The sequence below is a fragment of the Lelliottia sp. JS-SCA-14 genome, assembly GCF_035593345.1.
Classification (GTDB): domain Bacteria; phylum Pseudomonadota; class Gammaproteobacteria; order Enterobacterales; family Enterobacteriaceae; genus Enterobacter; species Enterobacter wanjuensis.
Map to the genome: position 1 here is coordinate 1,092,503 of NZ_CP141606.1, position 57,671 is coordinate 1,150,173.

Genomic DNA, 57,671 nt, shown 5'->3' on the forward strand with positions numbered 1-57,671 from the left:
CAGCGCGAGGCAGATGGCGTCGAGCAGGGTGGTTTTTCCCGCCCCGGTCGCGCCGGTGATGGCGAATAATCCGTTGCTGGCAAAGGGTTCGGCGGTGAAGTCGATTTTCCATTCGCCCTTCAGGGAGTTGAGGTTTTTCAGACGCAGGCTGAGAATTTTCATGCGTTGTGTTCCTCGTCATGCAGCGCGTGCAGGGTATGGGTGAAAAGCTCGTTAAGCCGGGCGCGCTGCGCATCGTCAATCTCCTCCTGCGCCAGGCGGCGTTCAAACACCTCTTCGACTTTTAACTCGCTGAGGGTTTCGCGTTGCGCACTTAACAGAATTTTCTCGCGCTGTTCGCGGCTGCGGCGTACCAGTAATACTTCAACCGGCAGCTCTTCTGTCAGGGTCTGGATTTTGCGCTGCATGTCGTGCAGATATTCGTCGGTGCTGATTTCGATATCCAGCCAGACGGGGGGGGATTGTTCCACGTCGCGCCACTGTTCAAGCTGCGCGGCAATGGCGGCGAGATTGCCCTTGAGCATCGCCAGCGGCTGCGTCACCGGAACCGTGAGCGTCTCGACGGCGCTCAGTTTGCCGTCGGTAAAACTCACCAGATGGACGCTTTTGCCTTTACCGGTTTCATCAAAGCTGAGGGAGATTGGCGAGCCGCAGTAGCGAATATGCTCGCACCCGCCGATGACCTGTGCGCGGTGAATGTGCCCGAGGGCAATATAGTCGGCAGGCGGGAAATTTTGCGCCGGGAAGGCATCGAGCGTACCGATATAAATCTCGCGCACCGCGTCACTTTTGCTGGCCCCGACGGTGGTCAGATGCCCGGTAGCGATGACCGGCAGCGCCGCATCACCGCGCAGTGCGCAGGCGTCGGCATATTGCTGCTGATAATAATCGGTGATCGCCAGTAACAGATGCTGCTGCTTTTCGCCGCCGGAAAGCCCGGCCTGGCTTTGAACGATATCGCGTGGGCGCAGGAAGGGGATTGGGCAGAGCACCGCGCCCGGCGTCCCGTCGCGTTTTTTCAGGATTTGTGGGGCATGCCCGGCGTTTGCCACTACAGTGGTATTCAGAAAAGCGAGAATGTCCCGGGATTCGTTGAGCGTGGCGACGGAGTCGTGGTTGCCCGCGACAATCACCAGATGACAGCCCGTCTGCTGCAGATTCACCACGAAGCGGTTGTAGAGTTCTCGCGCATAGCTCGGCGGCGATCCGGTGTCAAAAATATCCCCGGCGACGATGATGGCGTCCACCTCCTGCTCCTGCGCGGTCTCCAGCAGCCAGTTCAGGAAGGCCTCATGTTCGGCGGCGCGACTTTTACTGTAAAAATTTTGACCCAGATGCCAGTCCGAGGTGTGAAGTATGCGCATAGCAGATCCGTATCCGTGGCAAAAAAGAGTGGAGGGGATTATAAGCTTTCAGGGACGAGAAAATAACCGCTGTAATAAAACAACAGTTTGCCATTCATGGTGGTAATGTTTTTCATAAATCTGTCATAAATCTGACGCATAATGGTGCCGCATTCCAAACTAATACATTAATAAGACAGGGCAAAGTATGGCGAGACGTATTCTGGTCGTAGAAGATGAAGCTCCGATTCGCGAAATGGTGTGCTTCGTGCTCGAACAAAATGGCTTCCAGCCGGTTGAGGCGGAAGATTATGACAGCGCGGTGAATCAACTGAACGAACCCTGGCCCGATTTGATTCTGCTTGACTGGATGTTGCCCGGCGGTTCTGGCCTGCAATTTATCAAGCACATTAAACGCGAAGCGATGACCCGCGATATCCCGGTGGTCATGCTGACGGCGCGCGGTGAAGAAGAGGATCGCGTGCGCGGTCTGGAGACCGGCGCGGATGATTACATCACCAAGCCGTTCTCGCCGAAAGAGCTGGTGGCGCGTATCAAAGCCGTGATGCGCCGTATTTCACCGATGGCGGTGGAAGAGGTGATCGAAATGCAGGGGTTAAGCCTCGATCCGACCTCACATCGGGTGATGACCGGCGAAAACCCGCTGGATATGGGCCCGACAGAATTCAAACTTTTGCACTTCTTTATGACCCACCCGGAACGTGTTTACAGCCGCGAACAGTTGCTGAATAACGTCTGGGGGACTAACGTCTATGTCGAAGACAGAACGGTAGATGTACATATTCGCCGCTTGCGTAAAGCGCTGGAACACAGCGGCCACGATCGTATGGTGCAGACGGTCCGCGGTACGGGTTATCGTTTTTCGACCCGTTTCTGAACAATGACAGGAGTGTGACGCGTGCTGGAACGTCTGTCATGGAAAAGGCTCGTTTTTGAACTGATCTTATGTTGTATTCCCGCCGCCATTTTGGGGGCGATTTTTGGTCATCTGCCGTGGTTTTTACTGGCGGCAGTGACTGGGCTACTGGTCTGGCATTTCTGGAATTTACTGCGTCTTTCCTGGTGGCTATGGGTGGATCGCAGCATGACGCCGCCGCCGGGTAGCGGCAGCTGGGAGCCGCTGTTGTACGGCTTACATCAGATGCAAATGCGTAATAAAAAGCGTCGTCGCGAGCTGGGAAGCCTGATCAAACGGTTTCGCAGCGGGGCGGAGTCGCTGCCGGATGCCGTCATTCTGACCACCGAAGAAGGGACCATTTTCTGGTGTAACGGACTGGCACAACAGCTGCTCGGACTGCGCTGGCCGGACGATAACGGTCAAAATATTCTGAACCTCCTGCGTTACCCCGAATTCACCCACTACCTGAAAAAACGTGACTTTACGCGCCCGCACAATCTGGTGCTGAACAATGGTCGTCATCTTGAGATCCGCGTGATGCCGTACAGCGATCAGCAGTGGCTGATGGTGGCGCGCGATGTGACCCAGATGCACCAGCTTGAAGGGGCTCGGCGAAACTTCTTCGCCAACGTCAGCCATGAGCTGCGCACACCGCTGACGGTGCTGCAGGGCTATCTCGAAATGATGCAGGAGCAGACGCTCGAGGGTGCGCCGCGCGAGAAAGCGCTGCACACCATGCGCGAGCAAACGCATCGCATGGAAGGGCTGGTGAAACAGCTGCTGACGCTGTCGAAAATCGAAGCCGCGCCGACGCTGGCGCTAAACGAAACCATCGACGTGCCGATGATGCTGCGGGTGGTAGAGCGCGAAGCGCAGACCCTGAGCCACAAAAAGCATCAGTTCACCTTTGAACTGGACAGCACTCTGAAGGTGCTGGGCAGCGAAGACGAGCTGCGCAGTGCGATTTCGAACCTGGTCTACAACGCGGTGAATCATACGCCTGAGGGGACGCACATTACCGTGCGCTGGCAGCACGTCCCGACGGGCGCGGAGTTCAGCGTGGAGGACAACGGGCCGGGGATTGGGCCGGAGCATATTCCGCGTCTGACCGAGCGTTTCTATCGCGTGGACAAAGCGCGCTCGCGGCAGACAGGCGGAAGCGGCCTGGGGCTGGCGATTGTGAAGCACGCTGTGAATCATCACGACAGTCGCCTCGATATTCAGAGCACGCCGGGGAAAGGCACGCGATTCAGTTTTGTCATTCCGGAACGTTTGATTGCCAAAAAAAGCGCCTGACAGGGCGCGTGTCAGCCTTCCTTTCCACAGGCCAGCGATTGCTGGCCTGTTTGCTTTGCAGTCAAGCGAAACGCGAATGAATTTTATACGGTTGTTGCTTTTTTGTTCGCATGATTAGCCATGAGTTTTTCTTAACCTTAGAGGATTGTTCTGGTCTCAATTTTCATGCTGGCATATTGTTCTGGTTTTCAGATCGCTCCTTGCCTTTAAACGTTATAAGCGTTTAAATTGCGCCCCATACAGTGTCATACCAACTGTATTTGCGTGGTAAATCGAAAAACTATTCTTCGCCACGGCATGACGGGAGCATATCCCGCTGAAATTGAGTAAATTTTCCGCTGTATCGTCCCATTTGGGATGGCGAAAATCTCAACGTTTTCAACACCACATCCACAGGCAGTAAGGTTCTATGACCCATCATTTAAAATCGCGTGACATCATCGCGCTGGGCTTTATGACTTTTGCGCTGTTCGTCGGCGCAGGTAACATCATTTTTCCTCCTATGGTTGGCCTGCAGGCGGGTGAACACGTCTGGACGGCGGCTATTGGCTTCCTGATTACCGCTGTGGGCCTGCCGGTGCTGACCGTGGTCGCGCTGGCGAAAGTCGGCGGCGGCGTGGATAGCCTCAGCACCCCGATCGGTAAAGTGGCGGGTATTCTGCTGGCGACGGTCTGCTATCTGGCAGTCGGTCCGCTGTTCGCGACTCCACGTACCGCAACGGTCTCCTTTGAAGTCGGGATTGCACCGCTCACCGGCGACGGCGCGCTGCCGCTGCTGATCTACAGCCTGGTCTACTTCGCACTGGTGATTCTGGTCTCCCTCTATCCGGGCAAACTGCTGGATACCGTGGGTAACTTCCTTGCACCAATGAAAATTCTGGCGCTGATCGTGCTGGCCGTGGCGGCAGTTATGTGGCCTGCCGGTCCTATCAGCGAATCGCTGGACGCCTACAAAACGGCGGCCTTCTCGAACGGATTTGTAAACGGCTATCTGACCATGGACACCATGGGCGCGATGGTCTTTGGTATCGTTATCGTCAACGCCGCGCGTTCTCGCGGGGTGACCGAAGCGCGTCTTCTGACCCGCTACACCATCTGGGCTGGCCTGATGGCCGGTGTCGGTCTGACGCTGCTGTATCTGGCGCTGTTCCGCCTGGGTTCTGATAGCGCGACCCTGGTCGATCAAAATGCTAACGGTGCAGCCATTCTGCATGCTTACGTGCAGCACACCTTCGGCGGTGCGGGTAGCTTCCTGCTGGCGGTACTGATTTTCCTGGCCTGTCTGGTGACCGCGGTTGGCCTGACCTGCGCCTGTGCCGAGTTCTTCGCTCAGTACGTTCCGCTCTCCTATCGCACGCTGGTGTTCATCCTCGGCGGCTTCTCGATGGCGGTTTCTAACCTCGGTCTGAGCCACCTGATTCAGGTCTCCATTCCGGTGCTGACCGCGATCTATCCGCCGTGCATCGTGCTGGTGGTGCTGAGCTTTACCCGTCCGTGGTGGAACAATTCCTCGCGAATTATTGCCCCAACGATGTTTATCAGCCTGCTTTTTGGTATCCTTGACGGGATTAAAGCATCCGCCTTCAGTGGGATCCTGCCTGACTGGACACAGCGTCTGCCGCTGTCAGAGCAAGGCCTGGCCTGGTTAATGCCGACCGTTGTTGCGATGGTTCTGGCGATTATCTGGGACCGTGCAGCAGGGCGTCAGGTCACTTCCAGCGCGCATTAATCAACGACAAATTGTGTAACCACGGGGCTTATGGCCCCGTGGTTTTTTGTTTTTTTCGAGTTGAATGGCAAGATTTAAATGGAAAGCACGAACAAACTAAAACGTGGGCTAAGCACCCGCCACATCCGCTTTATGGCGCTTGGCTCGGCAATCGGGACAGGCCTTTTTTATGGCTCGGCAGATGCCATTAAAATGGCCGGACCCAGCGTCCTGCTGGCGTACATCATCGGCGGCGTCGCGGCCTATATCATCATGCGCGCGCTGGGCGAGATGTCGGTACACAATCCATCCGCGAGTTCTTTCTCGCGCTACGCCCAGGAAAACCTCGGCCCGCTGGCGGGCTACATCACCGGCTGGACCTACTGCTTTGAAATCCTGATCGTGGCGATTGCCGACGTGACGGCGTTTGGCATCTACATGGGCGTCTGGTTCCCGCTGGTGCCGCACTGGATATGGGTGCTGAGCGTGGTGCTGATCATCTGCGCCGTCAACCTGATGAGCGTGAAGGTGTTCGGTGAGCTGGAGTTCTGGTTCTCCTTCTTCAAAGTCGCGACCATCATCATCATGATTGTGGCGGGTTTTGGCATCATCATCTGGGGGATTGGCAACGGCGGGCAACCGACCGGGATCCATAACCTGTGGAGCAACGGCGGGTTCTTCAGCAACGGCTGGCTCGGCATGGTGATGTCGCTGCAGATGGTGATGTTCGCCTACGGCGGTATCGAAATCATCGGCATCACCGCGGGTGAAGCCAAAGACCCGGAGAAGTCTATTCCGCGCGCCATCAACTCCGTGCCGATGCGTATCCTGGTGTTCTATGTGGGCACCCTGTTCGTGATTATGTCCATCTACCCGTGGAACCAGGTGGGGACCAACGGCAGCCCGTTCGTGCTGACCTTCCAGCACTTAGGCATCGCGTTTGCCGCCAGTATCCTTAACTTTGTGGTGCTGACCGCCTCCTTCTCCGCCATTAACAGCGACGTCTTCGGCGTAGGCCGTATGCTGCACGGCATGGTGGAGCAGGGGAACGCGCCGAAAGTATTCGCCAAAACCTCGCGTCGCGGCACGCCGTGGGTGACGGTGATGGTGATGACCGTCGCGCTGCTGCTCTCGGTCTATCTGAACTACATCATGCCGGAAAACGTCTTCCTGGTGATTGCGTCGCTCGCCACCTTTGCGACGGTCTGGGTGTGGATCATGATCCTGGTGTCGCAGATTGCGTTCCGTCGTCGTCTGCCGCCGGAAGAGGTGAAAGCGCTGAAGTTCAAAGTACCGGGCGGTGTTCCGACCACGGTCGTCGGGCTGATCTTCCTGGTCTTTATTATCGGCCTGATTGGCTACCATCCGGACACGCGTATCTCCCTGTACGTGGGCTTCGCGTGGATCGCGCTGCTGCTGGTGGGCTGGGTGTTTAAACGCCGCCGCGAGCGTCAGTTGGCTGAAGCGCAGTAATTAAACCATCGCCCGGTGGCGGCGTTGCCTTACCGGGCCTACGGTTTTGTAGGCCCGTGCAAGCGAAGCGCCGCCGGGCAAAATGCCTCCTCCCTCCACCTCCTCCCCCAATAAACCTTTTCATGATGAGTTATCCTCCACTACGCTGTGGCAAGGTGGCCTCAATTTCATCAAAGGGGATACGTGATGTTGAACGCCTGGCACCTTCCGGTTGCCCCATTTGTTAAGCAAAACAAAGACCATTTAGTCATAACGCTGTGGCTGACGGGAGAAAATCAGCCGGAGCGCGTGATGCTGCGCGCCGAAGTGGATAACGAAGAGACGACGCTGAAGATGCACAAGCAGCGCACGCAGCCGCAGCCGGGCGTCACCGCCTGGCGGGCGAGTATCGATCTCTCTCAGGGCCAGGCGCGCCGTCGCTACAGCTTTAAGCTGCTGTGGAATAACCGCCAGCTGTGGTTCACGCCGCAGGGCTTTAGCCGTTTTCCACCCGCGCGGCTGGAGCAGTTTGCCGTCGATTACCCGGACCACGGCCCGCAGTGGGTCAACGATCAGGTCTTCTACCAGATCTTCCCCGATCGCTTTGCCCGAAGCCAGCAACGCACGGTCGACCAGGATCAGGTCTATTATCACCACGCGGCGGGCCACGACATTATCCGTAAAACCTGGGACGAACCGCTGACGGCGCAGGCGGGCGGTTCGACGTTTTACGGCGGCGATCTGGATGGGATCAGCGAAAAACTGCCGTACCTGAAAAAGCTGGGCGTCACGGCGCTGTACCTCAATCCGGTGTTTAAAGCCCCGAGCGTGCACAAATACGACACCGAAGATTATCGCCACGTCGACGAGCAGTTTGGCGGCGACGCGGCCCTGCTGCGTCTGCGGGAAAACACCCGTCGCGAGGGGATGCGCCTGATCCTCGACGGCGTGTTTAACCACAGCGGGGATTCTCACGCGTGGTTCGACCGGCACAACCGCGCCACCGGCGGCGCCTGTCACAACCCGGAATCCGCCCAGCGCGACTGGTACAGTTTTAATGAAGAGGGTCGGGCGCTCGACTGGCTGGGTTATCCCAGTCTGCCGAAACTCGATTTTCAGTCGCCGACGCTGGTGGAGGAGATCTATGGCGGGGAAGACAGCATCGTGCGCCACTGGCTGAAAGCGCCGTGGAACATGGACGGCTGGCGGCTCGACGTGGTGCACATGCTCGGTGAAGCGGGCGGCGCGCGGAATAATCTTCAGCACGTCACCGGTATCACTCAGGCCGCGAAGGCCGCAAATCCCGACGCCTTTGTCTTCGGCGAGCATTTTGGCGATGCGCGCCAGTGGCTGCAGGCCGATGCGGAAGATGCCTCGATGAACTATCGCGGGTTTACCTTCCCGATCTGGGGTTTCCTCGCCAATACCGATATCTCTTACGATCCGCAGCACATCGATGCCGAAACCTGCATGGCGTGGATGGACAACTACCGCGCCAGCCTGTCGCATCAGCAGCAGCTGCGGATGTTTAACCAGCTCGACAGCCACGATACCGCGCGCTTTAAATCCCTGTTGGGCAAAGACGTGGCGCGCCTGCCGCTGGCCGTCACCTGGCTCTTTACCTGGCCGGGCGTGCCGTGCATTTACTACGGCGATGAAGTGGGTCTGGACGGCAACAACGATCCGTTCTGCCGCAAGACCTTCCCGTGGGAGAGTGACAGGCAGGACAAAAATCTGCTGGCGCTCTATCAGCGGCTGGCGAAGCTGCGCAAGCACAGTCAGGCCCTGCGCTACGGCGGTTGTCAGGTGGTGTACGCCCACGACAACGTGGTGGTCTTCGCCCGCGTGTTTAACCAGCAGCGCGTGCTGGTGGCGATTAACCGCGGTGAGGCCTGCGAAGTGGTGCTGGACGATTCACCGCTGCTTAACCTCCAGACCTGGCAACTGAAAGAGGGGAAAGGCGATATAGAAGAAGGCGTGCTGTCGCTGCCTGCGATTTCCGCCTCTATCTGGTTCGGTAATTAACGCTTTTCTGCAACGGGCATAACGCGCTCGTTGCAGAATATTCCCCCATGTTGTTCTGTTTAATTAAACAGAGCGGACAAATATCTTTAATATCCCGTCAATCAATACTCGCTATACTCAATTTGCTTTATCAGTCAGGGCCCGACCTCATATAGCACACATTTAGTTTTCTTTTAACATATTGATTAAAAGGTACATTTATGTCTATCCGCGAACTGATTGACCCATCAAACTCGACGCTTATTTTTATCGATCACCAGCCGCAAATGTCGTTTGGTGTGGCGAATATTGACCGCCAACTCCTTAAGAATAATACGGTTGCTCTGGCGAAAGCGGGCAAAATATTTGATGTGCCGGTTATCTATACCTCGGTCGAAACAAAAAGTTTTAGCGGTTATATCTGGCCGGAATTACTGGCGGTTCACCCGGATGTGAAACCAATTGAGCGTACCTCGATGAACTCCTGGGAAGATGATGCGTTTGTTGCGGCAGTCAAAGCAACGGGCCGCAAAAAACTCATCATCTCGGCCCTGTGGACCGAAGTGTGCCTGACCTTCCCGGCGCTGATGGCGCTGGATGAAGGCTTCGAAGTGTATGTGGTGACCGACACCTCCGGCGGGACCTCCGTGGATGCCCATGAGCGCTCCATCGACCGCATGGTGCAGGCCGGTGCGGTTCCGGTGACCTGGCAGCAGGTGCTGCTTGAGTACCAGCGCGACTGGTCTCGCAAAGAGACCTACGATGCGGTGATGGATCTGGTGCGCGAGCACAGCGGCGCTTACGGTATGGGCGTTGATTATGCCTACACCCTGGTTCACGGCGCGCCTGAGCGTAAAGCCTAACCCTCCCGGCGGGTCGATTTGACCCGCCATTTTCATCAGACCTGGACATCCTCATGGCGCAAAACTCACATGTGACGCTGGTGATCACCCATACCTTGCTGGCAGGACAGGCGGCGCGATACGAACAGTGGCTCGGCAAAATCATGCCCGTTGCCGCGGAATTCCCCGGACATCTCGGCGCGAACGTCATTCGCCCGACAGAAGGACAGAATCTGTGGACAGTCATTATTCGCTTCGACACCATCGAGCATTTATACGCCTGGACCCAGTCCGACACCCGTTCGGTGCTGGTGAAAGAGATTGAACCGCTGCTGGCCGAAGGGGATAAAACGGAAGTGCGCACCGAGGCCGCGTTCTGGTTTACGCCGCCGGAAACGCACGTGCGTAAACCGAAACAGTGGAAACAGTTTCTGGTCACGCTGATGGTGATCTTCCCCAGCACGCTGGTGGTGCCGCAACTCACCGGGGCGTTGCTTCCAGGCCTGAAAGGGTCTCTCTTCCTGCATTTGCTTAACGATGCTTGTGTGGTCGCGCTGGTGGTCTGGCTGTGGATGCCCATCGTGACCCGCCTGTTCGCCGGGTGGCTGAAAAAAGCCTGACCGGCTCAAAGGAGTACGTTATGTCTCAAACTGCCACACTGATCTTAACTAAGGGTCAGATCCATACCCTGGATCGCGAAAATCCGCTCGCCGAGGCGGTGGCTATCGCCAACGGCAAGATCCTCGCGACCGGTAATCACGATCGGGTGATGAGTTACGCCACCGAAGGCACGCAAATTGTCGATCTGAAAGGGAGCACGGTGATCCCTGGCCTCAACGATTCGCACCTGCACCTGATTCGCGGCGGGCTGAACTACAATCTCGAACTGCGCTGGGAAGGCGTACCGTCCCTGGCAGATGCCCTGCGGATGCTCAAAGAGCAGGCTGACCGGACCCCGACGCCCCAGTGGGTGCGCGTGGTCGGCGGCTGGAGTGAGTTCCAGTTTGCCGAACGGCGGATGCCTACGATTCAGGAGCTGAACGATGCCGCGCCAGATACGCCGGTGTTTGTGCTGCATCTCTACGATCGCGCGTTGCTCAACCGCGCGGCGCTGAAAGCCGTCGGCTACACCAAAGAGACGCCGAACCCGCCGGGCGGGGAGATCGTGCGGGACAACAACGGCAACCCGACCGGGATGCTGATCGCCAAACCGAACGCGATGATCCTCTATTCGACGCTGGCGAAAGGGCCGAAGCTGCCGCTGGAGCAGCAGGTGAACTCGACGCGTCAGTTTATGCGCGAGCTTAACCGCTTAGGGTTAACCAGCGCGATTGATGCGGGCGGCGGTTTCCAGAATTACCCGGAAGATTACGAAATCATCGAAGAGCTGCACGCCAAATCGCAGATGACGATCCGCATCGCCTACAACCTCTTCACCCAGAGGCCGAAGCAGGAGCTGGAAGATTTCGAGCGCTGGACCGATATGCTCAAACCGGGGCAGGGGACGGATTTCTACCGCGCCAACGGGGCGGGGGAGATGCTGGTCTTCTCGGCGGCAGATTTTGAAGATTTCCTCCAGCCGCGTCCGGATCTGCCGGAAGGGATGGAAGATGAGCTGGAGCGCGTGGTGCGCCATCTGGTAGAGCAGCGCTGGCCGTTCCGTCTGCATGCGACGTACGACGAGTCCATCAGCCGGATGCTGGACGTGTTCGAGAAGGTGAACCGTGATATTCCGTTTAACGGCCTGCACTGGTTCTTCGATCACGCTGAAACCATCACTGAGCGCAATATTGAGCGCGTCAAAGCGCTGGGTGGCGGGATTGCGGTGCAGCATCGCATGGCGTTCCAGGGCGAGTATTTTGTCGATCGTTACGGTAAAGAGGCGGTGAAACATACGCCGCCGGTGGCGAAAATGCTGGAACTCGAGGTTCCCGTGGGTTTGGGCACCGACGCCACCCGCGTGGCGAGCTACAACCCGTGGACTGCGCTTTACTGGCTGGTCTCCGGGCGTACCGTTGGCGGGCTGTCGATGTATGACGACAGCAACCGTCTGCCGCGCGATATCGCGCTGGAACTGTGGACGGCGGGCAGCGCGTGGTTCTCCAGCGAGCAGGGCAAGAAAGGACGACTCGTCGAAGGACAGCTCGCGGATCTGGTGGTGTTGTCGAAAGATTACTTCAGCGTGGCGGAAGAGGAGATCAAAGGCATCGAGTCGGTGCTGACGGTGGTGGACGGAAAAGTGGTGTACGCCGCCGGGCAGTTTAGCCCGCTGTCGCCGCCGCCAATCCCGGTTCTGCCGGAGTGGTCGCCGGTAGTGAAAGTGCCGGGGCATTACCGCTCTGCGCCGCCGGTGGCGTCAAACGTGGGGGCCGTGGTGCAGATGCATCAGTGTATCGGTAGCTGCGGCGTGCATGGGCATCAGCACGGTATCGCGCGCCAGTCGGGGATTCCGGTATCGGATGACCAGGCGTTTTGGGGCGTGTTGGGATGTTCGTGTTTCGCGTTTTAACGTGACAATTCGCGGTTTTGTAGGCCGGGTAAGGCGAAGCCGCCACCCGGCGCAAGGGCGGGATTGGTGCGGAAAAATGCCCGGTGGCGCTGCGCTTACCGGGCCTACGGTTATCCCTGAACCATAAAAAAAGGCTCGCATTTGCGAGCCTTTTTGTCATCCGTTGCCGATTACAGGCTGGAGACGTTTTCGGTCAGGTATTTAGCGACGCCGTCTGGAGACGCGTTCATGCCTTCTTTCCCTTTTTCCCACTGAGCCGGGCACACTTCGCCGTGCTCTTCGTGGAACTGCAGCGCGTCAACCATGCGCAGCATTTCGTCGATGTTACGGCCCAGTGGCAGATCGTTCACTACCTGGTGACGCACGATGCCGTTCGCGTCGATCAGGAAGGAGCCGCGCAGTGCCACGCCAGCGTCCGGATGTTCGATACCGTATGCCTGCTGGATTTCACGTTTGATGTCCGCAACCATTGCGTATTTCACTGCACCGATGCCGCCTTTGTCGACAGGGGTGTTACGCCATGCGTTGTGTACAAATTCGGAGTCGAAGGAAACACCGACAACTTCAACGCCACGTTTCTGGAACTCTTCGTAACGTTTGTCGAATGCGATCAGTTCTGATGGGCAAACGAAGGTGAAGTCCATTGGCCAGAAGAACAGAACGGTAGCTTTACCGTTGGTGTGCTGTTTGAAGTTGAAGTTTTCAACGATCTCACCGTTGCCGAGTACTGCTGCAGCTGTAAAATCCGGAGCCGGACGAGTAACCAGAACCATGTGATTCTCCTGTAGTAACTAAGGTTATTTGGAACGCAACGCGGGCCAGTATAGAGAGTGTTCAGGGTTTAGACAAAGAGGCACGGACAATCGTTCAGCCAGTTTTTACCTATCAATCACTCTTCTATTAAAGTTGTTTGTTTTTCGCCTGCGCCATCATACGCGGATAGAACTGCCAGAAGCGAGCTTCCAGCGCATCATAATGGTTGTCCAGATCCTGCCAGGAGTCGCGCAGGGCATCGAGTCGCGGGCGGCGGCTCGCCATGCCGTTCAGCACGCGCTGAATAAACTCCATCTCGCTGTAGCGCTCCAGCCAGCGCTCGGACCACAGATAGTCGTTCAGATTAACAAAGCGCGGCGGCGAGTCGGGCAAAATCAGCGCCACCTGCGAGTGGGCGTAGCGGACGAACTCCGGCAGCGGCAGCTCCGGCGACAGCTGCGCCCAGTGGCGCGACAGGAAATGATCCCACATCACATCCAGCGTGATCGGCGCGACGCGGCGCGTTTCAGGGCGAAACCACGCTTTGGCTTCTTTCACTTCCGGCAAATTATCAGTCATCACGTCGATGCGACGATGCAGGAAAATACCGTCCACGACCTCGGCGGAATAGTCATCAGCCGGGTTGCCGCGAACGAAATCGGCCAGCAAATTGCCCGAAAGTGAGCTGTCGGCGAGGTGGGCGAGGTGCAGGTGAGCGAGAAAATTCATGCGTTTTGGTATCCGGATACGGCTAGTTGTTGCAGCAAAGAGGTGTGAGCACTAGACTAAGCCGCCTGTTTTTAAGTCACGAGTATAAGTCATGCGCGTCGCCGATTTCTCCTTTGAATTACCTGAATCCCTGATTGCCCACTATCCGCAGCCGGAGCGCAGTGGTTGCCGCTTGCTGTCGCTGGACGGGCCAACGGGCGCGCTGACGCACGGTACTTTCACCGATCTGCTCGACAAGCTCAACCCTGGCGATCTGCTGGTCTTTAACAACACTCGCGTGATCCCGGCGCGTCTGTTTGGCCGTAAAGCCAGCGGCGGCAAGATTGAAGTGCTGGTTGAGCGCATGCTCGATGACAAACGTATTCTGGCACATATTCGCGCCTCCAAAGCGCCGAAGCCGGGCACCGAGCTGCTGCTGGGCGACGACGAAAGCATCAATGCCACCATGACCGCCCGTCACGGCGCGCTGTTTGAAGTGGAGTTCAACGACGAACGCCCGGTGCTGGATATTCTGAACGCTATCGGCCACATGCCGCTCCCGCCGTATATCGATCGCCCGGACGAAGACGCTGACCGCGAGCTGTACCAGACGGTCTACAGCGAAAAACCGGGTGCCGTGGCTGCCCCGACCGCCGGTCTGCACTTTGATGAACCGCTGCTGGCAAAACTGCGCGAGAAAGGCATCGAGATGGCGTTCGTGACGCTGCACGTCGGCGCGGGGACCTTCCAGCCGGTGCGCGTGGATTCTATCGAAGATCACATCATGCACTCCGAATACGCCGAAGTGCCGCAAGAGGTGGTTGACGCCGTGCTGGCCGCGAAAGCGCGCAACAGCCGCGTGATTGCCGTCGGTACCACTTCCGTTCGTTCGCTGGAGAGCGCCGCCCAGGCGGCTAAGAAAGATCTGATCGAGCCCTTCTTCGGTGACACGCAGATCTTTATCTACCCAGGTTATCAATACAAAGTGATTGATGCGCTGGTGACCAACTTCCATCTGCCTGAATCGACTTTGATTATGCTGGTCTCGGCGTTTGCCGGTTATCAGAACACCATGAATGCCTACAAGGCTGCGGTAGAACAAAATTATCGCTTTTTTAGCTACGGGGACGCGATGTTTATCACGTACAATCCGTCGGCTATTCAGGAACGCGTTGGGGAATAAGCTCCGCAGCGCCTGGTTTACACGTCGGACTGTTTTTCTGACGCTGGAGAAAAAATGAAATTTGAACTCGATACCACCGACGGACGCGCCCGCCGCGGCCGCCTGGTGTTTGATCGCGGCGTGGTAGAAACGCCAGCCTTTATGCCTGTCGGCACCTACGGCACCGTTAAAGGGATGACGCCGGAAGAAGTCGAAGCCACTGGCGCACAGATTATCCTCGGTAACACCTTCCACCTGTGGCTGCGCCCGGGCCAGGAAGTGATGAAACTGCACGGCGACCTGCATGATTTCATGCAGTGGAAAGGTCCTATTCTGACCGACTCCGGCGGCTTCCAGGTGTTCAGCCTCGGCGATATCCGTAAGATCACCGAACAGGGCGTGCACTTCCGTAACCCGATTAACGGCGATCCGATCTTCCTCGATCCTGAAAAATCCATGGAAATTCAGTACGATCTCGGTTCCGACATCGTGATGATCTTCGACGAATGTACGCCATATCCTGCGGACTGGGATTACGCGAAGCGTTCGATGGAGATGTCTCTGCGTTGGGCAAAACGTAGCCGTGACCGCTTTGACGGGCTGGAAAACAAAAATGCGCTGTTCGGCATTATCCAGGGCAGTGTTTACGAAGATTTACGTGATATCTCTGTTAAAGGTCTGGTAGAGATAGGTTTTGATGGCTACGCTGTCGGCGGTTTGGCTGTGGGTGAGCCGAAGGAAGACATGCACCGTATTCTGGAGCATGTTTGCCCGCAAATCCCTGCGGATAAACCACGATACCTGATGGGCGTGGGTAAACCAGAAGATCTGGTTGAAGGTGTGCGCCGCGGCATCGATATGTTCGACTGCGTCATGCCAACCCGCAACGCGCGTAACGGCCACCTGTTTGTGACCGACGGTGTGGTGAAAATCCGTAACGCGAAGCATAAAAATGACACCAGCACGCTGGATGCAGAGTGTGATTGTTATACCTGTCGTCACTATTCTCGCGCATATTTGTATCATCTTGATCGTTGCAATGAGATTTTAGGCGCGCGTCTCAATACCATTCATAACCTTCGTTATTATCAGCGCTTAATGGCTGGTTTACGTAAGGCTATCGAAGAGGGTAAATTAGAGAGCTTCGTGACTGATTTTTACCAACGTCAGGGTCGTGATGTTCCACCTTTGAACGTTGACTAATTTAATAATGAGGGAATTTGAATGAGCTTTTTTATTTCTGATGCGGTAGCAGCAACTGGCGCTCCGTCGCAGGGCAGCCCGATGTCTCTGATTCTGATGCTGGTGGTGTTTGGTCTGATCTTCTACTTCATGATCCTGCGCCCACAGCAGAAACGTACCAAAGAACACAAAAACCTGATGAACTCCATCGCGAAAGGCGATGAAGTGCTGACCAATGGCGGTCTGGTGGGTCGTGTGACGAAAGTAGCGGAAACTGGCTACATCTCTATCGCACTGAACGATACCACTGAAGTGGTTATCAAACGTGACTTCGTTGCTGCCGTACTGCCGAAAGGCACGATGAAGGCGCTGTAATCCAACTTTTCCCAAAGGGAACTGCCGTGTTAAACCGTTATCCTTTGTGGAAGTACATCATGCTGGTCGTCGTGCTAATCGTCGGCCTGCTGTACGCACTTCCCAACCTGTATGGTGAGGATCCGGCCGTTCAAATCACTGGCGCGCGCGGTGTCGCCGCCAGTGAGCAAACGCTGATCCAGGTCCAGAAAACGTTACAAGAAGAAAAAATTACCGCTAAGTCTGTGGCACTGGAAGAGGGCGCTATTCTTGCTCGCTTCGACACCACCGACACGCAGCTCCGCGCACGTGAAGCGCTGATGGGCGTGCTGGGTGACAAATATGTCGTGGCGTTAAACCTTGCTCCTGCAACCCCGCGTTGGTTAGCCTCCATCAATGCAGAGCCGATGAAACTCGGTCTCGATCTGCGTGGCGGCGTTCACTTCCTGATGGAAGTGGATATGGATACCGCGCTCGGCAAGCTGCAGGAACAGAACATTGATAGCCTGCGCAGCGATCTGCGTGAAAAAGGCATTCCTTACACCACCGTGCGTAAGGAAGATAACTACGGTCTGAGCATTACCTTCCGTGACGCTACGGCGCGCGATCAGGCGGTGGACTATCTCACTGGTCGTCACCGCGATATGGTGATTTCTCGTCAGGGTAGCAACCAGCTGCGCGCGGTCATGACCGATGTGCGTCTGAGCGAAGCGCGTGAATACGCGGTTCAGCAGAACATCAATATCCTGCGTAACCGTGTGAACCAGCTGGGCGTTGCTGAGCCGCTGGTACAGCGTCAGGGTGCTGACCGTATCGTGGTTGAGCTGCCGGGTATCCAGGACACCGCGCGCGCCAAAGAGATTTTGGGTGCGACTGCCACGCTGGAATTCCGTCTGGTGAACACCAACGTCGATCAATCCGCCGCGGCGTCTGGTCGTGTTCCGGGTGATTCCGAAGTGAAACAGACCCGTGAAGGTCAGCCAGTTGTGCTGTACAAACGCGTGATTCTGACCGGTGACCACATCACCGACTCCACCTCGAATCAGGACGAATACAACCAGCCGCAGGTTAACATCTCGCTGGATAGCGCGGGTGGTAACATCATGTCCAACTTCACGAAGGATAACATCGGTAAACCGATGGCGACCCTGTTCGTGGAGTATAAAGACAGCGGTAAGAAAGATGCCAACGGTCGTGCGATTCTGGTGAAAGAGGAAGAGGTGATTAACATCGCCAACATCCAGTCTCGCCTGGGTAACAGCTTCCGTATTACCGGTATCAACAACCCGAACGAAGCGCGTCAGCTCTCTCTGCTGCTGCGTGCCGGTGCGCTGATTGCGCCAATTCAGATTGTTGAAGAACGGACCATTGGTCCAACACTGGGGATGCAAAACATCACTCAGGGTCTGGAAGCCTGTCTGGCCGGTCTGGCGGTGTCGATTATCTTCATGCTGTTCTTCTACAAGAAGTTTGGCCTGATTGCGACCTCCGCGCTGCTGGCAAACCTGGTACTGATTATCGGGATCATGTCCCTGCTGCCAGGGGCAACGCTGACCATGCCGGGTATCGCGGGTATCGTCCTAACCCTTGCGGTAGCGGTCGATGCCAACGTATTGATAAACGAACGTATTAAAGAAGAACTGAGTAACGGTCGCTCCGTACAACAGGCGATCGATGAAGGTTATAAAGGCGCCTTCAGCTCGATCTTCGATGCGAACGTAACAACACTGATTAAGGTTCTTATCCTGTATGCAGTGGGTACTGGCGCCATCAAAGGCTTTGCTATCACCACCGGTATCGGTGTGGCAACGTCGATGTTTACCGCTATTGTCGGCACCCGTGCCATCGTGAACCTGCTGTATGGCGGCAAGCGCGTCAAAAAGCTGTCTATCTGAGGAGTGCGTTGTGGCACAGGAATATACTGTTGAACAATTGAACCATGGCCGTAAAGTCTGGGACTTTATGCGCTGGGACTACTGGGCCTTCGGCATTTCAGGTTTCCTCCTGATTGTGTCGATCGCCATTATCGGTGTCCGTGGGTTTAACTGGGGTCTGGATTTCACCGGTGGTACGGTGATTGAAATCTCCCTGGAAAAACCGATCGATATGGACCACATGCGCGAATCGCTGCAGAAAGCGGGCTTCGAAGAGCCGCTGCTGCAGAACTTTGGCAGCAGCCGCGACATCATGGTGCGTATGCCTCCGGTTCATGATGCCAATGGCAGCCAGGAGCTGGGCAGCAAGGTGGTTAAGGTCATTAACGAAACCACCAGCCAGGACGCGACGGTTAAACGTATCGAATTCGTCGGCCCAAGCGTTGGGGCCGATCTGGCTCAGACAGGGGCGATGGCGCTGCTGGTTGCGCTGATCTCGATTCTGGTTTACGTCGGTTTCCGCTTCGAATGGCGTCTGGCGGCAGGGGTGGTTATCGCCCTGGCGCACGACGTGGTCATTACGATGGGCGTGCTGTCGCTGTTCCATATTGAGATTGACCTGACCATCGTTGCGTCGCTGATGTCGGTGATCGGTTACTCACTGAACGACAGCATCGTGGTATCTGACCGTATTCGTGAGAACTTCCGTAAGATCCGTCGCGGTACGCCGTACGAAATCTTCAACGTCTCTCTGACCCAAACGTTGCACCGTACGTTGATCACTTCCGGGACGACCTTGATGGTTATCCTGATGCTGTTCCTCTTCGGTGGCCCGGTGCTGGAAGGCTTCTCGCTGACCATGCTGATCGGTGTCTCCATCGGTACGGCGTCTTCTATCTACGTCGCGTCCGCGCTGGCGTTGAAACTGGGCATGAAGCGTGAGCACCTGCTCCAGCAGAAAGTTGAGAAGGAAGGGGCGGATCAGCCGTCCATCCTGCCGTAACGGCAACAGCAATCTGATAACGGAATCCCGGTCGCAAGGCCGGGATTTTTTTATTACAGCCCCCACCAATTTGGTTACTCTCCCTGTAGACGTCAAACGACATGGAGTAATGCCGATGGTCACCCTTTCTTCTGTTCCCCAGCCTGCCGTCTGGCACGGCATCCCTTCCGTTACGCTAAGCGATGAAACCTTGCGTGAGCGTAAAGCTAAAGTATTGCTCCGCATGCAGCAGCAGGGGCTGGACGCGCTGGTTATCTACGCTGACAAAGAGCACGGCGGCAACTTTGAATACCTCACCGGTTTTATTCCGCGCTTTGAAGAGGCGCTGCTGGTGCTGCATTCTACGGGCGAAGCGGTTCTGGTGCTGGGGAATGAAAACCTCAAGCTGGCCGCTCATGCGCGACTCGAGAATCGGGTTGTCCATGCGCCGTGGTTTTCGCTGCCGAATCAGCCGATGGATAATCAACAGTCGCTGCCGGTGCTGCTGAAATCCGCTGGCGTGACGACGGGTAAAACCCTCGGGTTAGCGGGCTGGAAGCTGTTTACGGGCAAGGGCGACGACGTAAGTCAGATGTTCGATCTGCCTGCGTTTATCGTCGATGCGATTCGCCAGGCGGGTGAGGGTACTGCGCATTTGCGCAATGCTACCGGGATTTTTATCGATCCTGACGGCGGAGCCCGCACAACCAACAATGCCAATGAAATCGCGCACTACGAATACGGTGCGAACCTGGCCTCCACGGCGATCCTCACGGCGTTAAACGCCATCGCACCCGGTAAAACCGAAAAAGAGATCGCTTCTCTGCTGGCGGCAGAAGGCCAGCCGAACAATGTGGTGACGATCGCGGCGACGGGCGATCGTTTCGCGTTCGCCAATCTCTACCCCAGCGACAAAGCTATTCAGCGCGGGGATAAATTCTCGCTCACCGCCAGCTACAAAGGCGGGTTAAGCAGCCGGGCGGCTTACGTCGTGGCGGATGCATCGGAGCTTGCGCCCGCGGTTGCTGACTATCTCGACGTGGTGGCTAAACCCTATTTCCAGGCGGTGGTGACCTGGCTTGAACATCTGCACATCGGGATGCGCGGCGGGGAGATGTATGACCTGATTGAGCAGGTTCTGCCGAAAGCTGAGTACCACTGGCAGCTGAATCCGGGGCATCTGGTGGCGGATGAAGAGTGGCTCTGCTCGCCGATTGGCCCGAAATCAGACGCTCTCTTGCGAAGCGGGATGATGCTGCAGATCGATATTATTCCTTCCCGAGCCGGATACGCCGGGGCAAGCATTGAGGATACGGTAGCGCTGGCGGATGAGCCGTTGCGTCAGGCGCTTGCAAGTGAGTATCCTGCGCTGTGGGAGCGGGTGGTGGCGCGCCGGGCGTACATTGCGGAGCATATCGGTATTCAGCTGCCGGATGAGGTGCTGCCGATGTCTAACACCGTGGGCTATTTGCGTCCGTGGCTGCTGGATCAGGGGCGGGCGCTGGTCTGCAAATAGCAAAAAGCCAGCATTGAGCTGGCTTTTGATGCCGGATGGCGCTTCGCTTATCCGGCCTACGGTTCGTGCTGTTGGGATTAGAAGTTGTAACCCACAACCAGGTAACCACCCCAACCGGTAGAACGGACGCTGAAATCACCGTCGCCGAAGTTCAGGCTTGCGTCGTCGTTCCACTGACCACCGTTGTGCCAGTAACGCGCAACTACGGAGTAGTGCCAGTGATCGTAGTTCAGCGCCAGGATGTGGCTGGACGCGATAGAGTTGCTGGTGCGCGCCTGCTTACCGTTGTTGTCGATGAAGTTGTCATCGCCCAGATCGGAACCCCAGTCGAAGTTGGTGAAGCCGATATAGCTCAGGTTACCGCCCCACAGCTGGGTGATCGGTACAAAGTATTTCACTTTGAAACGGTAGCCATCCCACTCGTTTTCGTTAGACGCACCGTAGTTCTGCCACTGGTATTTTGCATACACGTTCATGGACAGGCTCATCGGCAGACCGGTGTCAATGTCCGTACCCAGACCCATGTACCAGGTGCTCTGACGGCCAGACTTGTTGCGGCCCATATCGTAGATGTAGTTGTTCGCCACATACCACTCTTTGAACGGACCGAAGCTCAGGTCTGCGCCTGTCAGCTTGTCGATAGAAAAGCGCGGTTCAATTTCCATGAACAGCGGAGAACCGTGGTTCCAGATACCTTTCGCGTCGGTGTTACCACCGAAGAAGACCGGGGCATCGGCGTAACCGTAGAAATCAAACCAGTCTTTCTTGGCGAAAGCTTCGTATTCCAGGTAGGTATCGTTGCGGATCTGTGGTCCGAAGCGGGTGTGGTAGCTGCCTACCACGTTGACGCTCTGGTGCCACCAGTCGGAAACATATTCAGGTTTTGAATTTTCTGCTGCGTTAACAGCGAAAGAGGAAGAAAGTGCCAGAACTGCACCGGCTGCTAATAATGTTTTTTTCATAATCATGCCACTGATTGAAAATCCCTTCCGGGATGTGAAAGATGCGCGATTTGCGTTTCTAAATATTTCGTGTTTCTGCGGAGCCTATTATAGGAATCCCTGCTCACAAAAATATGTGTTGTTTCACATATCTCTCATACGCGTAATCGATTGCGTTCACGTTTGCGTACTTTAAACGGCGGGGATTGTAACGGCAATCATTCATGTTGCCAATATTTGCGGAATGTAAGGGGGAGCGGAACGCGGTAAACGTTCCGCTGGAAGATGTTACTGAACGGCGGGCTGGATATCGTGGATGCGGATGAAACCTAACTGTTCCGGCGTTGTGCCGTTCAATTGCAGCGGGATATCGACATCGCTCGGAGCCAGCACGCTGGCCGGAGCCGTCACCAGCTGATTCTGCACGTTCACTTCCTGATAACTCTCGGTCGTGCCCTGCAGCTGGCCCCACTCGACGGTGCCGCTAAACGCCGGGAGCGGATCGTTGGACTGGCCCTGAATACGCAGCGTCGCGCGCGTGCCGTCGGCGTTTGGTGCAACGTTCACCAGCGACATGCGCAGCGTACCGATCTGGCTTTTCAGCAGGGCAGGCGTGTTCGCGCCCGGCAGCAGGTACACACCGCTGCTGGATTTGGCATTCAGCGCGTTTTGCTGGGTGATCTTGACCGTCTCCTGGTTCAGCTTCGTCATCGCCGTATTGAGCGTGTTCACGCTCTGTTTCATCTGGCGTACTTCGCTTTGCTGCGCGCAGGCGCTGAGGGTGAAGAGACTTCCCACCACGAGAATTCTTAGGTAACGTCTTGTCATTGCGTTTAATTCCCTGAAATAACGGATTGCCCTAATGGTAGTCAGGAACACGCCGTCAGGTATAGATCCTTTGTCTCAAAAACGCTCTTCCTTTGTTGTGGGCCCAGTTCGGGGTAAAATAGAGTTCAGTTAACCAGATAGCCAGGACACCGTATGCATTGCCCATTCTGTTCCGCTGTGGATACCAAAGTAATCGACTCCCGTCTTGTAGGTGAAGGCTCCTCGGTCCGCCGTCGTCGGCAGTGTCTGGTGTGCAACGAACGTTTCACCACCTTCGAGGTGGCAGAGCTGGTGATGCCGCGCGTGGTGAAAAGTAACGATGTGCGCGAGCCGTTCAACGAAGAGAAACTGCGCAGAGGGATGCTAAAAGCACTGGAAAAACGGCCAGTCAGCGCAGATGACGTCGAAATGGCGCTTAATCACATTAAATCGCATCTGCGTGGCACCGGCGAGCGCGAAGTGCCGAGCAAAATGATCGGCAACCTGGTGATGGAGCAGCTTAAAAAGCTCGATAAAGTGGCCTACATCCGCTTCGCGTCTGTCTATCGCAGCTTCGAAGACATCAAAGAATTCGGCGAAGAGATCGCCCGCCTACAGGATTAAGCCCATGCAGGATGAGATTTACATGGCGCGAGCGATGAAGCTCGCGCAGCGCGGACGATTCACCACCCATCCCAATCCGAACGTTGGCTGCGTCATTGTCAAAGACGGCGAGATCGTCGGCGAAGGTTTTCACTATCGCGCCGGTGAGCCGCACGCAGAAGTTCACGCGCTACGTATGGCGGGCGAAAAAGCCCGCGGCGCGACGGCCTATGTGACGCTGGAGCCCTGCAGCCATCACGGGCGCACGCCGCCATGCTGCGAAGCGCTAATCGCGGCGGGTGTGGCGCGGGTCGTCACCTCTATGCAGGACCCGAACCCGCAGGTGGCGGGGCGCGGACTGTATCGCCTGCAGCAAGAGGGGATCGACGTCAGCCACGGGCTGATGATGAACGATGCCGAGGCGCTGAATAAAGGTTTTCTCAAGCGCATGCGGACCGGTTTTCCGTACATCCAGCTGAAGCTGGGCGCATCCGTCGACGGTCGTACGGCGATGGCCAGCGGTGAAAGCCAGTGGATCACCTCCCCGCAGGCAAGGCGCGATGTGCAACGTCTGCGCGCGCAAAGCCATGCTATTCTCACCAGCAGTGAAACGGTGCTGGCGGATGATCCGGCGATGACCGTGCGCTGGGACGAGCTCGACGCCGACACCCAGGCGCTCTATCCGCAAGAGAATCTGCGCCAGCCGCTGCGCATTGTACTGGATCGTCAGAATCGCGTCACACCCGCGCACCGCATCGTGCAGCAGCCGGGCGAAACCTGGATTGCGCGTACCCAGGAAGATGGCCGCGAATGGCCGGAAACCGTGCGCAGCTTCATGGTGCCGGAGCATAACGGCCACATCGATTTAGTGGTGATGATGATGCTGCTCGGCAAACAGCAGGTGAACAGCATCTGGGTCGAAGCTGGCCCGACGCTTGCCGGTGCGCTGTTGCAGGCAGGGCTGGTGGATGAACTGATTGTCTACGTTGCGCCTAAACTGTTAGGTGACGATGCGCGCGGCCTGTTTGTGCTGCCCGGCCTTGAAAAACTGGCCGACGCACCGCAGCTCAAATTTAGCGAAATTCGGCAGGTTGGCCCGGACGTGTGCCTGCATTTAACCCCTGCGTGAGGCTTTCTGAAATAGAGAAGCAGTGCGCGAAGTATTATGATAAAATCCGCCCCCCTGCGGGGCCAAATGAACCCGTAAAGGAAGAGTATGAATATTATTGAAGCTGCTGTTGCTACCCCGGACGCTCGCGTCGCCATCACTATTGCGCGTTTCAACAACTTCATCAACGACAGCCTGCTGGACGGCGCGATTGACGCCCTGAAACGTATTGGCCAGGTCAAAGATGACAATATTACCGTTGTTTGGGTTCCAGGTGCCTACGAACTGCCGTTGGCAGCGGGCGCTTTGGCGAAAACCGGTAAATACGACGCGGTGATTGCGCTGGGTACGGTCATTCGTGGCGGCACTGCTCACTTCGAATACGTGGCGGGTGGTGCAAGCAATGGTCTGGCGCACGTGGCACAGGATTCTGAAATTCCTGTCGCATTCGGCGTACTGACCACCGAAAGTATTGAACAAGCCATCGAACGCGCTGGCACCAAAGCCGGTAACAAAGGTGCAGAAGCTGCACTGACCGCGCTGGAAATGATCAACGTATTGAAAGCCATTAAGGCCTGATTTTTTTGTAAGGGGAATTCCGTGAAACCTGCTGCTCGTCGCCGCGCCCGTGAGTGTGCCGTCCAGGCGCTCTACTCCTGGCAGTTGTCCCAGAACGACATCGCTGATGTTGAATACCAGTTCCTGGCGGAACAAGACGTCAAAGACGTTGACGTCCTGTACTTCCGTGAACTGCTGTCGGGAGTGGCGACTAATAGCGCGTATCTCGACGGTCTGATGAAGCCGTACCTGTCCCGTCTGCTCGAAGAGCTGGGCCAGGTTGAGAAAGCAGTGCTGCGCATTGCGCTGTTTGAGCTGTCTAAACGTCAGGATGTGCCCTACAAAGTGGCCATCAACGAAGCTATCGAACTGGCGAAAACCTTCGGTGCTGAAGACAGCCACAAATTTGTGAATGGCGTGCTGGATAAAGCCGCACCTGCGATCCGTCCCCACAAAAAGTGATCCGCAGACCGGAGTTTCGCACCGCCGCCTGGCTGTGCGGCTCCGGTTTTTTTATTTTATTTGCTGAGGCATAACGTATGGCATGCGGCGAATTCTCCCTGATTGCCCGTTATTTTGACCGTGTTCGTACCTCCCGTCTTGATGTTGAAACGGGCATTGGCGACGACTGCGCACTTCTTAATATTCCCGAAAAACAGACCCTCGCGATCAGCACCGACACTTTAGTGTGCGGGCGTCATTTCCTCGCGGATATCGATCCGGCGGATCTGGCGTACAAAGCGCTGGCGGTTAACGTGAGCGATCTGGCGGCGATGGGGGCTGACCCCGCGTGGCTGACGCTGGCGCTGACCTTGCCGAACGTCGATGAAGCCTGGCTTGAAGCCTTCAGCGACGCGCTGTTTGAGCAACTCAACTATTACGATATGCAGCTGATTGGCGGTGATACCACGGCCGGTCCGCTGTCGATGACGCTGGCGATCCACGGCTATGTGCCGGTTGGACGCGCGTTAAAACGCTCGGGTGCGAAGCCGGGCGACTGGATTTATGTCACCGGCACGCCGGGCGACAGCGCGGCGGGGCTGGCGATTTTACAGGACCGCCTTACTGTGAAAGACGCGGACGACGCGGCGTATCTGGTGAAGCGTCATCTGCGCCCGACGCCGCGCATCCTGCACGGTCAGGCCCTGCGCGAGCGTGCCAGTTCGGCGATTGATTTGTCGGATGGTTTGATTTCCGATCTTGGCCATATCCTCAAGGCCAGCGGTGTGGGCGCACGCGTCGATCTCGATACTTTCCCGCTCTCAGAGCAGATTCGTCAACACGTCGAGCCTGAACAGGCGTTGCGCTGGGCGCTGTCCGGCGGCGAAGATTACGAACTGTGCTTTACCGTGCCGGAGCTAAATCGCGGTACGCTGGATGTGGCGCTGGGGAACCTTGGCGCGCCGTTCACCTGTATCGGGCAGATTATGCCGGAGAGCGAGGGGATGCAGTTTGTGCAAAACGGCGCCCCGGTGACGCTCGACTGGAAAGGGTACGATCATTTCGCGTGATGTTGTGTGCGGCCTGTTGCCGGGTGGCGCGAGGTAAAAGCAAAACGGCAATATAATTGCCGTTTTTAATGTTTTCTCCCTCTCCCTGTGGGAGAGATACCGTCTTGTCGGTTATCCGGCAAGCGGTATTTCAGCATTAAATTCTCGTCCGGATTTCACCACGCCATAAGCCAGCTGGAGCAGTTTTCTCATCCCGGCACATACGCGTTCCTTCCCTGTCTTTCCTCTCGCTGCCAGCCTGTCCATCAGATTCTTCACCACCTCATTGCACCTTCCCGCCACCACTGCCGGCATATACAGCGCACTGCGCAGCTCTGCGTGACCCACTTTTGACAGCCTGCTTTTTCCTTTCCACATCCCCGACTCACAGCGCCGTGGATTCAGCCCGGCGTAAGCCACCAGTGCCTTACTGTCACTGAACCGTCTCAGATTACCCGCGAACGCCAGCAGGCTCACGCTCAGCATTTCACCGATCCCGGGGATGCTCTTCAGCAGTTCCCTGTCCCGCTTCAGGTCAGGGTTATCATCGATGTGCTGGCTGATTTTCTTTCGTGTTTCGTCAATCAGTTCATCCAGCATGGCGACGTGTTCATGCAGTGAGGGAACAATGACCTCGTCGGCTGCTTCAAGGCGGTTCATCTCCATCTGCCGCATCTCTTCCAGATTACGCAGGTGGCGTACCAGCGCCGTCAGCTGACGCTCGCTCAGCGGCGCAGGATACCAGGGGGCGGGTTGATACAGGGCGCAGTAGCGGGCTATCAGTGCCGCATCACTTTTGTCCGTTTTGTTGCGGGTCAGCTCCGTATTGCCAAACGCGTGTATGCGGGCGGGATTTTCGAGGCTGACACAGCAGCCGTTATCGGCCAGCAGGGTGGCAAGTTCAGTGCTGTAGCAGCCCGTCGCTTCCATGCAGACATGGCAGTCGCCAAAACGTGCCAGCCAGCTGAGGAACTCGCGGCATCCGGCAGAGGTGTTGGGGAATTTTTTGGTTTTGTATTTCTGATTAGGCAGCAGGACGGCGACATCAAATTTGAGTTTGGCGATATCAACGCCGACAGGAATAAGCTCCATCATGGCACTCCGTAACCTTATGAATAATATCGCCGGACCATCCTTATATGTGGGTGCTCAGGGCACAGGATACCGTTCGGTCTTGAGGCGACAGGGAAACAGGTTACCGGGGCATAATCTCTCCCACGGGCTCAGTGGCACCAGGGCCGGGTGATGCTCACCGGTAACCTCCCGATGATCAGTCGGGGATCTTCTCCGCAGAAGCGGAGAAGATCAAGACATAAGGGCCGGGGTGAGGGCATCAGGCCGCACAACCCTGACTACTTAAACCCCACCACCGGATGCTGCTGATACGGTGTCTCCAGCTCGGCGATCTGATCCGGCGTTAGCGTCAAATCCACCGCATTCAACAGCTCATCTAACTGTTCCTCGCGCGAAGTACCGATAATCGGTGCCGCAACTCCGCGTTTGCTCAGAAGCCATGCCAGCGCCACCTGCGCGCGCGTTGCACCCGTCTCCTCGGCGATACCTGCCAGACGTTCAGCGATCAGCGCATCGCTGGCTTCGGTGTCGTTATACAGATTCTTCCCGACTTCATCGGAAACCGAGCGCGCAGTGGTTTCCCCCCACGGACGGGTCAAACGCCCACGCGCCAGCGGGCTCCAGGGGATCACCGCCACGCCCTCCTGATAGCACAGCGGCAGCATCTCGCGCTCTTCTTCGCGATAGATCAGATTGTAGTGATCCTGCATGGTGACAAATCGCGCCCAGCCGTGCTGCGCCTGCAAATCCAGCGCCTGGGCAAACTGTGAGGCATGCATCGACGACGCGCCGATGTAGCGTGCTTTACCCGCTTTCACCACGTCGTTCAGCGCCTCCAGAGTCTCTTCGATCGGCGTGTTGTAATCCCAGCGATGGATTTGCAGCAGATCCACATACTCCATGTTCAGGCGTTTCAGGCTGTCATCAATGGAGCGCAGGATTTGCGCGCGGGAAAGCCCTTCGGTCAGATCGCCGGACGGGTAGTAAACTTTGGTGGCGACGACGACTTCGTCGCGGCGGGCAAAATCACGCAGCGCGCGGCCAACAATCTCTTCACTACTGCCGTCGGAATATCTGTTCGCGGTATCGAAGAAGTTAATGCCGCCGTCAATGGCGCGTTTGATGATAAGACGGCTGCTCTCTTCCGGGAGCGTCCAGGCATGGTTTCCCCGTGCGGGTTCACCAAAGGTCATACAGCCCAGACAAAGACGGGAAACCTTAAGATCTGTTTTTCCTAACGTATTGTATTGCATGCTTCCACTCCTGCTGATTGCTTAAAACACATCCTTTAAGCATAGCAGGAGGGAAAAGAGGGGGATGTTACGCCAGCCAGTTAAGAATTTTCGCTTCAATGCCCGTGGCATCCAGACCAATTGCCGCGCGGGCTTCGTCCTGAGTGCCTTGCGGAATAAAGTGGTCTGGCAGACCGAGATTCAGCACCGGAACCACCTTGCGATGGGCCATCAGCACTTCGTTCACGCCGCTGCCCGCGCCGCCCATAATGGCGTTTTCTTCCAGGGTCACCAGCGAATCATGGCTTGCCGCCATCTCGAGAATTAACGCTTCATCGAGCGGCTTCACAAAACGCATGTCCACCAGGGTGGCATTAAGGGATTCCGCGACTTTCGCCGCTTCCGGCATCAGAGTGCCGAAGTTGAGGATTGCCAGTTTATCACCGCGACGCTTCACGAGGCCTTTGCCGATGGGCAGTTTCGCCAGCGGCTCCAGCTCAACGCCGACCGCATTACCGCGCGGATAACGCACCGCGCTCGGGCCATCCTGATAGTGATAGCCGGTAAACAGCATCTGACGACATTCGTTCTCGTCGCTCGGTGTCATCACCACCATGTCCGGGATGCAGCGCAGGAAGGAGAGGTCGAAAGCGCCCTGGTGCGTTTGTCCGTCGGCACCGACGATACCCGCGCGGTCGATAGCAAACAGCACCGGCAGTTTCTGGATCGCCACGTCATGGATCACCTGATCGTAGGCGCGCTGCAGGAAGGTGGAGTAGATCGCCACGATCGGCTTATAGCCGCCAATCGCCAGACCGGCCGCGAAAGTCACCGCGTGCTGCTCGGCAATCGCCACGTCAAAATACTGATCCGGGAATTTTTTGGAAAACTCGACCATACCGGAGCCCTCGCGCATGGCGGGAGTCACGGCCATCAGCTTGTTATCTTTGGCCGCCGTTTCGCACAGCCAGTCGCCGAAGATTTTTGAGTAGCTCGGCATCCCGCCGCTGCTTTTCGGCAGGCAGCCGCTGGTCGGGTCGAATTTCGGTACGGCGTGGAAGGTAATAGGATCTTTTTCCGCAGGCTCGTAGCCACGCCCTTTTTTGGTCATGATGTGCAGGAACTGCGGGCCTTTCAGGTCGCGCATGTTTTTGAGCGTGGTGACCAGGCCCAGCACGTCGTGCCCGTCCACCGGGCCGATGTAGTTAAAGCCCAGCTCTTCAAACAAAGTGCCCGGCACCACCATGCCTTTGATGTGTTCTTCGGTGCGTTTCAGCAGCTCTTTGATCGGCGGTACGCCGGAGAAGACTTTTTTGCCGCCTTCGCGCAGGCTGGAGTAGAGTTTGCCCGAAAGCAGCTGCGCCAGGTGGTTGTTGAGCGCCCCGACGTTTTCTGAGATCGACATTTCGTTATCGTTGAGGATTACCAGCATATCGGGCTTGATATCGCCCGCGTGGTTCATCGCCTCAAACGCCATACCCGCCGTGATCGCGCCATCGCCAATGACGCAGACGGTGCGGCGCTGTTTGTTCTCTTTTTCTGCCGCGACGGCAATCCCGATGCCCGCAGAGATCGATGTGGACGAGTGGCCGACGCTTAACACGTCATACTCGCTCTCACCGCGCCACGGGAACGGATGCAGTCCGCCTTTCTGGCGGATGGTGCCGATTTTATCGCGACGACCGGTGAGAATTTTGTGCGGATAAGCCTGATGGCCGACATCCCAGATTAACTGGTCAAACGGCGTGTTATAGACGTAGTGCAGCGCAACGGTCAGCTCCACCGTGCCAAGCCCGGAGGCGAAATGTCCGCTGGAACGACTCACGCTGTCGAGCAGATAACGACGCAACTCGTCGCTCAGCTTCGGCAGGCTCTCTTTCGGCAACAGACGTAACTCCTGGGTGGAGTCAACCAACGCCAGTGTCGGGTATTTGGCAATATCAAAACTCATCAAAGGCTCATCGAGATTTAGTATGTTTATTTATCACGCTGGATTATATAGTCCGCTAGCGCTTCCAGTGCCGAGGTATCGAGCGATTGTGCGGCCAGCTGATTCAGCGACTGGCGGGCATCATCGATCAGGTCCCGGGCTTTACGTTGGGCTTGCTCAAGGCCCAGCAGGGCGGGGTAGGTACTTTTGCCAAGCTGCTGGTCTGCACCCTGACGTTTTCCCAATGTTGCAGTATCGCCCACCACATCCAGAATGTCATCCTGAACCTGGAAAGCCAGACCGATAGATTCGGCGTATCTGTCCAGAACCGGCAGGGCTATGCGGCCTTGCTCACCGGCGCTCAGCGCGCCCAGGCGAACGGCTGCCCGTATCAGTGCGCCGGTTTTATGACGATGAATGCGCTCCAGCTGTTCCAGATTAACCTGACGGCCTTCCGCCTCCAGATCCAGCGCCTGGCCGCCGCACATTCCGGCGATCCCGCTGGCCATCGCCAGTTCGGAGACCATCGCCAGACGGTCGCGGTCGGACACTTCGGCCATAGGCGCATCGCTCAGAATCGAGAACGCCAGGGTCTGCAACGCATCACCGGCCAGAATGGCATTGGCTTCGCCGAACTTAATGTGGCAGGTCGGCTGGCCGCGACGTAAATCGTCGTCATCCATCGCCGGTAAATCATCGTGGATCAGCGAATAAGCGTGAATACACTCCACGGCGGCGGCTGGGGCATCCAGCGTGCTGTCGCTGATGCCAAACATATTGCCCGTCGCATAGACGAGGAACGGGCGCAGACGCTTTCCACCTAAGAGTGCGCCATAGTGCATGGCTTCAACCAGTGGAGTGTTCTGAAAAGGCTGTGGTTCGATAAAACGGCGCAGCGCGTCGTTGGCCCGTTCCACACATTCCTGAAGCGCTTGGGTGAAATCCATTTACTCAGCGTCCGGTGTGAAAGGGGTCGTGGCAGCGTCTTCGCTATCGGAGAGCAGGATCTGCACGCGCTGTTCCGCCTGCTGCAGTTTAACCTGCCCCTGGCGCGCAAGCTGCACGCCGCGTTCGAATTCATTGAGCGCGTCTTCCAGCGGCAGATCGCCACTTTCCAGACGAGTGACAATTTGCTCCAGCTCACTCAGCGCAGTTTCGAAGCTGGCTGGTGCGTCATTTTTCTTCGGCATAGTGAATATTGACTCTCTTATTTTCAGCCCCGTCATGGTAGCGGACTCGGGCGGATAAGCAAATAACGCGCAATGTGCACAGGAGCACCGCTATAGTGGTATACTTCCGCGCCTGGATGCAGCCACGGGTGTGGGCTGCTGTACTCTTTTCCATCACAAGCCTTTACCGGCTTGCCAACGAAACATTGCCGCCATGAAGTTTATCATTAAATTGTTCCCGGAAATCACCATCAAAAGCCAATCTGTGCGTTTGCGCTTTATTAAAATCCTGACCGGAAACATTCGTAACGTTTTAAAAGATTATGACGAAACCCTTGCCGTGGTTCGTCACTGGGATCATGTTGAAGTACGCGCGAAAGACGAAAACAAGCGTCTGGATATTCGCGATGCGTTGACCCGCATTCCCGGTATTCACCATATTCTGGATGTGGAAGATGTTCCTTTCACCTCACTGCACAATATTTTTGAACTGGCGCTGGCCCAGTACCGCGATCAGATCGAAGGCAAAACTTTCTGCGTGCGCGTGAAGCGTCGCGGCAAGCATGAATTCAGCTCGATCGAAGCCGAACGTTATGTCGGCGGCGGTCTGAACCAGCACGTTGAAACCGCGCGCGTGAAGCTGACCAACCCGGAAGTGACCGTCAATCTGGAGATCGAAAACGATCGCCTGCTGCTGGTTAAAGGCCGTTACGAAGGGATCGGCGGTTATCCGATTGGGACTCAGGAAGACGTGCTGTCCCTGATCTCCGGCGGTTTCGACTCCGGCGTTTCCAGCTACATGCTGATGCGTCGCGGCTGCCGCGTGCACTACTGCTTCTTTAACCTCGGCGGCGCCGCGCACGAAATCGGCGTTCGTCAGGTGGCGCATTATCTGTGGAACCGCTTCGGCAGCTCCCACCGCGTGCGTTTCGTGGCGATCAACTTCGAGCCAGTGGTCGGCGAAATCCTCGAAAAAGTGGACGACGGCCAGATGGGCGTGGTGCTGAAACGTATGATGGTGCGCGCTGCGTCTAAAGTGGCCGAGCGCTACGGCGTGCAGGCGCTGGTGACGGGCGAAGCCCTGGGCCAGGTCTCCAGCCAGACGCTGACCAACCTGCGTTTGATCGATAACGTCTCCGATACGCTGATCCTGCGTCCGCTGATCTCCCACGACAAAGAGCACATCATCGATCTTGCGCGCGAAATCGGCACCGAAGATTTTGCCCGTACTATGCCGGAATACTGCGGCGTGATTTCGAAAAGCCCGACCGTGAAAGCGGTGAAGGCGAAGATCGAAGCGGAAGAGCAGAACTTCGATTTCGAGATCCTCGAAAAAGTGGTGGCCGAAGCGACGAACGTCGATATTCGTGAAATCGCCCAGCAGACCGATCAGGAAGTGGTGGAAGTGGAAACCGTCACCGGTTTCAGCGCCAACGACGTGATCGTGGATATTCGCGCCATTGACGAGCAGGACGCCAGCCCGCTGAAAGTGGAGGGTGTGGAAGTTGTCTCTCTGCCGTTCTACAAGCTGAGCACTAAGTTTGGCGATCTGGAGAAAGACAAAACCTATCTCCTGTGGTGCGAGCGCGGCGTGATGAGCCGCCTGCAGGCGCTCTATTTGCGCGAGCAGGGCTTCACCAATGTGAAGGTGTATCGCCCGTAAGTATCGCGTACCATGTAGGCCGGGTAAGGCGCAGCCGCCACCCGGCTTTTTTTTTGGGCTCGTCGCGAGGGAATCATGCATAAATACCTGGAAATAAAAGAGAAGCTTAAAAAGGATATTCTCGACCAGAAATATAAAATCGGGGAAAGCATTCCGTCCGAGCGTGACCTCGCAAGCGTGTATAACGTGACGCGGGTGACGGTGCAAAAAGCGATGGCGAACCTGGTTCAGGAAGGCTATATCGAGCGCATTCATGGCAAAGGCATGTTTGTGCTGAAAAATACCGCCAGCAATATCTATATCCTCAACAATGAAAAGAGCGACAGTATTCTCGGTTTTTCTCGCGAATTCCAGGGGCGTGTGAATGTCACCAGCCGCTTAATCACCTTTACGACCATTCAGGCCGATCCCGCGCTTTCACAACATCTTGAGATTCAGCCTGGCGACGACCTCTGGTTTATCCGTCGCGTGCGTCTTCTGGACGGTCAGCCCGTTCTGGTGGAAGACACCAATATTCCTGTGCAAACGATCGCAGATATTCCGCAGTCGGTTCTGGAAAAGGGATCGCTGTACGGTTATATCGAAGAGTACACCGGGAAAAAGATCAGCGACGCGGATTCGTTAATTGAAGCGGCACTTTTTGACCGTGAATTAGCGACGCTGCTGGATATAAAACCGGGAGACGCGATGCTAAAAATTACCGAAGTTACCCGCCTGAGCGACAAGAAAGCCTTTAACTATTCGATCAGCTATAACCGCGCGGATCTGTTCCGGGTTAAGAATCTACGTATTGAAAGATGACAGGCGCGAATGCGCCTGCCAGAGTTATTTAAAGCTGAGTCGCGGCGGCTTTATCCACCAGCATTTGCACCTGCGAATGGTTTTTTAGCAGCGTTGCCGGGATACGGGCGTCGATATCTGAGCGCAGGGTTTGCGCCACAATAGCGGCTTTTTTCTCCCCGCTGGCCATCACAATTACCGACTTCGCCGCCAGAATCGTTTTCATTCCCAGGGAAATCCCCTGTTTCACGTCGCGCGACTGACCGAAATACTTCACCGAAACCGACTGGGTAACCTCATCCAGATCGACCACGTGACACTCCGTATCAATGGCCGCTCCCGGCTCGTTAAAGCCGATATGTCCATTCATGCCGATGCCCAGCACGATCGTTTCGATCCCGCCGTGTTCACGGATGAAACGATCGACGCGGCGGCACTCCTCCGTCGGGTCAGAGGTTAAGCCGTCAAAGAAGCAGATCTGATCATCGCGCAGCGTCAGACGGCTGAAAAAATGCCCCCAGACCATCTCCCGACAGCTTCCCTTATCGGCTTTTCCCAGCCCCAGCCACTCGTCCAGGCCGACAAACGCCGCGCGGGAAAAATCGACTTTTCCTTCTTCGCAGGCCTGAACGAGGGCATCAAACACCCCGAGCGGCGTATCGCCCCCGGCAATGCAGATCAGGGCATCGGGTTTGCGCGTCACAGAATCCATCACGCGCTGGGCCACGGTGGCGCTGAGCGCCGGGTAATCTTCAACAATTTCAACGTTCATCGCAGTTCCTTAGCGTTGGTACTGAGGTAAATAAGCGTGGTTCACTTCCAGATACTCGTCGAGGATCTGCTCGGCAATGGCGGCGGATGGCACAATCGGGTTGATGCTCAGCGCCAGCAGGGCGGTGGCGTAATCCCCGGTGACGGCGGCCTCGACGGTGAGCTCTTCGTAGGCTTTGACGCTCTGGATCAGCCCGCGAATTTTCACCGGCAATCTGCCGTAGGCCAGCGGATGAGCCCCGTTTTTATCGATCACGGCGTTGGTTTCCAGGGTGACGTGATCCGGCAGATCCGGCGTTGCGCCGTTATTAACGGTATTCACCACGTGAACTTCTTTCTTGTCATTGAAAATCGAGCTGATGATCGAGCAGGCCGTGTCCGAGTACCACGCGCCGCCGCGCTGCTCCAGCTCTTTCGGTTTGTGGTTCAGGTTCGGGTCCTGATACAGCTCAAAAAGCTTTTTCTCAATCTCACGGGTTTGCTCGCCGCGCGTGCCTTTTTTCTCTGAATCGCGGATTGCTGTCTCCGTCATTTCGCGGGTCAGGAAGTAGTACTTCAGGTAGGAGATCGGATACATGTGCAGGGCGCGAGCGAAGCGCGCGGTAAAACCGATATCCGGGATGTTTTTCAGCGAGTTGTTGGCGCTGCCGACGGCCAGCTTCTCGATAAAATCATCGGTAAGATCGTCACCTTTCACGTAAATTTTATCGGCAAAAATCAGGTGGTTCAGGCCGATAATGCGCGCGTAAATATCCGCTTTTTTGACGTCATAGGCTTTGGCGATGTCCATCATCATGCTGTTGGCACCGCTGCAAATCCCGATGGTTTTGATCGCCGAATGGCGGGTGATGGCTTCGGTCACGATGCCCGCCGGGTTGGTGAAGTTAATCAGCCACGCGTTCGGGCACCATTTTTGCATCGCTTTGCAGATATCGAGCAGCACGGGAATGGTGCGCTGGGCTTTCATAAACCCGCCGGGGCCGGTGGTTTCCTGGCCGAGGACACCGTATTTCAGCGGGATTTTCTCATCATTGATGCGCGCATCCAGGAAGCCGACGCGCAGCTGGGTGGTGACGAAATCGGCATCTTTCAGGGCCGCTTCGCGATCCAGCGTCAGGTGAATGTTCATCGGAATACCGGCTTCTTCCACCATGCGCTGGGCGAGCTTGCCGACGATCTCCAGCTTCTCTTTGCCTTCTTCGATATCCAGCAGGTAGAAATCGGTGACCGGGAGTTCGTCATAGCGTTTGATAAATCCATCGATCAATTCCGGCGTATAGCTTGAGCCACCACCAATCGTGACAATTTTGAGCTTTTTCATCGTGAATCCTTTTTACAAGATGGGATCGGGAAGTTTTTCTGCTTCACGGCGCGAATGTTCTTCCGCCGCTTCGGTTTCTAACTGTTTGCGTTCTGCGAGCTTGAAAAACGGCAGCCAGACGAGGGCGGAAATAGCAATGGTGCAGACCGACCAAATCACGGCAGGAATATTGCCCCCGGTGACGAACCACGCGGCGAAAATCGGCGGCATGGTCCAGGGAATTTGCAGCACCGGGCGGCCAATGATGTCGAAATACATCAGGGCATAGGTCGAAATACACAGAATCATCGGGGTGAGGGTGAAAGGGATCATCAGCAACGGGTTGAAGACAATCGGGCAGCCAAATATCACCGGCTCGTTGATGCAAAATATCGCGGAGGGCAAAGAGAGTTTGCCGACGGATTTATAGAGCTTGCTGCGCGAGCGCATCATCGCCATCACTAACCCGAGCGTCGCGCCGGTGCCGCCGAGACACATAAAGACGATATAAAACCCGTCGGCGGTAATATGCGGAATTGGCTGGTGGTGCAAATAGGCCTGGGTGTTTTCGGCGATATATTTCAGGAAGATAGGCGCGGTGATCCCCGAAAGGACGTTATCCCCGTGGATACCGCAGCACCACAAAAGCGAGATTAAAAAGATTAATACCAGCATGCCGGGGAGCGATCCTAAGCCAGTGACCAGCGGGCTGAGAATCAGCGTGAAGAAGTTATTAATATCGAAGTTAAGAATGACCCTAACGAACCAGATAAGCGTAATCGCCACCGCCGCCGGAATCAGGCTTGCGAAAGATTGCGCGACAGCCGGGGGAACGCCGTCGGGGAGTTTGATTACCACGTTATGGTGGATAAAAAAGCGGACAATTTGCACCGTCAGTATCGACAGAATAATGGCGGAGAAAAGCCCGGCGGCACCGAGATTATCGACGTTGAGCTGATACTTATCGTTGAGCTGGGCCAGTAAAAAGACCACCATCGTGACGATGGCGCAGGTTAAAGCGTTGAGGCTGTACTCTTTCGCCAGGTTGTAGCTGATGCCGATGGCGGAAATCAGCCCGATAGCGCCGAAGGTCACGGCAACCGGCGCGCTCAGTTTCTCGGCGTAGGGGCCGAGCCAGTCGGTCCAGCCTGGAATTGGTAAATTCGCGAGGATCAGAAACAGGCTGCCGGTAATGGTAAAGGGGAGCGTCAGGGCGATGCCATTACGCACCGCCACCAGGATTTTGTTTTCGCCGACGCGAATCAGGACAGGAATGACTCTGTTCTCAAGAAATGTAATCACATTGCTTACTCCAGAAGAGATTTCTGTTCTTCGCCGTTATCTGTGTTGGTAGGGGGCGAAGTGTCTAACTGGTATATGCCAGTTGGAGTGAGTCTTTCACGGAATGAATGCGATGAGAAGCCATCTCAGAAAGAAAGATAAGAAGTGTGATTACTGCCGCAATAATGAACAGAGAAAAGAAAGGCTGGCACGGGGCCAGCCTGAAGGGAAATCTGCGCGGGGTTAGGCCTCGTAGTAGTTGTAGATCCCTGCCGCCATCACCAGGGATGACGCCACTTCATAGGCTTTTTCACGCCCAACGACCAGATCGATAATTTTGAGCGCAAAATCAATCGAGGTGCCCAGCCCCTGGCTGGTCAGCAGGTTGACGCGCGGATCCCAGACCACCCGTTTATCGACCCATTGCCCTTCCGGGATGCGGTCTTTCAGCGCCGGGAAACCGGTCATATTGCCGATCGGGAAAAGATCGTGCGGAACCAGGACGGTGGCTGCCGCGGCGCAGATGGCGGCGACAATCCGCCCGGAGAGGTGAAACTGGCGGACGGTTTCGACCAGCAGGGGGCTGTCGCGAAAGTTCTCTGCGCCCTTCAGACCGCCGGGGAGCACAATCACGTCATAATCGCCGTCAGCCACTTCGACCAGCGGCGCATCGGCCAGCAGTTTCACGCCGCGTGAGCAGACGATGGTCAGATTGCCATCGCTGGCGACGCTGGCCGTTGTTACTTTAATCCCGCCGCGCACCAGTAAATCAATGGTGGTGACCGCTTCTGTCTCTTCGCTACCAGGGGCGAGGCATACCAGTGCCGACGCGCTCATACTCACTCTCCTTACGTTTAACCATGTCATACAGGCGCACATTTTCCGGCACGCTAATGCCGTGCGCGCGGGCGCGTTTGAGCAGATATCCGGTGATGTAGTCGATCTCCGTGTGCCGCAGTGCGCGCACGTCCTGCAGCATCGAGGAGATGTTTTCCGCGGTGCTGTCGATGATCTGCTCGACGTAATAGCGGATATCATCCGCCGAGGTATGGATGCCCTCACGTTCAATCACTGCCGCGACTTCGGCGCACAGGGCGGCCACTTCCTGCGGGTGGTTTTTCAGCTCACCGTTCGGGCAGTCCAGCAGTGCCGTCAGCGGATTGATCACGCAGTTGACCGCCAGTTTGCGCCACAGCTGCGGGCGAATGTTGTTGTGCCAGGCCACGTCGGGCAGCACGTGCTGCAGCACGTCAGCGAGATAGCTGTAATCGCCGTCCTGCTCGCGCGCCGGCCCCATATGGGTGACGCCGCTTGCCACGTGGACGATGATGTTCCCGTCACGACGGGCCGCATGGGTGGTGATTGCCATCAGCAGCGGCTGGTGGATGCTTTTGAGTTCGTCAATGGTACCCATGCCGTTATGCACCAGCAAAATCGGTGTGGTGCGGGGCAGGGTGGCGGCCAGCGCTTTGACGGCGTCCGAGACCTGCCAGGCCTTGAGCGTGACCAGCAGCAGGTCGCTTTGCGCCAGGAAATCGGGATCGTTGGCGGTGAGCGATTCGTTAAAGATACTTCCATCTTCATCGATCAGGTTTACACTGCAATACGGCTGGGGGACGCGTAGCCAGCCTTGTACCTCGTGTCCATGTTTGCACAGTGCGGTGAGCCAAAGCTGGCCCAGGGCTCCGCATCCGAGCACGGTAATTTTCATTGTTCCTCCTCACCTGCAACTACGCCAGGCGTGTCGGTTAAGTATAGCGCCGTCAGCTAAGCTTCTGTTGAGTTATGCCTCGTTGCGGGTATTATGCAACGCAACAAAAGTAAAGGGAGAAGAAAAGATGCCATCTTTCGATATTGTTTCAGAAGTTGATATCCAGGAAGTCCGCAACGGCGTGGATAACGCCAGCCGTGAAGTTGAGTCACGTTTCGATTTTCGTGGCGTAGAGGCGAGTTTTGAGCTGAACGACGCGAATAAGACCATCAAGGTGTTGAGCGAGTCCGATTTCCAGGTCAATCAGTTACTGGATATTCTGCGCGCCAAGCTGCTCAAACGCGGCATTGAAGGGACGTCTCTGGACGTGCCGGAAGAGTTCGTGCACAGCGGCAAAACCTGGTTTGTAGAAGCCAAGCTTAAGCAGGGCATTGAGAGCGCGATGCAGAAGAAGATCGTTAAGCTCATCAAAGACAGCAAGCTGAAAGTGCAGGCGCAAATTCAGGGCGAAGAGATTCGCGTCACCGGTAAGGCGCGCGACGATCTGCAGGCGGTCATGGCGCTGGTGCGCGGCGGCGACCTGGGTCAGCCGTTCCAGTTTAAGAACTTCCGCGATTAAAAACGAAAATGCCCGGCACACACGCCGGGCATTTTTTCAGGCTTTGATAGCCTGCTCCACTTCGAAGCGGTTGGTGACTTTACTGTCGATTTTGACGTAAGCGCTGCGCTCTTCCGGGACGATTAACACTTCACTTATCCCTTCTGTGGCTTCCAGCCGTTGTTTCAGCGTGTCGCTTATCTCTATACCGTCCGGGATTTCCACTCGCAGGCTGCTGACATAGCGCGGCTCTTTCATGGTGCTGGCGACCAGCAGCCAGACCATTGCCAGCAGCGCGCCCGCGAGAAACACGGTCTGCGAATCAAATAATCCGTCTACCCAGCCGCCGAGCGAGCCGCCGATGGCGACACCCAGGAACTGGCTGGTGGAGTAAATCCCCATCGCCGTACCTTTGTATCCGGCAGGGGATTCTTTACTGATCAGCGACGGCAGCAGGGCTTCCATCAGATTGAACGCAAGGAAGAACAGCTGCACGCCAAGGACCAGTTCCCAGAAGTGCGGGCCGGAGCCCCAGAGCACAATTTCCGCGATTAACAGCAGCGCCACGCACCCAAGAAACACGCGCTTCATGCGGCGTTTCACTTCGGCGTAGATGATAAAAGGCACGACGGAGGCGAAGGAGATCAGCATCGTCACCAGATAGATTTTCCAGTGCTCTTCCGCCGGGAACCCAGCTGCCGCCAGCTGGCCGGGCAGGGCCACGAAGGTGGACATCAGCAGGATGTGCAGGCACATAATGCCGAAGTTGAGTTTCAGCAGGCGCGGTTCGACGATGACCTTGCTAAAGCAGCCTTTCACCATCCCCGACTCGCGGTTCAGGACGTGATTTTTGCTATCTGGTACGACCCAGACCGTCAGCGCAATGCCGATGGTGGCCAGCACGGCAATCATCCAGAACAGGGCGTTCAGGCCAAGTTTATGGGTAATGATCGGGCCGAGGACCATGGCGATGGCGAAGGTGATGCCAAAGCTGACGCCGATAAAGGCCATCGCTTTGGTCCGGTTCTGTTCGCGGGTTAAATCGGACAGCAGCGCCATGACGGCGGCGGCAATCGCGCCTGAGCCTTGCAGCGCACGGCCAAGAATAATGCCCCAGATGGAGTCCGACAGCGCGGCAATGATGCTGCCGAGCACAAAGATCATCAGGCCGCCGACGATCAGCGGTTTACGGCCAACGCGATCGGATAGTAATCCGAAAGGGATCTGGAAGACCGCCTGGGCGAGGCCATAAATACCAATCGCCAGACCGATCAACGCTTCGCTGGCGCCCTGAAGCGCCATACCATAGGTGGTCAGAACAGGCAGGACCATAAACATGCCGAGCATGCGCAGCGAGAAAACAGTCCCTAAACCCCAGGTCGCGCGCAGTTCGCCTGGTGTCATTTTATAATCGTTCATTACCACCTCTGATCAAAAGCAGGCACTAGTGTAGTGCCTGGGCAGGTAGGGGTAAACGGTTGGTTGTTTAATAAATATTACAGGCTGGAGTGCCTTATTCTATGAATAAAAACGCGCTGAGAAACCTTTCATATTGGCGGGTTTTTAAATTTCGCAACACCCGGGAAACTGTCCCTCACCGATTGTAATGAAGGACAACTGCAAGGATTAATTATATTCCAGAGCCATCACAATAGATGTGCTGATATCACCTGGTGAGGAGTTTCCTTTGGAATAGGCATAAGTTTGCATATTGAAGACCGGGTTTTCCCCTTTCACGATATCCAGTTTATAGGTCTTGCCATTCCCTAAGCCCGACGTACTGCTTCGTTGCAGAACAATCCCGACATTACCCGCAGCATTGGTCGCTGCGGTGTTGTTATACATAAATTCGGGCAAGACATCTGATTGCGAGCCGCTAAATGTAGCTGTTACGCTGCTGGAACCTGATGGGCAGTTCGTCAGGGTGATGGTGATGTTTTGTGTCGCAGAAATTGCGCCTACCGCGTCATTTGCCGGAATAGCATCTCCAACATCGATATTTTTGACAACATCATCCGGGCTGATCACACAGGGACTCGCAACGACTTTCCCGGTGACGTTGATGGTAACGTTATCTGCGGCCTGAGCTGTAACAAGCACGGTGCTAAAAAGGCTCGCTGCACAAATAAATAAACGTAAGAATTTCATTGTCTATTTTAATCCTGTAAATTTGTTCTTAAGTAAATCAGAAAAGCATCTCTTGATATTTGTTAATTATATTCAAAGCTCATCACAATTGATGCGCTGATATCACCCGGTGTTGCATTTCCCAAAGAGTAAGCGTTCGTTTGCAAATAAAAGACTGGGTTAACACCGCTGGTAACATCGACTTTGTAGGTTTTACCGTTACCCATCCCAGTTGAATCACTATATTGCAGCACGACAGCCACGTTTTTAGCGGCGTTCTCTGTTGCCGAGTTGGCGTAAGCAAAATCAGGTTGCATGCTTGCAGGTGTACCGCTAAATGTTGCGATAACGCTGCTTGTGCCGGATGGACAATCGGTTAACGTGATGGTGAATTTTTGTCGTTCACCCATTGTCCCGACCGCATCTTTTGCGGGAATCTCGTCTCCAAGGCTAATATTCTTTACGAGATCATCCGGGCTGATCTGACAAGGGCTGGCGATGACTTTACCTGAGACATTGATGCTGGCACTGCTAGTCGCCTGCGCGTTGATACAGAGAGTACAGAAAAGGCTTACTGTACAAACAAATAAGCGTAATAACTTCATTATCTATTTTAATCCTATAAATATTTTTGACTGACTACACCCGTTGCCGAGATATTATTCGACATTCCTTGGGTATACATTTTTTCAGAGAGATGCAGGTGTTACATCCCGGTAATTATCAATAGATAAATCGAATTAAAATTTATATATGTGATAACGAATTGCTTATTAGCCAATTAAAATCAGAAGATAATAGTTTCATTCAGAGCAGAGGCGGCATGAAGAAATCCCATTGCCTGATATAAAAGCAATGCCATCGCCATTTGCGGTTAATGAAAAATGTTCACTTTGATGCGAGGATTTTGCATCAGGAGAGAGAGTGGCTCAACGAGCCCGGTATCTAAAAGTAGACCCTGAAGTTTTTACAGGTAGAGAAGAAGGGGGGAATTTGACCAGATTCTCTGGATTTACAGACCATTGCAAACAAAAAAGTCCCGGTCTTGCGACCAGGACTTTTTACAGGTTTACGTGATTATCTTGCTGACTTACCAAACGTAAGTCAGCAAATTGTGTGAATCTGGCACCATAAAGTCGACGGACATCATCACGGAAAGCGAAGTGATAGCGACAATCGAGAACACAAACAGCTTACGTGCCCAGACTTTGTCGTCTTCCACTTTGTACCCGCGCAGCGCCATCCCGAGCCACCAGACGCTCACTGCCGCAGCCACCACCAGATATTTATATCCGGCGTAACCGCCAAGCGAGAGCATCAGCGTCGCCACGGCGAAAGCGATGATGTACAGCGTGATGTGATTCTTGGCAACCGAAATACCTTTCACGACCGGCAGAACCGGGATGTTCGCTGCCTGATAATCCTTAAAGCGGAAAATCGCGATGGCATAGGAGTGCGGCATCTGCCACAGGCTAAAGATAGCCAGCAGGATCAGCGCACCGCTGTCGAACTCGTTCGTGACGGCGCAGTAGCCAATCACCGGCGGCGCAGCGCCGGAGAGAGAACCAATCAGCGTACCGTAGACGGAGTGACGTTTCATATACAGGCTGTAGACGCCCACATACACCACGAAACCCATCACCCCCAGCCAGCAGGCCAGAGGGTTGGCACCAAACCACAGCAGCATAAAGCCAGCAAAGCCCAGCAAGGTGGCGTACACCAGCGAGACGGCAGGAGATATCAGGCCTTTGACAAGCACCCGATTCTTGGTCCTTTCCATCTTCCTGTCGATATCCATGTCGATGTAGTTGTTAAATACACAACCGGACGCAACCACCAGTGACACACCGATCAGCGTGGATGCAAAGAGGGTGTAATCGATGCTGCCCTTAGAGGCCAGCAGGAACCCTCCGATCACGGAGATCAGGTTGCCAAAGATGATGCCTGGTTTCGTTACTTGCAGGTATTGCTTAAACATACTCGCCGCTCTTAGTGAACCATCATGTTGTAGTTCAGGTTCCACATAATCCAGATGGAACCGACTACCAGGATAGCGATGATAATCACGGTAAAGATGAAGGCCGTCATGTTCCAGCCCTCATCGGATTTGGTGTTCATGTGCAGGAAGCAAACCAGATGCACCAGAATCTGTACCACAGCGGAGATCAGGACCGTGCCCAGAATCACCGTGTGAGAAGCCGTTCCGCTCATCACCATCCAGAACGGGAGTGCCGTCAGGATGATCGACAGGATGAAACCTGTCATGTAGGTTTTCACGCTACCGTGGGAAGCGCCATGATCGTTAGTATGACTCATTACATCGCCCCCATCAGATAGACAACCGAGAACACGCAGATCCACACCACGTCCAGGAAGTGCCAGAACAGACTCAGGCACATGATACGGGTGCGGTTAGTATTGGTCAGGCCGCGACGATAAACCTGGAACATCAGCACCGCCATCCAGATCAGACCAGATGTGACGTGCAGACCGTGGGTACCGACCAGCGCGAAGAACGCTGACAGGAAGCCACTGCGATCCGGGCCCATGCCTTCAGCAATCAGGTGATGGAATTCATAGAGTTCCATCCCGATAAATCCAGCACCAAACAGCCAGGTCAACGCCAGCCAGGAGACAACCTGGCTCTTGTTGTTTTTGTACATGGCGATCGCCGCCATGCCGTAGGTGATGGAGCTGAACAACAGCAGAGCGGTTTCGACCAGAACGAACGGCAGTTCGAAAATGTCCTTACCAGTCGGGCCGCCCGCTGTGCCGTTCACCAGAACGGCATAGGTCGCGAACAGACAGCAGAACAGAATGCAGTCGCTCATCAGGTAGATCCAGAAGCCGAAGACTTTCATCGGCCCTGTATCGTGGTGCGCGTGGTCATGCGCATGGGCAGTTGGGTGCGCCAAAGTATCAGTTGCCATTTTTCAGCCCCGCTTTAGAAATCTCATCGAAATGCTGGTTTTCCAGTTTTTCGACTTCACGGACTGGTACGTAGTAGTCCACGTCCTCGTCAAAGCTCTTCACAATCCAGCTAATGATCACGCCAGCGAAGCTCGCGATGGCCAGCCACCAGATATGCCAGATCATGGCGAAGCCAAATACCGTTGCGAAGGCGGCAATCACAATGCCCGCGCCGCTGTTTTTCGGCATGTGGATCTCTTCGTAATGAGCAGGTTGCTTGTACGCTTCGCCTTTTTCTTTCATTTCCCAGAATGCGTCGCGCTCATGGATCTGCGGCACAATGGCAAAGTTATAGAACGGAGGCGGGGAGGAGGTTGCCCACTCCAGCGTACGGCCACCCCATGGATCACCGGTCAGGTCACGGTTCTGCTCGCGGTCGCGAATAGAGACATAGAACTGAATCAGCTGACATGCGATACCCATTGCGATCAGCACTGCACCACAGGCTGCAACAACCAGCATTGGGTGGAACTGCGGATCAATCTGCTGGCTCAGGCGACGGGTCATACCCATGAAGCCCAGCACATACAGCGGCATGAATGCCACGAAGAAGCCCACAATCCAGAGCCAGAACGCACGTTTGCCCCAGGTTTCGTTCAGCGTGAAGCCGAAGGCTTTTGGCCACCAGTAGGTTACGCCAGCGAAGCAGCCGAAGACGACGCCGCCGATGATAACGTTATGGAAGTGCGCAATCAGGAACAGACTGTTGTGCAGAACGAAGTCAGCACCCGGTACCGCCAGCAGTACGCCGGTCATGCCACCCACAGAGAAGGTGACGATGAAGCCGATGGTCCACAGCATTGCTGAGTGGAACACGATACGGCCCTGATACATGGTGAACAGCCAGTTGAAGATCTTCACCCCGGTCGGGATGGCGATAATCATGGTGGTAATACCGAAGAAGGCGTTTACGTTCGCGCCCGCACCCATGGTGAAGAAGTGGTGCAGCCAAACGATGAACGACAGGACGGTAATACACACGGTTGCCCACACCAGTGAGGTGTAACCAAACAGACGTTTACGCGAGAAGGTCGCTGCGATTTCGGAGAACACACCGAAGACCGGCAGAACCAGGATGTACACTTCAGGGTGACCCCATGCCCAAATCAGGTTGATGTACATCATCATGTTACCGCCCATATCATTGGTGAAGAAATGGGTGCCCAGATAGCGATCCAGGGTCAGCAACGCGACGGTAACCGTCAGAATTGGGAAGGACGCGATAATCAGGATGTTGGCGCACAGAGATGCCCAGGTAAATACCGGCATCTTGAACATGGTCATGCCAGGGGCACGCATCTTGATAATGGTCACGAAGAAGTTAATACCGGTCAGGGTTGTACCGATACCGGAGAGCTGAATCGCCCAAATCCAGTAATCGACGCCAACACCAGGACTGTATTCAATTCCCGAAAGCGGTGGGTATGCCAGCCAGCCGGTCTGTGCGAATTCGCCCACACCCAGTGACAGGTTAACCAGGATTACACCGACAACCGTGAACCAGAAGCTCAGGTTGTTCAGGAACGGGAACGCCACGTCGCGCGCGCCGATTTGCAGCGGCACAACTACGTTCATCAGACCGATAACCAGCGGCATCGCCACGAAGAAGATCATAATCACGCCGTGCGCGGTAAAGATCTGGTCGTAGTGGTGCGGTGGCAGGAAGCCGGCCTCACCTGCCGAAGCAAGTGCCTGTTGGCTACGCATCATGATTGCATCGGCAAAGCCACGAATTAACATGACGATACCGACGATGCAGTACATGATACCGAGTTTTTTGTGGTCAACCGAAGTCAGCCACTCATTCCACAGGTAGCTCCACTTACCGAAGTAAGTGATCAGGCCCAGTAAGGCCGCGCCACCAATGATAATTGCAGCAATCGTAACCACGATAATCGGTTCATGGTACGGCACTGCATCCAGTGTCAATTTTCCGAACATTTTCTTCCTCGGCCCCTTAGTGAGAGGTTTCCGCGTGGCTCATGTCCATGCCTTCCATACCTTCGTGCGAGCTGTGCTCACCTTCTGGCTGAGTCATGTTCATGCTCTTCCCGTGGTCCATAAATTTGTTCACAACGTCTTTAAACAAATCAGGTTTCACGTTAGAGAAGTATTCCACCTTGTTGTATTCGCTAGGTGTCGCCACTTTATCGAATGCCGCCATGTCAGACATGGTGTTGGTAGACTGTTTCGCTTTTTCGACCCACTGGTCGAAAGCGGCACGGTCCGGCGTTGCGATAGCTTTGAACTTCATACCAGAGAAGCCCGGGCCACTGTAGCTGGCGGAGATACCATCGTAGGTGCCTGCTTCATTCGCGATCAGGTGCAGGTTAGTCTGCATACCGGCCATCGCGTAAATCTGGCTGCCCAGACGCGGAATAAAGAAGGAGTTCATCACGGAGTTAGAGGTGACTTTGAACTGTACCGGAGTGTTCGCCGGGAAGGCGATTTCATTCACGGTGGCAATACCCTGTTCCGGATAGATGAAGAACCATTTCCAGTCCATGGAGACCACTTCAATGGTAATCGGTTTTTCATCGTGAACCAGCGGTTTGCTCGGCTCAAGCGCGTGAGTGGTTTTCCATGTCAGCACGGCAAGGAACAGGATGATCAGAATAGGGACCGTCCAGACCACAGCTTCCACTTTGTTGGAGTGTGACCAGTTAGGGCTATACTTCGCATCTTTATTACTCGCACGGTACTTCCAGGCGAAACCAACTGCCATCAAAATGGCAGGAATAACGACGATCATCATCAGGCCGAAGGCCGTCAGAATCAGGGAACGTTGTTCCAGTCCAATCTGTCCTTTGGGGTCGAGAAGCGCAGAATCACAGCCACTGAGTAAAACAGTGCCTGCAAATAACGACAACCATCCCAAACTTTTATTGTATTTCCTAAGTGTCATTTAACGACCTCAATTCCACGGGGACCTGGTGGCGTTTAAAGTGTGGGGGCATTTTACGGGAAGGTTACATTACTGTAAACATCATTAGCCCTGTGTCAGGAAGGTGTTACCGGGTTCTGCCGCACGTGTCACATGTGTTGCAAATTATGTCTACTTTTAAGACAAAAGCCCGACAGGACGGGAGTTATAACGAAAGGGCCCTTAAGGATACCTCAAACAGGGCAATTGGTATAACCATTGTTAAAAATAAACAATAAATTAACAAAAAAGCATCAATAAAAAGACAATTGAAATACGAAAATTTAAACTCCCCAAAGCTGAATCGTTTAATGAAAAATAGCGAAACGCTGAGGGTTCCTGTAATTTCCGAAAACTATCCCGCACAAAACAACAAATATTTTTTTCAGCGGACGTCGGTTATTTCACCGTTATAATTACCTGGCGTTATTACCACGGGAAATAACCTTTCGGTTTTTGCTTCAGGTCAGCCGGGTTTTACGCAGCGCCATGAAATCAAGGACACCGCCGGTGACAATCCCGACGACCGCAAGCAGACCGCCGACGTCCAGCAGGATCGCCTCAAACGGCAGGGTAAGCGGGGTGGATGCATTGATTATCAACACGATCAGCCACAGGGCCAGCATCGCACAGCCGACCATTAACAGCCGCAAGGCAAAGCGATACGCGCGCTGATATTCCGTACGCGGCATAAAGTGATCCGTTTTCTGGGTATATTCCAGGGTCTGTCGACAAACCAGCAGGAGTAATATTCCTGGCACCGCCGCAAAGACCGAGAAAAGATAAAACGTCGGCCAGCCGTGGGCTTCAACAAACCAGCCGGCAATCGGGCCAACATACACACGACCTACGGCAGAAAGGGCAGAGAGCAGGGCAAACTGTGTCGCGGAAAACGACTTATTGCACAGGGTCATCAGCAGCGCGACAAACGCCGCCGTTCCCATCCCGCCGCACAGGTTTTCGAAGAATACGGCGGCGGCCATGCTGATCATATTCTTATCGGTGATGGAGAGCAGCCAGTAACCGGCGTTGGATACTCCCTGCAAAATGCCGAAGATCAGCAGGGCGCGGAACAGCGACAGACGCTGCATCAACACGCCGCCGTAAAGTGCGCCAAGAATGGTCGCAAACAGGCCGAGGGTTTTGTTCACCACGCCGACTTCACCGGCATCGAAACCGACGCCGCGGATCAGGAAGGTGGTGGTCAGGCTCATGGCGAAGGCATCGCCGAGCTTATAAAGGACGATCAGCAGTAAAATCAGCCACGCGTTGTTGCGCCCGAAGAAGTCACGCAGCGGTTCGGCGACAGCCTGCTCGAGCGTACGAGGAACCGGAATAACGTCGCTTGGCTCCGGGGCAAAAAAAGTCGCAATGATGCATGGGATCAGCAGGGCGGCCATCAGCCAGTACATCCCCTGCCAGCCGAGATAGCGATCCGCCAGCCACAGGGCTAACCCACCGGAAACCAGCATCCCGAGGCGATAGCCCAGCACGCTGATCGCGGCACCGGTTCCGCGCTCTTCTGCCGGTAACACGTCCGTTTTCCAGGCATCAAATACGATATCCTGCGAGGCTGAGCAGAAGGCGATTACCACCGCCAGCGCGGCCATCCAGCGCAATTGCGTTGACGGCTCCAGGAACCCCATTGCGGCAATCGCCAGCAACAGCAGAACCTGAGTCATCACCAGCCAGCCGCGGCGACGGCCGAGGAATGGCGGGGTATAGCGGTCCATCACCGGCGACCATAAAAACTTAAAGACGTAGGCCTGGCCGACAAGGGAGAAGAAACCGATGGTTTTGAGATCGATATTCTCGACCGTCATCCAGGCCTGAAGCGTGCCGGAGGTGAGGGCGAGAGGTAAACCGGAGGCGAAACCAAGGATCAGCAGAATGGCTGATTTAGGTTGCTGGAAAATGCGCAAGTAATGACTGGACATGTTTCTATATGACTGACCCGGCGTAGCGCCGGGTCAGTGTGCGGGATTAGCGCGCGTTCTGCTTGATGAATTCGTGAATGCTGGTGTCCTGCGCCATATCGGCGATGGTGTCGGTCAGCACGCTGTTTACCGCGTTAGCAATGTTCTGGTTGGAGGCCTGGAAGGCGCCTTCAACCGAGTAGCTTGCGCGATAGTTTTTGTTCATCTTATTGCCGTTCTTCGCGGTAGCGATGATGGCGATATCGGCTTTGGTGGAGATGTTGTAACGCACGTTGCCCTGTGAAACGTCGGCATACAGATTGTTCACAATGATCTGCAGATCAACGGCACCGCTTGGGCCAACCATGTAACCGCGAGCGGTCATCTGTTTTTCCAGCACTTCCTGCAGCAGGAAGCGCAGGTCGCGGGAAGCGGTCAGGGTGACTTGCTGGTTATCACGCGTCACTTTCGCCAGCGCTTGATCCTGACGCTGATCGGCACCGTTGATACTCACGGTTACGCCCATCAGGCTAGGGTCCTGCTGTGGCAGGGTGATCTTTGGCGAAACGTCAATGGTGGTTGGCGGAGTGGCACAACCAGCCAGCATGAAGAGCGCTACCAGCGGAAAGAAGAGTTTTTTTAACATTTCAGGTTCTCAACGGATCGTTAGCATATAAAGAGAAAAATTGTCGCCATCATAACATCGCCAACGGCGAGGGGAAGTGGTCAACGCATGTAAATTCATCGTCTTGTCTGAAATCTGACCACCACTGACATTTTCCTCACCTCACCGGTGACAAAACGTATGAGTGAGACAGTGAACTTCATCCGTTTGAATGAGGAAATCAGACGAAAGCTAAATATTTGTTGTCTTGATGTAATGGAAGCGGTAAAAGCGGCTAACATTTAAAGGGATGGGTGACATCTCAGCGTTGTCAGAGGAGTAATATCATGATGATACGTGAACAGATCGAAGAAAAACTAAGGACAGCGTTTAATCCCGTGTTCCTCGAAGTTGTCGATGAGAGCTACCGTCATAATGTGCCGGCCGGTTCTGAAAGCCATTTCAAAGTGGTGTTAGTGAGCGACCGCTTCGCGGGAGAACGCTTTCTCAATCGTCACCGTATGATCTACGGAACGCTGACGGAAGAACTCTCCACCACCGTGCATGCGCTGGCACTGCATACTTACACCATAAAAGAGTGGGAAGGATTGCAGGATACGATCTTCGCCTCACCGCCATGTCGAGGGGCGGGAAGCATCGCCTGATAAATCCGATTTGCAACCGCTGGAGTTTTTCCAGTATGTTGCATACAGAATGATGTCAAGACGGCCTGCGGGCCGTTTTGTTTTGTCTGCGTTTTGAACGTGTGGGGCGAATTTTAGGCCAAAAACAGCCTTAAATTGTGAAAAAAGCCGCAGCAAGAAGCCCCAACCGTTCTCGACTCACCCAAGTGATGCCGCTATAATGCCGCGTCTTAATGAATGTCTTCGGGATGATTCTGGCGACAGGGAATGTGAATCTGCTAAATAGTGAGCATCCCGGTATTGCGAGACAAATTCAGAGTTGACCGAGCACTGTGATTTTTTTGAGGTAACAAGATGCAAGTTTCAGTTGAAACCACTCAAGGCCTTGGCCGCCGTGTAACGATTACTATCGCTGCTGACAGCATCGAAACTGCTGTGAAAAGCGAGCTGGTCAACGTAGCAAAAAAAGTACGTATTGACGGCTTCCGTAAGGGTAAAGTACCGATGAATGTCGTTGCTCAGCGTTATGGCGCTTCTGTTCGCCAGGACGTGCTGGGTGACCTGATGAGCCGCAACTTCATTGATGCCATCATCAAAGAAAAAATCAATCCAGCTGGCGCACCGAACTACGTTCCGGGCGAATACAAACTGGGCGAAGACTTCACCTACTCCGTAGAGTTCGAAGTGTACCCGGAAGTTGAGCTGAAAGGTCTGGAAACCATCGAAGTTGAAAAACCAGTTGTCGAAGTGACCGACGCTGACGTTGATGGCATGCTGGACACTCTGCGTAAGCAGCAGGCGAACTGGAAAGACAAAGACGGCGCTGTTGATGCAGAAGACCGCGTCACCATCGACTTCTCCGGCTCTGTAGACGGCGAAGAGTTCGAAGGCGGCAAAGCGTCTGACTTCGTACTGGCGATGGGCCAGGGTCGTATGATCCCAGGCTTCGAAGACGGTATCAAAGGCCACAAAGCGGGCGAAGAGTTCACCATCGACGTGACCTTCCCTGAAGAGTACCACGCTGAAAACCTGAAAGGTAAAGCAGCGAAGTTCGTCATCAACCTGAAGAAAGTTGAAGAGCGCGAACTGCCAGAACTGACTGAAGAATTCATCAAACGTTTCGGCGTTGAAGATGGTTCCGTAGCCGGTCTGCGTGCAGAAGTGCGTAAAAACATGGAGCGCGAGCTGAACGGCGCCGTGCGTAACCGTGTGAAATCTCAGGCTATCGAAGGTCTGGTGAAAGCGAACGAAATCGACGTTCCTGCAGCACTGATTGACAGCGAAATTGACGTTCTGCGTCGCCAGGCTGCACAGCGCTTCGGTGGCAACCAGCAGCAAGCGCTGGAACTGCCTCGTGAACTGTTCGAAGAGCAGGCTAAACGCCGCGTTGTTGTCGGTCTGCTGCTGGGCGAAGTGATTCGTACCCACGAGCTGAAAGCTGACGAAGACCGCGTGAAAGGCCTGATCGAAGAGATGGCTTCTGCTTACGAAGATCCACGTGAAGTGGTTGAGTTCTACGGCAGCAACAAAGAGCTGATGGACAACATGCGCAACGTAGCCCTGGAAGAGCAGGCTGTTGAAGCGGTGCTGGCTAAAGCGAAAGTGTCTGAAAAAGCCACTTCTTTCAACGAACTGATGAACCAGCAGGCGTAATTCAGCCCCAACGGTTTAAAGTTTGAACAAAAACCCGTTGCCTTCTGGTGACGGGTTTTTTTATCGCAGTAATAGCCCAGGAAGAGTGCTAAAACGCCCTTTCAGTGTTAGCGTTACAGCAAAAGATTGTTATGCTTGAAATATGGCGATGCCGTCCCCATAAGTGTGTAATCACGATGAATGAGACTGGCTGATAATCCGTCCATAAGGTTACAATCAGTACAGCAGGTATTTTCCAATTTTTATCCAGGAGACGGAAATGTCATACAGTGGCGAACGAGATAACTTTGCACCCCATATGGCTCTGGTGCCTATGGTTATCGAACAGACCTCTCGCGGGGAACGTTCTTTTGATATCTATTCCCGTCTGCTCAAGGAACGCGTTATCTTTCTGACCGGCCAGGTGGAAGACCACATGGCGAACCTGATTGTGGCGCAGATGCTGTTCCTGGAAGCGGAAAACCCGGAAAAAGACATTTACCTGTATATTAACTCCCCAGGCGGCGTCATCACTGCCGGGATGTCCATCTACGACACCATGCAGTTCATCAAGCCTGACGTCAGCACCATTTGTATGGGGCAGGCGGCATCCATGGGGGCGTTCCTGCTGACGGCAGGCGCGAAGGGCAAACGTTTCTGTCTGCCAAATTCCCGCGTGATGATTCACCAGCCGCTGGGCGGATACCAGGGTCAGGCGACAGATATTGAAATTCATGCGCGTGAAATTCTGAAAGTGAAAGGGCGCATGAATGAACTTATGGCGCACCACACGGGTCAATCACTTGAGCAGATCGAGCGTGATACCGAGCGCGATCGCTTCCTCTCCGCATCAGAGGCAGTTGAGTACGGCTTAGTCGACTCCATTTTGACCCATCGTAATTGATGCCCATGGCGCGAGTGTGCCGCTATACTAAGGTAGGCGGCACTTTGCTTCATAGCGACTTGCGTCTGAGAATGGCATTTGCGTCGTCATGTGCGGCACAAAGAACTTAATAAGAGGTTTGGACTCATGACAGATAAACGCAAAGATGGTTCGGGCAAACTGCTGTACTGCTCTTTTTGCGGCAAAAGCCAGCATGAAGTGCGTAAACTGATTGCCGGGCCGTCCGTGTATATCTGCGACGAATGTGTCGATTTATGTAACGACATCATCCGCGAAGAGATTAAAGAAGTAGCGCCTCACCGTGAGCGCAGCGCATTGCCGACTCCACACGAGATCCGTCATCATCTTGATGATTACGTTATCGGCCAGGAACCGGCAAAAAAAGTGCTGGCCGTTGCGGTGTACAACCACTACAAACGTCTGCGTAACGGCGACACCAGCAATGGTGTTGAACTCGGCAAAAGTAACATTCTGCTGATCGGCCCAACGGGTTCCGGTAAAACGCTGCTGGCTGAAACACTGGCGCGCCTGCTGGACGTTCCGTTCACCATGGCGGATGCCACCACCCTGACCGAAGCCGGTTATGTGGGTGAAGACGTTGAAAACATCATTCAGAAACTGCTGCAGAAGTGCGACTACGACGTACAGAAAGCACAGCGCGGGATCGTGTACATCGATGAGATCGACAAGATCTCCCGTAAATCCGATAACCCGTCTATCACCCGTGACGTCTCGGGCGAAGGCGTTCAGCAGGCTCTGCTGAAGCTGATCGAAGGTACCGTTGCCGCTGTTCCGCCGCAGGGCGGACGTAAGCACCCGCAGCAGGAGTTCTTGCAGGTTGATACCTCCAAGATCCTGTTCATCTGTGGCGGTGCGTTTGCAGGCCTGGATAAAGTGATCGCAAACCGTGTTGAAACTGGCTCCGGCATTGGTTTTGGCGCGACGGTGAAAGCCAAGTCCGAGAAAGCGAACGAAGGCGAACTGCTATCGCAGGTTGAGCCAGAAGATTTGATCAAGTTTGGTCTGATCCCTGAGTTCATCGGTCGTCTGCCCGTCGTGGCAACGCTGAATGAGCTGAGCGAAGATGCGCTGATTCAGATCCTGAAAGAGCCGAAAAATGCGCTGACCAAGCAGTATCAGGCATTGTTCAATCTGGAAGGCGTGGATCTGGAATTCCGTGACGAAGCGCTGGTCGCTATCGCCAAGAAAGCGATGGTCCGTAAAACGGGTGCGCGTGGTCTGCGCTCTATCGTTGAAGCCGCGCTGCTCGACACCATGTACGATTTACCGTCCATGGAAGATGTCGAAAAAGTGGTGATCGACGAGTCCGTGATCAGCGGCCAGTCTAAGCCAATGCTGATGTATGGCAAGCCGGAAGCGCAGCAGGCATCTGGCGAATAATTAGCCAAATCATACAAGCAGTTAATCAAAAAGGGGGGATTTTATCTCCCCTTTTATTTTTCCGTATTCATAGCGTTGAATGTGTGGGAAACATCCCCATATACTGGTTACATGTTTATGGTTGTGTAACACAGTGACATGACCTGCTTACCTGGCGGACACTAAACTAAGAGAGAGCTCTATGAATCCTGAGCGTTCTGAACGCATTGAAATCCCCGTATTGCCGCTGCGCGATGTGGTGGTTTATCCGCACATGGTCATACCCTTATTTGTAGGGCGGGAAAAATCTATCCGTTGCCTTGAAGCCGCCATGGATCATGATAAAAAAATCATGCTGGTTGCGCAGAAAGAAGCATCAACGGATGAGCCGGGTGTAAACGATCTTTTCACCGTCGGGACCGTGGCCTCTATTTTACAAATGCTGAAGCTGCCTGACGGCACCGTGAAGGTGCTGGTAGAAGGCTTGCAGCGTGCGCGTATCACCACCCTTTCTGACGACGGCGAGCACTTCTCTGCGAAAGCGGAGTACCTTGAGTCTCCTGCGCTCGACGAGCGCGAGCAGGAAGTGCTGGTGCGCACCGCTATTAGCCAGTTCGAAGGCTACATCAAGCTGAACAAAAAAATCCCACCAGAAGTGCTGACGTCGCTCAACAGCATCGACGATCCTGCGCGTCTGGCGGATACCATCGCTGCACACATGCCGCTTAAGCTGGCTGACAAACAGTCTGTGCTGGAGATGTCCGACGTGAACGAACGTCTGGAATATCTGATGGCGATGATGGAATCTGAAATCGATCTGCTGCAGGTTGAGAAACGCATTCGCAACCGCGTCAAAAAGCAGATGGAAAAATCTCAGCGTGAGTACTATCTGAACGAGCAAATGAAAGCCATTCAGAAAGAGCTCGGCGAGATGGACGACGCGCCGGACGAAAACGAAGCGCTGAAGCGTAAGATCGACGCGGCGAAAATGCCGAAAGAGGCAAAAGAGAAAGCCGAAGCAGAACTGCAGAAGCTGAAAATGATGTCTCCGATGTCGGCTGAAGCGACCGTGGTTCGCGGCTATATCGAATGGATGGTTCAGGTACCCTGGAACGCCCGCAGCAAGGTGAAAAAAGACCTGCGTCAGGCGCAAGAGATCCTCGACACCGACCATTACGGCCTCGAGCGCGTCAAAGACCGCATCCTTGAGTATCTTGCGGTTCAGAGTCGTGTGAACAAGCTGAAGGGCCCAATTCTGTGCCTGGTAGGGCCTCCTGGTGTGGGTAAAACCTCTCTGGGTCAGTCCATCGCCAAAGCCACCGGACGTAAATACATCCGTATGGCGCTCGGCGGCGTGCGTGACGAAGCGGAAATTCGCGGTCACCGTCGGACTTACATCGGCTCTATGCCGGGTAAACTGATTCAGAAAATGGCGAAAGTGGGCGTTAAAAACCCGCTGTTCCTGCTTGATGAGATCGACAAAATGTCTTCGGACATGCGTGGCGATCCGGCGTCCGCGCTGCTGGAAGTGTTAGATCCAGAACAGAACGTGGCGTTCAGCGATCACTACCTGGAAGTGGACTACGATCTCAGCGATGTGATGTTTGTGGCAACCTCTAACTCCATGAACATTCCGGCTCCGCTGCTGGATCGTATGGAAGTGATCCGTCTGTCCGGCTACACGGAAGACGAAAAGCTGAACATCGCCAAGCGCCATCTGCTGTCAAAACAGATTGAGCGTAACGCGCTGAAAGAGAGCGAAATTACGGTCGACGATAGTGCCATTATCAGCATTATTCGTTACTACACTCGCGAAGCGGGCGTGCGTAGCCTTGAGCGTGAAATCTCGAAACTGTGCCGTAAGGCGGTGAAACAGCTGCTGCTGGATAAATCTCTGAAACACATCGAGATTAACGGCGATAATCTGCACGAATATCTGGGCGTTCAGCGCTTCGATTATGGTCGTGCCGATAACGAAAACCGCGTGGGCCAGGTGACCGGTCTGGCATGGACGGAAGTGGGCGGCGATCTGCTGACCATCGAAACCGCCTGTGTGCCAGGCAAAGGCAAGCTGACCTACACCGGTTCTCTGGGCGAAGTGATGCAGGAGTCCATCCAGGCTGCGCTGACCGTGGTCCGTGCGCGTGCGGAGAAGCTGGGTATTAATCCGGACTTCTACGAAAAACGCGACATCCACGTTCACGTTCCGGAAGGAGCAACGCCGAAAGACGGTCCAAGTGCGGGTATCGCTATGTGTACCGCGCTGGTGTCCTGCCTGACGGGTAACCCGGTTCGCGCTGATGTGGCGATGACCGGTGAGATCACCCTGCGTGGTCTGGTGCTGCCAATCGGTGGTTTGAAAGAAAAACTGCTGGCTGCGCACCGCGGTGGTATTAAAACCGTATTGATCCCGCATGAGAACAAACGTGATCTGGAAGAGATTCCTGACAATGTTATCGCCGATCTCGATATCCATCCGGTGAAACGCATTGAGGAGGTTCTGAGCCTCGCGCTGCAGAATGAGCCCTCTGGAATGCAGGTTGTAACCGCAAAATAGTGACCTCGCGCAAAGAGCGTTAAGAAAAACAAGGCTGACAGGTGATTTCTCACTTGCCAGCCTTTTTTTGTATAGCTAATTTAGATTGCTGATTGGGTTAGCCATCAACAACGGGTGTTGTAAGGTCATGGCAGGCCTGATATAACTGCTGCGCGGTCGCGTCGTGAAGGATTCAGGCGCGATATAAATTATAAAGAGAGGAAGAGAACAGTGAATAAATCTCAACTGATTGACAAAATTGCTGCGGGTGCTGATATCTCTAAAGCTGCGGCTGGACGTGCGTTAGATGCATTAATTGCCTCTGTAACTGAATCTCTGCAATCCGGGGATGACGTTGCGCTGGTAGGTTTTGGTACTTTTGCTGTTAAAGAGCGTGCTGCCCGTACTGGCCGCA

At 55.0% G+C, this 57,671-nt stretch carries 54 protein-coding genes (2 of these 54 running past the window's edge); 28 read left to right on the forward strand and 26 right to left on the reverse strand.

Going from position 1 to position 57,671, the window contains the following annotated elements; genetic code table 11:
- Window positions 1-162: the 5' portion of an exonuclease subunit SbcC gene (sbcC, locus tag U9O48_RS05060; RefSeq protein ID WP_324723704.1), read on the reverse strand. 2,976 nt of this gene lie to the left of the window's left edge; only the first 162 of its 3,138 coding nucleotides appear in the window; its start codon is at window positions 160-162; its stop codon lies off the left edge, out of view.
- Complete coding sequence (sbcD, locus tag U9O48_RS05065; protein WP_324723705.1) at window positions 159-1,364, reverse strand: exonuclease subunit SbcD; 1,206 nt, start codon at window positions 1,362-1,364, stop codon at window positions 159-161. The genes sbcC and sbcD overlap by 4 nt, the downstream gene beginning before the upstream one ends.
- Before the next feature lie 187 nt (window positions 1,365-1,551).
- On the opposite strand from sbcD, the gene phoB reads away from it, so the two are divergent.
- From phoB to U9O48_RS05105, 8 genes are all read left to right on the forward strand, one after another.
- Window positions 1,552-2,241 carry a phosphate response regulator transcription factor PhoB gene (gene phoB, locus U9O48_RS05070; RefSeq protein WP_095280962.1) on the forward strand — a complete coding sequence of 230 codons (690 nt, stop codon included), beginning with the start codon at window positions 1,552-1,554 and terminating at the stop codon, window positions 2,239-2,241.
- A gap of 21 nt (window positions 2,242-2,262) precedes the next feature.
- Complete coding sequence (gene phoR / locus U9O48_RS05075) at window positions 2,263-3,558, forward strand: phosphate regulon sensor histidine kinase PhoR (RefSeq protein ID WP_282492653.1); 1,296 nt, start codon at window positions 2,263-2,265, stop codon at window positions 3,556-3,558.
- Between the two features lie 409 nt (window positions 3,559-3,967).
- Window positions 3,968-5,287 carry a branched-chain amino acid transporter carrier protein BrnQ gene (gene brnQ, locus U9O48_RS05080; RefSeq protein WP_282492652.1) on the forward strand — a complete coding sequence of 440 codons (1,320 nt, stop codon included), beginning with the start codon at window positions 3,968-3,970 and terminating at the stop codon, window positions 5,285-5,287.
- Between the two features lie 78 nt (window positions 5,288-5,365).
- A complete protein-coding gene (gene proY, locus U9O48_RS05085; RefSeq protein WP_285150167.1) occupies window positions 5,366-6,739 on the forward strand; it encodes a proline-specific permease ProY in 1,374 nt (457 codons plus the stop codon).
- Window positions 6,740-6,925: 186 nt separating this feature from the next.
- The gene (gene malZ, locus U9O48_RS05090; protein ID WP_324723706.1) at window positions 6,926-8,743 is read left to right on the forward strand and encodes a maltodextrin glucosidase; all 1,818 of its coding nucleotides are present in this window, start codon (window positions 6,926-6,928) and stop codon (window positions 8,741-8,743) included.
- A gap of 200 nt (window positions 8,744-8,943) precedes the next feature.
- A complete protein-coding gene (locus U9O48_RS05095) occupies window positions 8,944-9,585 on the forward strand; it encodes a hydrolase (protein WP_095280967.1) in 642 nt (213 codons plus the stop codon).
- Window positions 9,586-9,638: 53 nt separating this feature from the next.
- A complete protein-coding gene (locus tag U9O48_RS05100; RefSeq protein WP_282492649.1) occupies window positions 9,639-10,184 on the forward strand; it encodes an antibiotic biosynthesis monooxygenase in 546 nt (181 codons plus the stop codon).
- 20 nt (window positions 10,185-10,204) lie between these two features.
- The gene (locus U9O48_RS05105) at window positions 10,205-12,073 is read left to right on the forward strand and encodes an amidohydrolase (protein WP_285150169.1); all 1,869 of its coding nucleotides are present in this window, start codon (window positions 10,205-10,207) and stop codon (window positions 12,071-12,073) included.
- Window positions 12,074-12,243: 170 nt separating this feature from the next.
- Here the strand turns inward: U9O48_RS05105 and U9O48_RS05110 are convergent, their stop codons facing one another.
- A complete protein-coding gene (locus U9O48_RS05110) occupies window positions 12,244-12,846 on the reverse strand; it encodes a peroxiredoxin (protein ID WP_282492647.1) in 603 nt (200 codons plus the stop codon).
- A 127-nt stretch (window positions 12,847-12,973) separates the two neighbouring features.
- A complete protein-coding gene (acpH, locus tag U9O48_RS05115) occupies window positions 12,974-13,555 on the reverse strand; it encodes an ACP phosphodiesterase (protein WP_324723707.1) in 582 nt (193 codons plus the stop codon).
- A gap of 91 nt (window positions 13,556-13,646) precedes the next feature.
- Between acpH and queA the strand changes: the two genes are divergently transcribed.
- From queA to U9O48_RS05145, 6 genes are all read left to right on the forward strand, one after another.
- Window positions 13,647-14,717 (forward strand): tRNA preQ1(34) S-adenosylmethionine ribosyltransferase-isomerase QueA, encoded by a 1,071-nt coding sequence (queA, locus tag U9O48_RS05120; RefSeq protein WP_324723708.1) that lies wholly within the window; start codon window positions 13,647-13,649, stop codon window positions 14,715-14,717.
- A 54-nt stretch (window positions 14,718-14,771) separates the two neighbouring features.
- Window positions 14,772-15,899 (forward strand): tRNA guanosine(34) transglycosylase Tgt, encoded by a 1,128-nt coding sequence (gene tgt, locus U9O48_RS05125; RefSeq protein ID WP_100777432.1) that lies wholly within the window; start codon window positions 14,772-14,774, stop codon window positions 15,897-15,899.
- Between the two features lie 21 nt (window positions 15,900-15,920).
- The gene (gene yajC / locus U9O48_RS05130) at window positions 15,921-16,253 is read left to right on the forward strand and encodes a preprotein translocase subunit YajC (RefSeq protein WP_064325012.1); all 333 of its coding nucleotides are present in this window, start codon (window positions 15,921-15,923) and stop codon (window positions 16,251-16,253) included.
- A gap of 26 nt (window positions 16,254-16,279) precedes the next feature.
- Complete coding sequence (secD, locus tag U9O48_RS05135; protein WP_282492644.1) at window positions 16,280-18,127, forward strand: protein translocase subunit SecD; 1,848 nt, start codon at window positions 16,280-16,282, stop codon at window positions 18,125-18,127.
- A 10-nt stretch (window positions 18,128-18,137) separates the two neighbouring features.
- Window positions 18,138-19,109 carry a protein translocase subunit SecF gene (gene secF, locus U9O48_RS05140; RefSeq protein ID WP_282492643.1) on the forward strand — a complete coding sequence of 324 codons (972 nt, stop codon included), beginning with the start codon at window positions 18,138-18,140 and terminating at the stop codon, window positions 19,107-19,109.
- Window positions 19,110-19,218: 109 nt separating this feature from the next.
- Entirely contained in the window at window positions 19,219-20,604 is a 1,386-nt protein-coding gene (locus tag U9O48_RS05145; protein ID WP_324723710.1) for a M24 family metallopeptidase, read from the forward strand.
- Between the two features lie 77 nt (window positions 20,605-20,681).
- On the opposite strand, the gene U9O48_RS05150 is transcribed toward U9O48_RS05145, so the two are convergent.
- Together U9O48_RS05150 and U9O48_RS05155 are read right to left on the reverse strand one after the other, a co-directional pair.
- Window positions 20,682-21,566 (reverse strand): nucleoside-specific channel-forming protein Tsx, encoded by an 885-nt coding sequence (locus tag U9O48_RS05150; RefSeq protein WP_285145227.1) that lies wholly within the window; start codon window positions 21,564-21,566, stop codon window positions 20,682-20,684.
- Between the two features lie 267 nt (window positions 21,567-21,833).
- On the reverse strand, window positions 21,834-22,373 hold the full coding sequence (locus U9O48_RS05155) for a DUF3251 domain-containing protein (protein ID WP_095280977.1): 540 nt from the start codon (window positions 22,371-22,373) through the stop codon (window positions 21,834-21,836).
- A gap of 153 nt (window positions 22,374-22,526) precedes the next feature.
- On the opposite strand from U9O48_RS05155, the gene nrdR reads away from it, so the two are divergent.
- The 5 genes from nrdR to thiL all read left to right on the forward strand — a co-directional run bounded on the left by nrdR (window position 22,527) and on the right by thiL (window position 26,132).
- Complete coding sequence (gene nrdR, locus U9O48_RS05160; RefSeq protein ID WP_064325018.1) at window positions 22,527-22,976, forward strand: transcriptional regulator NrdR; 450 nt, start codon at window positions 22,527-22,529, stop codon at window positions 22,974-22,976.
- Between the two features lie 4 nt (window positions 22,977-22,980).
- Window positions 22,981-24,084, forward strand: coding sequence for a bifunctional diaminohydroxyphosphoribosylaminopyrimidine deaminase/5-amino-6-(5-phosphoribosylamino)uracil reductase RibD (gene ribD, locus U9O48_RS05165; protein ID WP_324723712.1), 1,104 nt, complete (start codon window positions 22,981-22,983; stop codon window positions 24,082-24,084).
- A gap of 87 nt (window positions 24,085-24,171) precedes the next feature.
- On the forward strand, window positions 24,172-24,642 hold the full coding sequence (gene ribE / locus U9O48_RS05170; RefSeq protein WP_095280979.1) for a 6,7-dimethyl-8-ribityllumazine synthase: 471 nt from the start codon (window positions 24,172-24,174) through the stop codon (window positions 24,640-24,642).
- A gap of 21 nt (window positions 24,643-24,663) precedes the next feature.
- Window positions 24,664-25,083, forward strand: coding sequence for a transcription antitermination factor NusB (gene nusB, locus U9O48_RS05175; RefSeq protein WP_100777425.1), 420 nt, complete (start codon window positions 24,664-24,666; stop codon window positions 25,081-25,083).
- 77 nt (window positions 25,084-25,160) lie between these two features.
- Window positions 25,161-26,132 (forward strand): thiamine-phosphate kinase, encoded by a 972-nt coding sequence (gene thiL, locus U9O48_RS05180; protein ID WP_285153319.1) that lies wholly within the window; start codon window positions 25,161-25,163, stop codon window positions 26,130-26,132.
- Between the two features lie 111 nt (window positions 26,133-26,243).
- Here the strand turns inward: thiL and U9O48_RS05185 are convergent, their stop codons facing one another.
- The 5 genes from U9O48_RS05185 to xseB form a co-directional block, all read right to left on the reverse strand.
- A complete protein-coding gene (locus tag U9O48_RS05185; RefSeq protein WP_285143723.1) occupies window positions 26,244-27,206 on the reverse strand; it encodes an IS110 family transposase in 963 nt (320 codons plus the stop codon).
- Window positions 27,207-27,463: 257 nt separating this feature from the next.
- Complete coding sequence (locus U9O48_RS05190; protein ID WP_324723715.1) at window positions 27,464-28,438, reverse strand: aldo/keto reductase; 975 nt, start codon at window positions 28,436-28,438, stop codon at window positions 27,464-27,466.
- A 67-nt stretch (window positions 28,439-28,505) separates the two neighbouring features.
- Window positions 28,506-30,368, reverse strand: a complete 1,863-nt coding sequence (gene dxs / locus U9O48_RS05195; protein ID WP_324723717.1) for a 1-deoxy-D-xylulose-5-phosphate synthase — start codon at window positions 30,366-30,368, stop codon at window positions 28,506-28,508.
- A gap of 26 nt (window positions 30,369-30,394) precedes the next feature.
- Window positions 30,395-31,294 carry a (2E,6E)-farnesyl diphosphate synthase gene (gene ispA, locus U9O48_RS05200; RefSeq protein ID WP_324723718.1) on the reverse strand — a complete coding sequence of 300 codons (900 nt, stop codon included), beginning with the start codon at window positions 31,292-31,294 and terminating at the stop codon, window positions 30,395-30,397.
- On the reverse strand, window positions 31,295-31,537 hold the full coding sequence (gene xseB / locus U9O48_RS05205; protein ID WP_100777420.1) for an exodeoxyribonuclease VII small subunit: 243 nt from the start codon (window positions 31,535-31,537) through the stop codon (window positions 31,295-31,297).
- Between the two features lie 193 nt (window positions 31,538-31,730).
- Here xseB and thiI point away from each other — a divergent pair, with 193 nt between their 5' ends.
- Together thiI and U9O48_RS05215 are read left to right on the forward strand one after the other, a co-directional pair.
- Complete coding sequence (thiI, locus tag U9O48_RS05210) at window positions 31,731-33,179, forward strand: tRNA uracil 4-sulfurtransferase ThiI (RefSeq protein WP_285153324.1); 1,449 nt, start codon at window positions 31,731-31,733, stop codon at window positions 33,177-33,179.
- Window positions 33,180-33,254: 75 nt separating this feature from the next.
- Window positions 33,255-33,980 (forward strand): GntR family transcriptional regulator, encoded by a 726-nt coding sequence (locus U9O48_RS05215; RefSeq protein ID WP_324723719.1) that lies wholly within the window; start codon window positions 33,255-33,257, stop codon window positions 33,978-33,980.
- Window positions 33,981-34,008: 28 nt separating this feature from the next.
- On the opposite strand, the gene U9O48_RS05220 is transcribed toward U9O48_RS05215, so the two are convergent.
- The 5 genes from U9O48_RS05220 to panE all read right to left on the reverse strand — a co-directional run bounded on the left by U9O48_RS05220 (window position 34,009) and on the right by panE (window position 39,022).
- Entirely contained in the window at window positions 34,009-34,731 is a 723-nt protein-coding gene (locus U9O48_RS05220; RefSeq protein ID WP_324723720.1) for a glucosamine-6-phosphate deaminase, read from the reverse strand.
- Window positions 34,732-34,740: 9 nt separating this feature from the next.
- Window positions 34,741-36,051: a 6-phospho-beta-glucosidase gene (locus tag U9O48_RS05225; RefSeq protein ID WP_324723722.1), complete on the reverse strand. Its 1,311-nt coding sequence runs from the start codon at window positions 36,049-36,051 to the stop codon at window positions 34,741-34,743.
- Window positions 36,052-36,063: 12 nt separating this feature from the next.
- Window positions 36,064-37,332: a PTS sugar transporter subunit IIC gene (locus U9O48_RS05230; protein WP_282492631.1), complete on the reverse strand. Its 1,269-nt coding sequence runs from the start codon at window positions 37,330-37,332 to the stop codon at window positions 36,064-36,066.
- A gap of 222 nt (window positions 37,333-37,554) precedes the next feature.
- Window positions 37,555-38,148 carry a protein deglycase YajL gene (gene yajL, locus U9O48_RS05235; RefSeq protein ID WP_324723723.1) on the reverse strand — a complete coding sequence of 198 codons (594 nt, stop codon included), beginning with the start codon at window positions 38,146-38,148 and terminating at the stop codon, window positions 37,555-37,557.
- Window positions 38,111-39,022, reverse strand: coding sequence for a 2-dehydropantoate 2-reductase (gene panE, locus U9O48_RS05240; RefSeq protein WP_285153334.1), 912 nt, complete (start codon window positions 39,020-39,022; stop codon window positions 38,111-38,113). Before panE ends, yajL begins: the two co-directional genes overlap by 38 nt.
- A gap of 127 nt (window positions 39,023-39,149) precedes the next feature.
- On the opposite strand from panE, the gene U9O48_RS05245 reads away from it, so the two are divergent.
- On the forward strand, window positions 39,150-39,641 hold the full coding sequence (locus U9O48_RS05245) for a YajQ family cyclic di-GMP-binding protein (protein WP_095280993.1): 492 nt from the start codon (window positions 39,150-39,152) through the stop codon (window positions 39,639-39,641).
- Between the two features lie 36 nt (window positions 39,642-39,677).
- Here the strand turns inward: U9O48_RS05245 and U9O48_RS05250 are convergent, their stop codons facing one another.
- From U9O48_RS05250 to U9O48_RS05295, 10 genes are all read right to left on the reverse strand, one after another.
- Window positions 39,678-41,039 (reverse strand): MFS transporter, encoded by a 1,362-nt coding sequence (locus U9O48_RS05250; RefSeq protein WP_324723725.1) that lies wholly within the window; start codon window positions 41,037-41,039, stop codon window positions 39,678-39,680.
- A 207-nt stretch (window positions 41,040-41,246) separates the two neighbouring features.
- Window positions 41,247-41,768: a fimbrial protein gene (locus U9O48_RS05255; protein ID WP_324723726.1), complete on the reverse strand. Its 522-nt coding sequence runs from the start codon at window positions 41,766-41,768 to the stop codon at window positions 41,247-41,249.
- Window positions 41,769-41,830: 62 nt separating this feature from the next.
- The gene (locus U9O48_RS05260; protein WP_324723728.1) at window positions 41,831-42,352 is read right to left on the reverse strand and encodes a fimbrial protein; all 522 of its coding nucleotides are present in this window, start codon (window positions 42,350-42,352) and stop codon (window positions 41,831-41,833) included.
- A 485-nt stretch (window positions 42,353-42,837) separates the two neighbouring features.
- Window positions 42,838-43,725 carry a heme o synthase gene (cyoE, locus tag U9O48_RS05265; protein WP_100777411.1) on the reverse strand — a complete coding sequence of 296 codons (888 nt, stop codon included), beginning with the start codon at window positions 43,723-43,725 and terminating at the stop codon, window positions 42,838-42,840.
- A gap of 11 nt (window positions 43,726-43,736) precedes the next feature.
- Complete coding sequence (locus U9O48_RS05270) at window positions 43,737-44,063, reverse strand: cytochrome o ubiquinol oxidase subunit IV (protein WP_100777410.1); 327 nt, start codon at window positions 44,061-44,063, stop codon at window positions 43,737-43,739.
- Window positions 44,063-44,677, reverse strand: coding sequence for a cytochrome o ubiquinol oxidase subunit III (locus U9O48_RS05275; RefSeq protein WP_095280996.1), 615 nt, complete (start codon window positions 44,675-44,677; stop codon window positions 44,063-44,065). The genes U9O48_RS05270 and U9O48_RS05275 overlap by 1 nt, the downstream gene beginning before the upstream one ends.
- Window positions 44,667-46,658, reverse strand: a complete 1,992-nt coding sequence (cyoB, locus tag U9O48_RS05280) for a cytochrome o ubiquinol oxidase subunit I (RefSeq protein ID WP_282492627.1) — start codon at window positions 46,656-46,658, stop codon at window positions 44,667-44,669. Before cyoB ends, U9O48_RS05275 begins: the two co-directional genes overlap by 11 nt.
- Before the next feature lie 16 nt (window positions 46,659-46,674).
- Window positions 46,675-47,622: a cytochrome o ubiquinol oxidase subunit II gene (gene cyoA / locus U9O48_RS05285; RefSeq protein WP_095280998.1), complete on the reverse strand. Its 948-nt coding sequence runs from the start codon at window positions 47,620-47,622 to the stop codon at window positions 46,675-46,677.
- Between the two features lie 479 nt (window positions 47,623-48,101).
- The gene (gene ampG / locus U9O48_RS05290; RefSeq protein WP_324723730.1) at window positions 48,102-49,577 is read right to left on the reverse strand and encodes a muropeptide MFS transporter AmpG; all 1,476 of its coding nucleotides are present in this window, start codon (window positions 49,575-49,577) and stop codon (window positions 48,102-48,104) included.
- A 46-nt stretch (window positions 49,578-49,623) separates the two neighbouring features.
- Window positions 49,624-50,202 (reverse strand): lipoprotein, encoded by a 579-nt coding sequence (locus U9O48_RS05295; protein ID WP_100777406.1) that lies wholly within the window; start codon window positions 50,200-50,202, stop codon window positions 49,624-49,626.
- Between the two features lie 305 nt (window positions 50,203-50,507).
- On the opposite strand from U9O48_RS05295, the gene bolA reads away from it, so the two are divergent.
- The 6 genes from bolA to hupB all read left to right on the forward strand — a co-directional run.
- Window positions 50,508-50,825, forward strand: coding sequence for a transcriptional regulator BolA (gene bolA, locus U9O48_RS05300; protein ID WP_012016307.1), 318 nt, complete (start codon window positions 50,508-50,510; stop codon window positions 50,823-50,825).
- A gap of 333 nt (window positions 50,826-51,158) precedes the next feature.
- Window positions 51,159-52,457, forward strand: coding sequence for a trigger factor (gene tig, locus U9O48_RS05305; RefSeq protein WP_095281002.1), 1,299 nt, complete (start codon window positions 51,159-51,161; stop codon window positions 52,455-52,457).
- A gap of 259 nt (window positions 52,458-52,716) precedes the next feature.
- Window positions 52,717-53,340, forward strand: a complete 624-nt coding sequence (gene clpP, locus U9O48_RS05310; protein ID WP_003021624.1) for an ATP-dependent Clp endopeptidase proteolytic subunit ClpP — start codon at window positions 52,717-52,719, stop codon at window positions 53,338-53,340.
- Window positions 53,341-53,466: 126 nt separating this feature from the next.
- On the forward strand, window positions 53,467-54,741 hold the full coding sequence (gene clpX, locus U9O48_RS05315) for an ATP-dependent protease ATP-binding subunit ClpX (protein ID WP_095281003.1): 1,275 nt from the start codon (window positions 53,467-53,469) through the stop codon (window positions 54,739-54,741).
- A gap of 181 nt (window positions 54,742-54,922) precedes the next feature.
- Window positions 54,923-57,277, forward strand: a complete 2,355-nt coding sequence (lon, locus tag U9O48_RS05320; protein WP_282492624.1) for an endopeptidase La — start codon at window positions 54,923-54,925, stop codon at window positions 57,275-57,277.
- Between the two features lie 210 nt (window positions 57,278-57,487).
- Window positions 57,488-57,671, forward strand: the 5' portion of a protein-coding gene (gene hupB, locus U9O48_RS05325) for a nucleoid-associated protein HU-beta (RefSeq protein ID WP_010428111.1). Its footprint extends 89 nt past the window's final position; the window shows 184 of its 273 coding nt (coding positions 1-184); it begins with the start codon at window positions 57,488-57,490; its stop codon lies beyond the right edge, outside the window.

Excerpts from the sequence above, each read along its gene's own strand:
- tgt (WP_100777432.1), top strand. The coding sequence starts at position 14,772 with ATGAAATTTGAACTCGATACCACCGACGGACGCGCCCGCCGCGGCCGC.
- sbcD (WP_324723705.1), bottom strand. The coding sequence starts at position 1,364 with ATGCGCATACTTCACACCTCGGACTGGCATCTGGGTCAAAATTTTTAC.
- yajC (WP_064325012.1), top strand. The coding sequence starts at position 15,921 with ATGAGCTTTTTTATTTCTGATGCGGTAGCAGCAACTGGCGCTCCGTCG.
- U9O48_RS05095 (WP_095280967.1), top strand. The coding sequence starts at position 8,944 with ATGTCTATCCGCGAACTGATTGACCCATCAAACTCGACGCTTATTTTT.
- ribE (WP_095280979.1), top strand. The coding sequence starts at position 24,172 with ATGAATATTATTGAAGCTGCTGTTGCTACCCCGGACGCTCGCGTCGCC.
- U9O48_RS05220 (WP_324723720.1), bottom strand. The coding sequence starts at position 34,731 with ATGAACGTTGAAATTGTTGAAGATTACCCGGCGCTCAGCGCCACCGTG.
- U9O48_RS05100 (WP_282492649.1), top strand. The coding sequence starts at position 9,639 with ATGGCGCAAAACTCACATGTGACGCTGGTGATCACCCATACCTTGCTG.
- clpP (WP_003021624.1), top strand. The coding sequence starts at position 52,717 with ATGTCATACAGTGGCGAACGAGATAACTTTGCACCCCATATGGCTCTG.
- lon (WP_282492624.1), top strand. The coding sequence starts at position 54,923 with ATGAATCCTGAGCGTTCTGAACGCATTGAAATCCCCGTATTGCCGCTG.
- yajL (WP_324723723.1), bottom strand. The coding sequence starts at position 38,148 with ATGAGCGCGTCGGCACTGGTATGCCTCGCCCCTGGTAGCGAAGAGACA.
- U9O48_RS05270 (WP_100777410.1), bottom strand. The coding sequence starts at position 44,063 with ATGAGTCATACTAACGATCATGGCGCTTCCCACGGTAGCGTGAAAACC.
- ampG (WP_324723730.1), bottom strand. The coding sequence starts at position 49,577 with ATGTCCAGTCATTACTTGCGCATTTTCCAGCAACCTAAATCAGCCATT.
- U9O48_RS05250 (WP_324723725.1), bottom strand. The coding sequence starts at position 41,039 with ATGAACGATTATAAAATGACACCAGGCGAACTGCGCGCGACCTGGGGT.
- acpH (WP_324723707.1), bottom strand. The coding sequence starts at position 13,555 with ATGAATTTTCTCGCTCACCTGCACCTCGCCCACCTCGCCGACAGCTCA.
- nrdR (WP_064325018.1), top strand. The coding sequence starts at position 22,527 with ATGCATTGCCCATTCTGTTCCGCTGTGGATACCAAAGTAATCGACTCC.
- U9O48_RS05260 (WP_324723728.1), bottom strand. The coding sequence starts at position 42,352 with ATGAAGTTATTACGCTTATTTGTTTGTACAGTAAGCCTTTTCTGTACT.
- U9O48_RS05105 (WP_285150169.1), top strand. The coding sequence starts at position 10,205 with ATGTCTCAAACTGCCACACTGATCTTAACTAAGGGTCAGATCCATACC.
- U9O48_RS05185 (WP_285143723.1), bottom strand. The coding sequence starts at position 27,206 with ATGATGGAGCTTATTCCTGTCGGCGTTGATATCGCCAAACTCAAATTT.
- proY (WP_285150167.1), top strand. The coding sequence starts at position 5,366 with ATGGAAAGCACGAACAAACTAAAACGTGGGCTAAGCACCCGCCACATC.
- tig (WP_095281002.1), top strand. The coding sequence starts at position 51,159 with ATGCAAGTTTCAGTTGAAACCACTCAAGGCCTTGGCCGCCGTGTAACG.
- U9O48_RS05150 (WP_285145227.1), bottom strand. The coding sequence starts at position 21,566 with ATGAAAAAAACATTATTAGCAGCCGGTGCAGTTCTGGCACTTTCTTCC.
- U9O48_RS05110 (WP_282492647.1), bottom strand. The coding sequence starts at position 12,846 with ATGGTTCTGGTTACTCGTCCGGCTCCGGATTTTACAGCTGCAGCAGTA.
- cyoA (WP_095280998.1), bottom strand. The coding sequence starts at position 47,622 with ATGACACTTAGGAAATACAATAAAAGTTTGGGATGGTTGTCGTTATTT.
- U9O48_RS05190 (WP_324723715.1), bottom strand. The coding sequence starts at position 28,438 with ATGCAATACAATACGTTAGGAAAAACAGATCTTAAGGTTTCCCGTCTT.
- U9O48_RS05275 (WP_095280996.1), bottom strand. The coding sequence starts at position 44,677 with ATGGCAACTGATACTTTGGCGCACCCAACTGCCCATGCGCATGACCAC.
- ribD (WP_324723712.1), top strand. The coding sequence starts at position 22,981 with ATGCAGGATGAGATTTACATGGCGCGAGCGATGAAGCTCGCGCAGCGC.
- xseB (WP_100777420.1), bottom strand. The coding sequence starts at position 31,537 with ATGCCGAAGAAAAATGACGCACCAGCCAGCTTCGAAACTGCGCTGAGT.
- clpX (WP_095281003.1), top strand. The coding sequence starts at position 53,467 with ATGACAGATAAACGCAAAGATGGTTCGGGCAAACTGCTGTACTGCTCT.
- thiL (WP_285153319.1), top strand. The coding sequence starts at position 25,161 with ATGGCATGCGGCGAATTCTCCCTGATTGCCCGTTATTTTGACCGTGTT.
- thiI (WP_285153324.1), top strand. The coding sequence starts at position 31,731 with ATGAAGTTTATCATTAAATTGTTCCCGGAAATCACCATCAAAAGCCAA.
- queA (WP_324723708.1), top strand. The coding sequence starts at position 13,647 with ATGCGCGTCGCCGATTTCTCCTTTGAATTACCTGAATCCCTGATTGCC.
- U9O48_RS05215 (WP_324723719.1), top strand. The coding sequence starts at position 33,255 with ATGCATAAATACCTGGAAATAAAAGAGAAGCTTAAAAAGGATATTCTC.
- bolA (WP_012016307.1), top strand. The coding sequence starts at position 50,508 with ATGATGATACGTGAACAGATCGAAGAAAAACTAAGGACAGCGTTTAAT.
- panE (WP_285153334.1), bottom strand. The coding sequence starts at position 39,022 with ATGAAAATTACCGTGCTCGGATGCGGAGCCCTGGGCCAGCTTTGGCTC.
- U9O48_RS05145 (WP_324723710.1), top strand. The coding sequence starts at position 19,219 with ATGCCGATGGTCACCCTTTCTTCTGTTCCCCAGCCTGCCGTCTGGCAC.
- dxs (WP_324723717.1), bottom strand. The coding sequence starts at position 30,368 with ATGAGTTTTGATATTGCCAAATACCCGACACTGGCGTTGGTTGACTCC.
- U9O48_RS05225 (WP_324723722.1), bottom strand. The coding sequence starts at position 36,051 with ATGAAAAAGCTCAAAATTGTCACGATTGGTGGTGGCTCAAGCTATACG.
- U9O48_RS05245 (WP_095280993.1), top strand. The coding sequence starts at position 39,150 with ATGCCATCTTTCGATATTGTTTCAGAAGTTGATATCCAGGAAGTCCGC.
- ispA (WP_324723718.1), bottom strand. The coding sequence starts at position 31,294 with ATGGATTTCACCCAAGCGCTTCAGGAATGTGTGGAACGGGCCAACGAC.
- malZ (WP_324723706.1), top strand. The coding sequence starts at position 6,926 with ATGTTGAACGCCTGGCACCTTCCGGTTGCCCCATTTGTTAAGCAAAAC.
- cyoE (WP_100777411.1), bottom strand. The coding sequence starts at position 43,725 with ATGTTTAAGCAATACCTGCAAGTAACGAAACCAGGCATCATCTTTGGC.
- phoB (WP_095280962.1), top strand. The coding sequence starts at position 1,552 with ATGGCGAGACGTATTCTGGTCGTAGAAGATGAAGCTCCGATTCGCGAA.
- U9O48_RS05255 (WP_324723726.1), bottom strand. The coding sequence starts at position 41,768 with ATGAAATTCTTACGTTTATTTATTTGTGCAGCGAGCCTTTTTAGCACC.
- U9O48_RS05295 (WP_100777406.1), bottom strand. The coding sequence starts at position 50,202 with ATGTTAAAAAAACTCTTCTTTCCGCTGGTAGCGCTCTTCATGCTGGCT.
- brnQ (WP_282492652.1), top strand. The coding sequence starts at position 3,968 with ATGACCCATCATTTAAAATCGCGTGACATCATCGCGCTGGGCTTTATG.
- U9O48_RS05155 (WP_095280977.1), bottom strand. The coding sequence starts at position 22,373 with ATGACAAGACGTTACCTAAGAATTCTCGTGGTGGGAAGTCTCTTCACC.
- cyoB (WP_282492627.1), bottom strand. The coding sequence starts at position 46,658 with ATGTTCGGAAAATTGACACTGGATGCAGTGCCGTACCATGAACCGATT.